The sequence below is a fragment of the Solimicrobium silvestre genome (assembly GCF_002976435.1).
Classification (GTDB): domain Bacteria; phylum Pseudomonadota; class Gammaproteobacteria; order Burkholderiales; family Burkholderiaceae_D; genus Solimicrobium; species Solimicrobium silvestre.
In genome coordinates this window covers 1-49,953 of sequence record NZ_PUGF01000033.1, presented here as the reverse complement: position 1 = coordinate 49,953, position 49,953 = coordinate 1, and the positions used below count along the sequence as shown (strand labels likewise).

General features: G+C 45.6%; 46 protein-coding genes. 31 read left to right on the top strand and 15 right to left on the bottom strand.

Annotated features, from left to right (window positions below; genetic code table 11):
• The first annotated feature begins 269 nt into the window (after positions 1 to 269).
• From S2091_RS22095 to S2091_RS22075, 4 genes are all read left to right on the top strand, one after another.
• Positions 270 to 752 (top strand): VOC family protein, encoded by a 483-nt coding sequence (locus S2091_RS22095; protein WP_105534145.1) that lies wholly within the window; start codon positions 270 to 272, stop codon positions 750 to 752.
• A 642-nt stretch (positions 753 to 1,394) separates the two neighbouring features.
• Entirely contained in the window at positions 1,395 to 2,606 is a 1,212-nt protein-coding gene (locus S2091_RS22085; protein WP_105534143.1) for an ABC transporter substrate-binding protein, read from the top strand.
• A gap of 156 nt (positions 2,607 to 2,762) precedes the next feature.
• Positions 2,763 to 3,698: a S1/P1 nuclease gene (locus tag S2091_RS22080; RefSeq protein WP_105534142.1), complete on the top strand. Its 936-nt coding sequence runs from the start codon at positions 2,763 to 2,765 to the stop codon at positions 3,696 to 3,698.
• Between the two features lie 358 nt (positions 3,699 to 4,056).
• Positions 4,057 to 5,439 carry a hypothetical protein gene (locus tag S2091_RS22075; protein ID WP_105534141.1) on the top strand — a complete coding sequence of 461 codons (1,383 nt, stop codon included), beginning with the start codon at positions 4,057 to 4,059 and terminating at the stop codon, positions 5,437 to 5,439.
• A 107-nt stretch (positions 5,440 to 5,546) separates the two neighbouring features.
• Here the strand turns inward: S2091_RS22075 and S2091_RS22070 are convergent, their stop codons facing one another.
• Positions 5,547 to 7,643 carry a M13 family metallopeptidase gene (locus S2091_RS22070; RefSeq protein WP_105534140.1) on the bottom strand — a complete coding sequence of 699 codons (2,097 nt, stop codon included), beginning with the start codon at positions 7,641 to 7,643 and terminating at the stop codon, positions 5,547 to 5,549.
• A gap of 262 nt (positions 7,644 to 7,905) precedes the next feature.
• Between S2091_RS22070 and S2091_RS22065 the strand changes: the two genes are divergently transcribed.
• From S2091_RS22065 to S2091_RS22045, 5 genes are all read left to right on the top strand, one after another.
• Positions 7,906 to 8,694: a glutamate racemase gene (locus tag S2091_RS22065; RefSeq protein ID WP_105534139.1), complete on the top strand. Its 789-nt coding sequence runs from the start codon at positions 7,906 to 7,908 to the stop codon at positions 8,692 to 8,694.
• 50 nt (positions 8,695 to 8,744) lie between these two features.
• Entirely contained in the window at positions 8,745 to 9,392 is a 648-nt protein-coding gene (locus S2091_RS22060; RefSeq protein WP_105534138.1) for a glutathione S-transferase family protein, read from the top strand.
• 45 nt (positions 9,393 to 9,437) lie between these two features.
• The gene (locus S2091_RS22055) at positions 9,438 to 9,857 is read left to right on the top strand and encodes an SRPBCC family protein (RefSeq protein ID WP_105534137.1); all 420 of its coding nucleotides are present in this window, start codon (positions 9,438 to 9,440) and stop codon (positions 9,855 to 9,857) included.
• On the top strand, positions 9,858 to 10,511 hold the full coding sequence (locus tag S2091_RS22050; protein ID WP_105534136.1) for a GNAT family N-acetyltransferase: 654 nt from the start codon (positions 9,858 to 9,860) through the stop codon (positions 10,509 to 10,511).
• 92 nt (positions 10,512 to 10,603) lie between these two features.
• Entirely contained in the window at positions 10,604 to 10,909 is a 306-nt protein-coding gene (locus tag S2091_RS22045; RefSeq protein ID WP_105534135.1) for a hypothetical protein, read from the top strand.
• A gap of 124 nt (positions 10,910 to 11,033) precedes the next feature.
• Here the strand turns inward: S2091_RS22045 and S2091_RS22040 are convergent, their stop codons facing one another.
• From S2091_RS22040 to kynB, 5 genes are all read right to left on the bottom strand, one after another.
• The gene (locus tag S2091_RS22040; protein ID WP_105534134.1) at positions 11,034 to 12,530 is read right to left on the bottom strand and encodes a hypothetical protein; all 1,497 of its coding nucleotides are present in this window, start codon (positions 12,528 to 12,530) and stop codon (positions 11,034 to 11,036) included.
• Between the two features lie 163 nt (positions 12,531 to 12,693).
• Positions 12,694 to 13,530 carry a tryptophan 2,3-dioxygenase gene (kynA, locus tag S2091_RS22035; protein ID WP_105534133.1) on the bottom strand — a complete coding sequence of 279 codons (837 nt, stop codon included), beginning with the start codon at positions 13,528 to 13,530 and terminating at the stop codon, positions 12,694 to 12,696.
• On the bottom strand, positions 13,527 to 14,906 hold the full coding sequence (locus tag S2091_RS22030) for an amino acid permease (RefSeq protein ID WP_105534132.1): 1,380 nt from the start codon (positions 14,904 to 14,906) through the stop codon (positions 13,527 to 13,529). The genes kynA and S2091_RS22030 overlap by 4 nt, the downstream gene beginning before the upstream one ends.
• A gap of 96 nt (positions 14,907 to 15,002) precedes the next feature.
• Positions 15,003 to 16,247, bottom strand: coding sequence for a kynureninase (kynU, locus tag S2091_RS22025; protein ID WP_105534131.1), 1,245 nt, complete (start codon positions 16,245 to 16,247; stop codon positions 15,003 to 15,005).
• A 33-nt stretch (positions 16,248 to 16,280) separates the two neighbouring features.
• Positions 16,281 to 16,910, bottom strand: a complete 630-nt coding sequence (gene kynB / locus S2091_RS22020) for an arylformamidase (protein WP_105534130.1) — start codon at positions 16,908 to 16,910, stop codon at positions 16,281 to 16,283.
• Between the two features lie 139 nt (positions 16,911 to 17,049).
• Between kynB and S2091_RS22015 the strand changes: the two genes are divergently transcribed.
• The 3 genes from S2091_RS22015 to S2091_RS22005 all read left to right on the top strand — a co-directional run bounded on the left by S2091_RS22015 (position 17,050) and on the right by S2091_RS22005 (position 18,179).
• A complete protein-coding gene (locus S2091_RS22015) occupies positions 17,050 to 17,529 on the top strand; it encodes an Lrp/AsnC family transcriptional regulator (RefSeq protein WP_105534129.1) in 480 nt (159 codons plus the stop codon).
• A 69-nt stretch (positions 17,530 to 17,598) separates the two neighbouring features.
• Positions 17,599 to 17,856: a type II toxin-antitoxin system ParD family antitoxin gene (locus S2091_RS22010; RefSeq protein WP_105534128.1), complete on the top strand. Its 258-nt coding sequence runs from the start codon at positions 17,599 to 17,601 to the stop codon at positions 17,854 to 17,856.
• Positions 17,856 to 18,179: a type II toxin-antitoxin system RelE/ParE family toxin gene (locus S2091_RS22005; protein WP_105534127.1), complete on the top strand. Its 324-nt coding sequence runs from the start codon at positions 17,856 to 17,858 to the stop codon at positions 18,177 to 18,179. Before S2091_RS22010 ends, S2091_RS22005 begins: the two co-directional genes overlap by 1 nt.
• A 64-nt stretch (positions 18,180 to 18,243) precedes the next feature.
• On the opposite strand, the gene S2091_RS22000 is transcribed toward S2091_RS22005, so the two are convergent.
• Both S2091_RS22000 and S2091_RS21995 read right to left on the bottom strand, forming a co-directional pair.
• Entirely contained in the window at positions 18,244 to 20,103 is a 1,860-nt protein-coding gene (locus S2091_RS22000; RefSeq protein WP_105534126.1) for a S53 family peptidase, read from the bottom strand.
• A gap of 1,022 nt (positions 20,104 to 21,125) precedes the next feature.
• The gene (locus S2091_RS21995) at positions 21,126 to 21,839 is read right to left on the bottom strand and encodes an rRNA pseudouridine synthase (RefSeq protein ID WP_105534125.1); all 714 of its coding nucleotides are present in this window, start codon (positions 21,837 to 21,839) and stop codon (positions 21,126 to 21,128) included.
• A 274-nt stretch (positions 21,840 to 22,113) separates the two neighbouring features.
• Here S2091_RS21995 and S2091_RS21990 point away from each other — a divergent pair, with 274 nt between their 5' ends.
• Positions 22,114 to 23,556 (top strand): metallophosphoesterase, encoded by a 1,443-nt coding sequence (locus S2091_RS21990; RefSeq protein WP_105534124.1) that lies wholly within the window; start codon positions 22,114 to 22,116, stop codon positions 23,554 to 23,556.
• A 57-nt stretch (positions 23,557 to 23,613) separates the two neighbouring features.
• On the opposite strand, the gene S2091_RS21985 is transcribed toward S2091_RS21990, so the two are convergent.
• From S2091_RS21985 to hutC, 3 genes are all read right to left on the bottom strand, one after another.
• Positions 23,614 to 24,837, bottom strand: a complete 1,224-nt coding sequence (locus S2091_RS21985) for a M56 family metallopeptidase (protein WP_105534123.1) — start codon at positions 24,835 to 24,837, stop codon at positions 23,614 to 23,616.
• On the bottom strand, positions 24,827 to 25,201 hold the full coding sequence (locus tag S2091_RS21980; protein WP_207769784.1) for a BlaI/MecI/CopY family transcriptional regulator: 375 nt from the start codon (positions 25,199 to 25,201) through the stop codon (positions 24,827 to 24,829). Before S2091_RS21980 ends, S2091_RS21985 begins: the two co-directional genes overlap by 11 nt.
• A gap of 137 nt (positions 25,202 to 25,338) precedes the next feature.
• Positions 25,339 to 26,076: a histidine utilization repressor gene (gene hutC / locus S2091_RS21975; protein ID WP_105534122.1), complete on the bottom strand. Its 738-nt coding sequence runs from the start codon at positions 26,074 to 26,076 to the stop codon at positions 25,339 to 25,341.
• A gap of 285 nt (positions 26,077 to 26,361) precedes the next feature.
• Between hutC and hutU the strand changes: the two genes are divergently transcribed.
• The 4 genes from hutU (at position 26,362) to hutI (ending at position 32,073) form a co-directional block, all read left to right on the top strand.
• Entirely contained in the window at positions 26,362 to 28,062 is a 1,701-nt protein-coding gene (gene hutU, locus S2091_RS21970; RefSeq protein ID WP_105534121.1) for a urocanate hydratase, read from the top strand.
• A gap of 457 nt (positions 28,063 to 28,519) precedes the next feature.
• The gene (gene hutH, locus S2091_RS21965; RefSeq protein ID WP_105534120.1) at positions 28,520 to 30,061 is read left to right on the top strand and encodes a histidine ammonia-lyase; all 1,542 of its coding nucleotides are present in this window, start codon (positions 28,520 to 28,522) and stop codon (positions 30,059 to 30,061) included.
• A gap of 190 nt (positions 30,062 to 30,251) precedes the next feature.
• Entirely contained in the window at positions 30,252 to 30,863 is a 612-nt protein-coding gene (locus S2091_RS21960; RefSeq protein ID WP_105534119.1) for a HutD/Ves family protein, read from the top strand.
• Positions 30,841 to 32,073, top strand: a complete 1,233-nt coding sequence (gene hutI / locus S2091_RS21955) for an imidazolonepropionase (RefSeq protein ID WP_105534118.1) — start codon at positions 30,841 to 30,843, stop codon at positions 32,071 to 32,073. Before S2091_RS21960 ends, hutI begins: the two co-directional genes overlap by 23 nt.
• A 141-nt stretch (positions 32,074 to 32,214) precedes the next feature.
• Here the strand turns inward: hutI and S2091_RS21950 are convergent, their stop codons facing one another.
• From S2091_RS21950 to S2091_RS21935, 4 genes are all read right to left on the bottom strand, one after another.
• Entirely contained in the window at positions 32,215 to 33,528 is a 1,314-nt protein-coding gene (locus tag S2091_RS21950; protein ID WP_105534146.1) for an MFS transporter, read from the bottom strand.
• 242 nt (positions 33,529 to 33,770) lie between these two features.
• On the bottom strand, positions 33,771 to 33,971 hold the full coding sequence (locus S2091_RS21945) for a DUF2783 domain-containing protein (RefSeq protein ID WP_105534117.1): 201 nt from the start codon (positions 33,969 to 33,971) through the stop codon (positions 33,771 to 33,773).
• A 90-nt stretch (positions 33,972 to 34,061) separates the two neighbouring features.
• Positions 34,062 to 35,771, bottom strand: coding sequence for an FAD-dependent oxidoreductase (locus S2091_RS21940; RefSeq protein ID WP_165795067.1), 1,710 nt, complete (start codon positions 35,769 to 35,771; stop codon positions 34,062 to 34,064).
• A 94-nt stretch (positions 35,772 to 35,865) separates the two neighbouring features.
• Complete coding sequence (locus tag S2091_RS21935; RefSeq protein ID WP_105534115.1) at positions 35,866 to 36,828, bottom strand: MBL fold metallo-hydrolase; 963 nt, start codon at positions 36,826 to 36,828, stop codon at positions 35,866 to 35,868.
• 304 nt (positions 36,829 to 37,132) lie between these two features.
• Here S2091_RS21935 and S2091_RS21930 point away from each other — a divergent pair, with 304 nt between their 5' ends.
• The 14 genes from S2091_RS21930 to S2091_RS21855 all read left to right on the top strand — a co-directional run bounded on the left by S2091_RS21930 (position 37,133) and on the right by S2091_RS21855 (position 49,628).
• Positions 37,133 to 37,459 carry a helix-turn-helix domain-containing protein gene (locus tag S2091_RS21930; protein ID WP_105534114.1) on the top strand — a complete coding sequence of 109 codons (327 nt, stop codon included), beginning with the start codon at positions 37,133 to 37,135 and terminating at the stop codon, positions 37,457 to 37,459.
• A 105-nt stretch (positions 37,460 to 37,564) separates the two neighbouring features.
• Positions 37,565 to 38,137 carry a hypothetical protein gene (locus tag S2091_RS21925; RefSeq protein WP_105534113.1) on the top strand — a complete coding sequence of 191 codons (573 nt, stop codon included), beginning with the start codon at positions 37,565 to 37,567 and terminating at the stop codon, positions 38,135 to 38,137.
• 286 nt (positions 38,138 to 38,423) lie between these two features.
• Positions 38,424 to 38,900: a hypothetical protein gene (locus S2091_RS21920; protein WP_105534112.1), complete on the top strand. Its 477-nt coding sequence runs from the start codon at positions 38,424 to 38,426 to the stop codon at positions 38,898 to 38,900.
• Between the two features lie 416 nt (positions 38,901 to 39,316).
• Positions 39,317 to 39,580, top strand: coding sequence for a hypothetical protein (locus S2091_RS21910; RefSeq protein ID WP_105534110.1), 264 nt, complete (start codon positions 39,317 to 39,319; stop codon positions 39,578 to 39,580).
• Positions 39,581 to 40,013: 433 nt separating this feature from the next.
• The gene (locus S2091_RS21900) at positions 40,014 to 40,466 is read left to right on the top strand and encodes a DMP19 family protein (protein ID WP_105534109.1); all 453 of its coding nucleotides are present in this window, start codon (positions 40,014 to 40,016) and stop codon (positions 40,464 to 40,466) included.
• A gap of 337 nt (positions 40,467 to 40,803) precedes the next feature.
• Positions 40,804 to 41,127: a low molecular weight protein tyrosine phosphatase family protein gene (locus S2091_RS21895; RefSeq protein ID WP_105534108.1), complete on the top strand. Its 324-nt coding sequence runs from the start codon at positions 40,804 to 40,806 to the stop codon at positions 41,125 to 41,127.
• 115 nt (positions 41,128 to 41,242) lie between these two features.
• Entirely contained in the window at positions 41,243 to 41,746 is a 504-nt protein-coding gene (locus S2091_RS21890; RefSeq protein WP_105534107.1) for an HD domain-containing protein, read from the top strand.
• Positions 41,747 to 42,118: 372 nt separating this feature from the next.
• Complete coding sequence (locus tag S2091_RS21885; RefSeq protein ID WP_133166960.1) at positions 42,119 to 42,559, top strand: hypothetical protein; 441 nt, start codon at positions 42,119 to 42,121, stop codon at positions 42,557 to 42,559.
• Positions 42,560 to 42,820: 261 nt separating this feature from the next.
• Complete coding sequence (locus tag S2091_RS21880; RefSeq protein WP_105534105.1) at positions 42,821 to 43,924, top strand: hypothetical protein; 1,104 nt, start codon at positions 42,821 to 42,823, stop codon at positions 43,922 to 43,924.
• Positions 43,925 to 44,461: 537 nt separating this feature from the next.
• Positions 44,462 to 44,851 (top strand): GFA family protein, encoded by a 390-nt coding sequence (locus S2091_RS24845; RefSeq protein WP_105534104.1) that lies wholly within the window; start codon positions 44,462 to 44,464, stop codon positions 44,849 to 44,851.
• A gap of 227 nt (positions 44,852 to 45,078) precedes the next feature.
• Positions 45,079 to 45,594 (top strand): DUF2867 domain-containing protein, encoded by a 516-nt coding sequence (locus S2091_RS21870; protein ID WP_165795066.1) that lies wholly within the window; start codon positions 45,079 to 45,081, stop codon positions 45,592 to 45,594.
• 443 nt (positions 45,595 to 46,037) lie between these two features.
• Positions 46,038 to 47,273 (top strand): tetratricopeptide repeat protein, encoded by a 1,236-nt coding sequence (locus S2091_RS21865; protein ID WP_133166959.1) that lies wholly within the window; start codon positions 46,038 to 46,040, stop codon positions 47,271 to 47,273.
• Between the two features lie 336 nt (positions 47,274 to 47,609).
• Complete coding sequence (locus tag S2091_RS21860) at positions 47,610 to 48,113, top strand: hypothetical protein (RefSeq protein ID WP_133166958.1); 504 nt, start codon at positions 47,610 to 47,612, stop codon at positions 48,111 to 48,113.
• A gap of 114 nt (positions 48,114 to 48,227) precedes the next feature.
• Complete coding sequence (locus S2091_RS21855; RefSeq protein ID WP_105534100.1) at positions 48,228 to 49,628, top strand: WG repeat-containing protein; 1,401 nt, start codon at positions 48,228 to 48,230, stop codon at positions 49,626 to 49,628.
• The last annotated feature ends 325 nt before the right edge of the window (positions 49,629 to 49,953 follow it).

Below are 49,953 nucleotides of genomic sequence, written 5' to 3'. Positions count from 1 at the left end.
TGACGCGCGTATTACATCAGGGCCAGAGCAAAAAACCGCTCATCTATCAGGCCGTATAGATACACGCAAGCTTACCTACTGGTTGAAATCAAATTCTTCTTGCAAAACGGGTGGAGTCCATAGATACCGCGTTATGTCAGGAAGATCATGCTGGCTTCCACGAGCTGGAACTTGGACATCCCCTTCGAAACAAAATCCAGCGTTCGCCAAAATACGGCGTAAGATTTTTGATTGATCTGTAGTGTGTTTATTCACATAGGAGAACGACGATGGATACGAAGAACACGATATGCCTGTGGTTTGATGGAAATGCCATGGATGCTGCTGGCTTTTATGCTGCGACATTTCCTGCCAGCAGCCTGGGAGCTGTCCTCCGCTCTCCGGGTGATTATCCAGGTGGTAAGCAAGGAGATATCCTAACGGTCGAATTCACTGTACTTGGCATTCCGTGCGTCGGCATCAATGGTGGACCGGGGATTAAGCATAATGAGGCGTTCTCATTTCAGATAACGACCGACGATCAAGCCGAAACCGATCGCTTGTGGGACGCGATTGTGCAAAATGGCGGACAGGAAAGTCAATGTGGTTGGTGCAAGGATAGATGGGGAATTTCTTGGCAAATCACTCCACGCATCCTTCTTGCTGCTTTGTCGGACAACGATCCAGCAGTATCCAAGCGCGTATTTGAAGCTATGATGACAATGAAAAAGATAGATATTTCTGTAATCGAGGAAGCTAGACGCGGCCTTTGATGTCTTGACGTAGATTTAAAATTCGATTTCTGGACGGCAAAAAACGGCAAATTATGTTAGTTAGCCAATTGATGTAATGCGCGATCTGATTTTTACTATCCGTCGATTTGACTGGTTTTGAATATGCTTTGTATTTGACAGTTCGCTTTGCGCAACTCTTTACCTGAATATCCATATCTATATAGCCGCCTACGAACGCGAACACCCGGACCATGGACTTCGCATCAATTCCAAATTCCCCCAAATATAACTGTTGTATTTTGTTTGATAACAGGCCTAATGCCAATTTAGGACATAGACAAAATGTTATTTACAGAGTACCTTGCCAAATCTTTTTGTTGGGCAATATTTAATGTGTGGTGGATTGCTGTTTTAAAAACAATTACTTGTCTTAAATTAATATTCAATCGACAGATTTGATTAATCTTCACTCGGCATCGGTAATTAAGGTTCGAGTGGGGAAAATACTGATTGGTGTAAAAAAAGGCTAATTTCCCAATTCTGTGGAACTTTAGCTCCGTTTGTTTAAAACACCCATTTCAGTTAAGGCTGAACATCGATTTTGAAGCTTAACGGTACATGAGGCTAAAAAAACGATTACTAAATTGGCATAAATTATGCCGCAAATAATTAAGGAATTACATGCGTAAGTATAAGTTGAGAATAGTTTGGATCTTGGTCACGATGTTGTTTGGTGTAGCTCAAGCGGAAGAATTGCCAACAATCAAAATTGGTATTGTCGCCCCAGTAACAGGAAAATCATCCGAAGATATGGGAACGAGTATCGTTGGCGGAGCAAAAGTATTTTTAGAAGATATTAATCAGATAGGCGGAATACTCGGCCGCAAAGTCGAATTAGTCATACGTGATGATCAGGCCAAACCAGACCGAGGCGTGGCTGTATCAAAAGAGTTAGTCGACGTAGAGAAAGTTGTTGCTGTGGTTGGATTTGGTAATTCTGGCGTTGCCTTACCGTCGTCCAAGATTATGCAAGATGCCAAAATTCCCCTAATCATTTCCGGAGCCACTGCCGCCGCCATCACTCAATCGTTTATGCCTCCGGCATATCCAACTAGTTATGTTTTCCGAGTCGCTCCTAGCGATGCTCTTCAACCTATTGTGATGTTGAACGATCTAATTGATCGCCGCAAAATTAATAACATTGCCTTAATTCATGACGAAAGCCCCTATGGAATACTGGGTAAGCGAAGCGTCTTAGAGGAATTAGCCAGACGAAAAATTAAAGCTGTTGATGTTGAAAGTTTCAAAACCGGCGATCAGGATTTAACCGTACAATTACAGCGTGCCAAAGACAGTGGAGCACAGGCGATTGTGATGTATTGTCTTCATGTTGATGCTGCAGTGATAGTGAAAACAGCACAAAAATTGCACATGAACGTACCGATTGTAGGGCCATGGACAATATCGCATCAAACTTTTTCCGATAACCTTGGTAGCAGTGCCGAAGGGGTACGAACGACTGTTACCTTTATCGAAAACGAACTGAATTTCCGCACTAATGAATTTGCTACGGCATATAAGAGGATTAATAAAGTTTCGCGCATTCCATCGGCAATGGCAGCAGCACAAACCTACGATGCATTACGCCTTTTGACGCTCGCTATATATAAAGCTAATTCAACTGATGGGACAAAAATTCAAGCCGCATTAGAAAATCTTGATAATAGAACGACTTCAACAGTAATTTCTCGCTACTTCAAACCATTTTCACCGTTAGATCACGAAGCTATCTCTTTAAACATGATACTCATGGGTGAAATCCATAATGGTAAAGTGGTATATGCGTACAAAGAAGATGCCAACGAAAATTTGATTGTGCGCACAAAAAAATAGCAGCGTGCAGGTTGGGCTGATGAAGCGCTAGCCCAACCTAAAGCATAATCAATCGCGATATTGAATTACGGCTTCCGACAACCCCAACTCAGCACTTTATGAACATGCTTTGTATTTTGTAGATCGCTTTGCGCAACTCTTTAGTTGGATATTCTTATGAGCAGAAAGAAAGTCGGCGGATTGCTGGCCACATTATTATATTTACTTGCATGTGTTGCTCCTCAGTCAGCCTATGCCTGGGGTGATGATGGACATCAGGCGGTAGCTCTTATCGCGTGGACATATTTATCTCCAGACGTACGCACAAAAATTCTCGACCTACTGAAAAAAGACAACGAGTCGCTGGCTATGCGTAACGGCCAAAATACCAGCGACAGCTTTGCAACCCAGGCTACTTGGGCTGATTACTATCGCGCATCATCCGGACAATATGGACCTGCATATCAACAAACCCGCAACTGGCACTTTGTTAATATTGAGATCAACGGTGGCAGGCTAGAGGCAGCCTGCCCTAATTACGCCAATCTTCTGCCTGCAACATTGGCGTTCAATGGACCAGCGAATGATTGCATCGTCAATAAAATCAGGCAATTCACTGCAGAATTAATGAGTCCCACTACATTGCAGACCGAGAGAATCCGTGCATTAAAGATGGTGATGCACTTAGTTGGTGACATTCACCAGCCGCTTCATGCAAGTGATGATCATGACGCGGGCGGAAATTCGAAACAGGTAAGTTTTAGCGGCATGAAGCCGGGCAATCTCCATAGCTATTGGGACACTGCCTTTGTTCGCCTGATTGCTGATACACCAAAGAACATCGCCGACAAATTGATCGCAGCGATAACCACGACAAAAATAAAGCAATGGTCGAAGTCGGAGTCTAACCCTTCAACGTGGGCAAATGAATCGTATGCGCTCGCCAAAAAAGTGAGCTACGGTGAACTGCCAAATCCAAGGCATGGTAGCGCTGAGTCCGTGACATACCAGCTTAATCAGGCATATGTGAATGACGCGCGGGAAGTGATCGAAATGCAATTAGCAAAAGCAGGTATAAGATTGGCGGCAGTGCTTAACGCCGCTTTTAAATAATAACAAATCGCACTTTTGATAACGAGGGTAAGTGAACTAGCTCTACGAATATCCGCTGTTTGGAAATACAACCGGCTGCAGAAGTGTTGGATTGTTAGCGTAGTAATCGGCTTAGCCAAAAATTTAAGTTGTTCTCTTAAGTGACTTAAACCCGAATTTCAATCAAACAGCGTCGAAATTTTACATTGATTAATGAAATGTGTCCTGGCGCACAGACGGCCTTGCATTGCAGGATCAAGCTTTATATTGGAAATCCGTTTGTGGGAGACGGTAGGTCATTTTAGTTAGTTTTACCTTATAAATTTGTTTGCATGGATTTAAATATAAGGATGGCAGAAGAAAGTGAAAAAGTACCAGTATGGATATCTCGCCTATCGATTCAACTGTGATTCCCACTATCAAGCTCGATGCACTCGCTGATTTAGATGCAAACGCCGCGCCTGTTGCTCCGCTGATAGCATCGCCCCAACCTGACAACGTTGCGAGTATCGTTATCTTTTCGCCGCTTTCCCAATTGTTGGCTGCGACCGTTAAATTTCAAACACAGCAAGCAAATCAAACACAACAAGTGTCGGCTGGAGCTACTACAAGCACCGGCACTAGCCTTGATTTTAAACAACTCTCTGAGATAACAACTCTGTTTGTTGATGCATTTAATAATTTCCAAACTAGTATCGCTAGTAGCGTCGCGAATCCGTTTGATTCGGTTTTTAACAATGCATTGTTAACGGGAATACAAACGGAAAACACACAGTCAGGCTCAAGTAGTATTCAGTCGTTTATCGATAGCCTGGCGGAAGTAGGTATTAATTTTCAAGCGGGGACTGATTTCATGAGTCCTAGCCAATTCCAAATTGACTGGACCACTCTGGCGTCGGCCTATAATGCCAATCCAGCTCAAACATCTGCCTTACTCTCAAATGCTTTTCAAGCACTTGGTGCCATTGAAGAAAATCTGCTTTTATCGCAACAAGGCCTGAACCTGCCAGGTAACGAAATCAATCCAGTTTTATACGATGGTGTGTCAGCGAGTCAAATTGATACGAGCGCTGTTGCGGCGGAACTTAATTCGCTCATCAACGCCGAGGGACCGAACGTCTACGATTCAGCGCAATTGTTGCTTGCTAGCGAGCAATTAATCGAAGCGCTGGATGCTAATCTGATCGCATCGCAAACTGCTGCTGCCAAAACCTCCGCTGCTGTAACCGCTGCTACTGTAGCCACGAACACGGTTGAGGATAATCTAAACATAGCGACAACCGCAAGTAACGCTGAATTAGCATCAATTGAAGTCACGCCGCCACTGGTTGTTGTCACAAATCCGGCAAACTCACCTGCCGCAAATGCTTTGGTGAGTAACTCGGATGTGAGCGTAGCTAATGCTAACTCTGCGGTCATCAACAGCGTGAATGCCAACGCAAGTACTAGCGTAAGCAATACGCAAGCAACCTTGGAGGCAGTGGTGATCGACCCCTTGATAGCCGTCGCTGTTGCGGCATATCGGGTAGGCGAAGCCATTTCAGCTATCCCAAGCGACAAGCCATTAAATCCTGCTCCTGAATCTATCCAGGACATTGATCAGATACCCAAAGTCGCGCCTGTTACTTCAAATTTGCATGGCGGTTCCAATGAGGGTGGACATAACCAAGCTGCACACAATGCCGCGCCTGATCAAAGCGCGGGGATTAGCAGTGAGAGTGCCTCTGTACCTGTAAAAACTAAAGTGGATGTGTCTGTTTAGATAGTATCAGGCCAGCTCTTGTAGCAGGAGGAATTATCTTTAGACTACGTGAGTAGAGTGAATAGTTTCTCTACTCACTCTATTTTGTGACTATTTAATAAAAAATATTACCAAACCCTTACCCGGTCTTTCGGTGCCAGATACAACTTCTCTCCGGCTTGAACATCAAAAGCGCCATACCAGGCATCTAAATTACGCACAGTGAATACGCGGAACGAATCTGGCGCGTGCTCATTAGTGGTGATTTGACGGCGCAACGCCTGCTCACGTTCTACACCGCGCCAGCTTTCAGCGTAAGACAGGAAAAACTCTTGGTCTAAACGTTTATCGGTTGCCGCATCTTGCTTGCCGCTGGCTTTGTGGAATGCATCGTAAGCGACATTCAAACCTGCTAAATCAGCAATGTTCTCGCTCAATGTTTGTTGACCGTTAATCGCTAAATCAGGGAAGGGGCGGTACGCTGAATATTGTGCGGCCAAGGCTTTTGCGGATTTTTTAAAGTGGCTAAAATCGCTTTTTTGCCACCAGTTGCGTAGCTCGCCTTTAGAATCAAATTGCGCGCCGGAGTCATCAAAGCTGTGGCTGATTTCATGTCCGATGGTCGCACCTATCGAGCCGTAATTCGCGGCATCTGACGCGTTGATATCAAAATACGGCGCTTGCAAAATTGCGGCAGGGAAGTTGATGGCGTTTTGCATCGGCATATTTACCGCATTAATTTCTTGCGCGACCATGCACCATTGCGCAACATCGACCGGCTTGCCTAATTTAGCCAGCGCTTGCTGGTAAGTGTAGGCTTGCGCGCGTTCTAGGTTGCCAAAAGCATCATCGGCACGAATCTCTAAACCGGAAAAATCACGCCATGTGTCTGGGTAGCCAACGCCGACATACATCGACTTAAGTTTGGCTTGCGCTTCCGCTTTTGTGCTTGGCGCCATCCAGTCTAAGGTGGTAATCCGCTGGCTAAATGCATCCAATAGATTGCTGACCAGGGCGCGTACCTTGGCTTTGGCTTCCGGTGAAAAATGCTTGGCAACATACAGCTTGCCCAAGGCATCGCCTAATGAACCATTGGCCATTTCAATAGCGCGGATCGAACGTTCTTGCTGTTCTGGCGTGCCTGACATGGTCGTGCCGTAGAAGGCAAATTTTTGATCGCTAAAGGCTTTCGGTAATACCGATGCGTGGGAATTAATGGCGTGGAAGCGTAAGTAATCTTGCCAATCAGCGAGTGACACTGAGGCGACTAAAGCGGCTTCGCCTTTTACCGCGCTTGGATGCCAGATGATGAAGGATGCTTGTTCTGTTAAACCTGCTGCTGCAAAATAATTGGCCCAATCCATGCCAGCTGCTTTGCGGCTGAAGTCGGCTTTAGCCCATGTGTTGTCGGCTTTTAATACGTTCGAGGTATCTTCACGCGGCGCATGCGTTATCGCGATTTTTTGTTCCAGATTAACGACGCGGATAGCGGCTTGTTCCGGGTTGGCTATGCCCGCTAATTTAAGCATGGCGGCGACATACGCGCGATATTTAGCGCGTAGCTCCACCATTTTTGGATTTTTAGTCAGATAGTATTCACGATCCGGCAAACCTAAACCGCCTTGCAACAAATACGCAGTGTATGTTGTGTTGTCATGAAACCCCTGTGAAATCCACATGCCGAACAAGTTTTCGGTCCAGACACTGGTGGCGTTAATCGGGTCGACATCGGCTTTTAAATTAGCACCCAAATAGGTAGATAAATCGGCTTTATTTTTTAACGCGCTAATGCTGTCCAAACGCGCTTTAAGTGGTGCAATGCCAGTTTTTTCAATGGTGGCGGTATCCATGAAGGCCGTATAAAAATCACCTACTTTACGTTCTTCGGAACCCGGCGCCGCTTGAGTTGCGGCTTGAATTAATGCGCTGAGTTGTTTATTGGTGCGCTCATTAATTTCACCAAAAATACCCCAGCTACTTTGGTCGGCAGGAATCACCGCCGTCTTTTCCCAACCGCCGTTGGCGTAAGCGTTAAAGTCGTCACCGGGTTTAACGCCGGTATTCATGCCGTCAATGGTGAATGTAGTGGATGGTTTGCTTGCGGCACTGTCTGTTGCGTATTCAGATGAATACGCTGGTAATGTTGCTCCAGCAAAGCAAAGCGCTAAACAGGTGAGGGCGAGCGGTTTTAAGGTGAATTTGTGCACCAATGAGCTGGGTTTCATAGTTCAATCTTGTGGGAAAGTTGGAAGGGTGATTGTGATACTGTTGCTTCAAAAGATCAATATAGTTGTCGTGTTTAATTAGCTTACCGAGTTCTATTCCCCACTTTATTTAAGTACATGCCACTGGCTTTGAATGAGTAATGGTGCAAAAATACAGCTCGTGTGGCGAAATGCCCGGCTGCGTCAATTTATCGTAGATTAATTTATTCGCGCTTCGAATTGGCGCGAGCCGTATTAACTTATTTATCAACTTATCAAATTCATGAAACTACATCGCCCTATCGGAATTTTTGATGCCGGCATCGGTAGCTACGCTATTGTTGAGCGCGTTCGAGCCCGTTTTCCCATGCAGGATATTATTTACTTTGCCGATCGAGCAAGCTTCCCTTATGGCGCCAAAACGCCGGAAGAATTGCTGGAATCTGTACGTAGCGCGACGGACTATCTCTGCAACGAGGGTTGTGCTGCGGTTGTCTTGGCATCAAATGCACCAAGCGTGGTTGTTTTGGACGCATTGAGAGCTGCTGTATCGGTTCCGGTAATTGGAATATTTCCCCCAGTACGTGAGGCTATTGAGCGCTCTAAGAGCAAGCAGGTTGCGATTCTTGGGGTGCGTTCACTGGTGAGCAGTGACGCGATGAAGATCTATGCAAACAAAAACAGTACCCCGGAAAGTAAGGTGCTGCTGATTAACGCATCGTCACTGGTAGATCTGGTTGAAAATTTCACTTTCTTGAATGATCCAGGGGCGACACAGGAAATTGTCACGCGATTTATCCTGGAGGTTCGTCGTGCAGCACCGGAGGTGGATGTGATGACGATGTCGTCGACGCATTTACCTTGGCTAAAGCAGTTTTTTATGTCGGCAGCGCCCGATGTGCTGTTCCTCGATCCGGCTGATGCAGTGTTGGATGAATTGCATTCGTATACCAGCAATGGCGCAGGATACACGCGCTGCGTTGCAACGGAGACGGCGGAATTGAGCTTGGAGCGGTTTAACGCAGCGTTGTTATCGTTAGGTACATCGCATGCGGCAATGTTGATAACTTAAGGACTCGACAATATACTTGTCTGGGATTTTTTTAATTTAAGGAGCAATTGATGAGCTACACACTTTATTACTCACCCGGTACGGCAAGTATGGCAGTGCATTGGATGTTGATTGAGCTTGGCGTTGCGTTCGAGACGCGCTTGGTCGACTTTGAATCAGGTCAGCAGCGCAGTCCGGAATATCTACGATTAAATCCTGCTGGGCGAGTACCTACTCTTGTTATTGATGGCGTGCCTTATAGTGAATCGACCGCTCTTCTGATGCTGTTGGCCGAACGTCATCCGGCGGCAGCTCTTTCTCCCGCGCCTGGCACGGCAGAACGTTGTGAATGGATGGAATTGATGGTGTATCTTGCCAACACGGTTTTACCAGCCATGCGGGACTGGTTTTATGCCGATACTGACGGCGATCCGATTGGTGCTGACACAATCAGAAATCTGGCACGTAGCCGTATCGAAGCCGCATGCGAGCGGTTGGATAAAAAATTGGCAGATGGGCGCACCTATATAGTTGGCGGTAAATTGAGTACAGCAGACTTTTTGGCCGTGATGCTGATGCGCTGGACTAGAAATATGCCACGACCAGCCATGACATGGGAGCATATCGAGCTGTATGTTAAGCGGCTGCGCAGCCTGCCATCGTTTATTACATTGAATACCAATGAAGGGTTGACGGACTGGCAGAATACAGCTGTCTAGTTCGCACATTTTGATCCCATTTAATGAACAATTGAAGGAGAAAATATGGAATCCAAGCATAAAATAATCACCGTACAAGCCACGATAAATTGTCCGATTCAAAAAGCATGGGAATTCTGGACGTCGCCGGAACATATCGTGCAATGGAATCATGCAACCAAGGATTGGCACACGACACGCGCTGAAAATGATTTGCGGGTTGATGGCAAATTTTTGTACAGAATGGAAGCGAAAGATGGCAGCATGGGCTTTGATTTTTTGGGAAGCTATAAAGCGGTTATTCGTCATGAGTTAATCGAATATCAAATCGGTGATGGGCGCTTAGTAGAAATCGTTTTTTCAAGTGATGGCAACCAAACAAAAATAGTAGAATCATTTGAAGCTGAAGCCATTCATTCACATGAGATGCAACAACAAGGCTGGCAAGCTATTTTGACTAATTTTAAAAAATTCGCCGAGAACTAATTGAACGTTGACCATAATCTGAAGGTACATAAAGAGATCGTTAAAGCGTGGGTGCTTGGTTGGACACTCTCACGCGGAACGGCTCCGCCTGTGCAAATTGAAAATGCTTATCGGGTAGACGTCGGTTTGCCGGACCATTGCACCCGTTATGTTTTGCCACAGCTAGACCCAAACTTTTTACATGACTTGACAGAGCAACTTTTAGAGCCGGGAACGTGGCTCAAAATTTGCGCTCCATCCGCATTGGTTGCGCCGTTACTATCGCAAGCCTGGTCGATAAAAGATACTGGCCACATGATGATCCGGGCACTGCGTGTTATGGCAAGACCTGCGCCGCCAGACTATCTGTTGGTGACAACATCGGATGGTGCCGTCTTGGATGTGAAGATGTTAGATCAAGCGGGTGAAATAGCGGCAACTGGCCGCATAGCTGTTATTCAACCATTTGCTGTTATTGATCAGGTCGTGACTAGCCCATCGCATCAGCGTCGCGGGTTGGGTAGTTTTGTTATGGAGGTTCTTTGCCAGCACGCCGCGGAACAAGGTGCACAAACAGGTGTGTTGGTCGCCACGGATGAGGGCATGGCGCTTTACCGAAGTCTGGGTTGGGCTTTGCATTCAGTGGTTACTTCGGCGGTTATTGAGATGGGATGAGATTGTTGACAGGGCTAGGTTGAATAGTCACAATTGTCTCAAATAGTGTGAATAGTTCAGTCATATTTCAGCCATTTATCGTGAGTCACATCATGACAATCACCTCCCAACAACTGCAGGAATTAATGGAAGAAGTCGAGCGCGAAGATCCTATCGATTTTGCCGATTTACCGTTTAATGACCAAGATTTGCGTAGTTTGATTTCCAACCATGTATGCGACATGGCGGCAGCGTTGGAGAATTTTAGCGAAGAAGATAAGCACCTGACTTTGTTAGCCGTCGCAGCGAAACTGGTTCTTGAGAATTTCGTTTTACACCTGCGCTTGTTGACTAAATACGGTGTGCCGGTAAACCCAGATGTGCAGGCTTTATTGCGGGAATTGCGGGATAAAAAATAGAGCGATGGGTTGAATAAAGCTCAATCAACTCAGCTGTGTGAGTGATATACGATGAATCACTTCAAAGGAGTTTTCTGAACAGCTGTTCAGAAAACTCCTTGTCGTTTGCGCTATCGAAGTCGTGTCAATTGCTGTCGGGCGTTACATAAATAGTAGCCGCACTATTAAAAGCCAGCGTGGTGTTGGCATTCGTGTTGTTGAGCAAGGTGGCGACAACATCGCCAACAAATACCTGGCGGGTACTGTTAACCATGGCCGATGCATTGGCCAATACAGAAGTGCCGGTCACGCTGCCAGCGCAGCTAAGTGAACCGCTAGATGCCAGGGTGCGATCGACCAGGTTAATGCAGCCATCATATTCGTCACTGGAATTGATGAACACGTTACTTGAAAAGCTGAATGCCATCACACCAGCACAGGTACCCCCGGTAGAGCAGGCTTTTAATGCGCTGGGTTGTGCAACCGCCGTGTATTGAGTATAGCCGGCTGACGGGCCGCTTCCACCGCCTGCGTCGCCAGGGCTGCCATTATTGGAAATGAGATAAGCAACGTTATTGGCTTCATCGATATAGACGCGATGAAATTCAAAATCGCATTGCCATATTCCATTTGCATAGCAGCTATCTGAGGCGGCAACGTTGGAACCCATGTTGATATATTCAAATGCCGTGGTGCCTGAGCCGGGCGTGTTGATGCCGGTAATTACTGCAATCGCGCGATCAATTGCGTAGCGTCCTTGTGGACGTTGATCTTCCAGTGTCATAACATTTAAGGTGCCTGCGCTGGCATTTAGTTTAAGCCAGACGGCGTTACTCGCGGGAGTTGTGGTCAACATTTTCGTATAGTTGCTGGAACTGACTGCCGTCACAACAACGGCTAAGGTTTGTCCTGCCTGACTGCTAGGGATGCCGCACCCCCCGGAAGAAATCGGTTGATAGATGGTATTGGTGGTGTCACTTGGTAGCGCCACATTGAGTGGCCCGGCAACGGGCAAACCATCGGTATCGGTTTCTGCTGCGGTTAATAAATTACTGAGAGCACAAATAGTAGTTAGTGCATTATTTAGCCGGCCAAAAATGGTGGTTGATGCGCCATTGCCATTTTGAAAGTTAGGATCCAGAGCTTGGCCCATGTAATTCTTTAACGACTCATTGCAGGGTATGGTTATGGTGCCATTGGTGCAATTATTGGTTGACCCAACTGGAGTAAATCCGCCGCCCATGTACTGATTGACCATTGAAAAATCGCTATTAAGAGGCGGGCTGCCATTTTCCGGGTCCCAGATTACCGATAAGCCCAAGTCGGCGGCAATCGCTTCATTATATAGACTTAAATTCTTGGGGAAAAAATGCCGGATGTAGTTTTTGAAATTGAGTGCGGTGACAACGCTGCTGTTATTAAAGTGCGGCGCTTCTTGGGACAGATTTGTATGAACAGCAGCAGCTGCCGCATTAAAAGTGACTGGAGTTGGCGTACTGCCAGAGGAACCAGAGGTAACAGGAGAGCCAGAAGAGGAACTGCTGCCACTGCAAGCAGATAAAATTAAGCAAAAAATGAAAGAAATGAAAGCAGTGATTAATGTGGAATGTTGGCTAAGGTGCCGGCCATGAAAATTAAACATGATTACCTTACCTATCGGGTGGACACCGAATTAGTCTAGGTCACAGAAATGTGCTATTCAAGGAGAAGTACGAGTAAGAATCGGGCTGAATGGTGGGGTCAATGTAGGCGTTGAGTGTTGGGCTAATAGTGCTCTAGCCCAACTTACTAAAATCAATAAATAATCATAATTCAGTACGCAGCGCAAACAGCTCCGGAAACAAAACTACATCCAGCATTTTACGTAAATAACTTACGCCCGCTGTGCCGCCGGTGCCGGTTTTGAAGCCGATAATCCGTTCTACTGTCGTGACATGGCGGAAGCGCCAAGTGCGGAATGAGGTTTCTAAGTCGACCAATTTTTCGGCCAGTTCATATAAAGCCCAGTGCTGTTCTGGCGCTTTATAAACTTGTGTCCACGCGGCTTGTACCGATGCATTGCTTTGCATCGGTAGGGTCCAATCTTGCTGCAGACGGTTGGCTTCGATTGTTAAACCGCTTCTGGCCATGAGTAAAATCGCTTCGTCATAAATGGATGGCGTCGTCAGCACTGCGTCCAGTTTGGCGTAGTTTTCTGGCGCGCTGAGGTGGACTTGCATTAAGGTCGCGTTCTTATTGCCCAGAATGAATTCCAGCTCGCGGTATTGGTAAGATTGGAAGCCGGATGATTGACCCAGATAAGGGCGGATTGCGGTGTATTCCGGCGGCGTCATGGTAGCCAGCACGTCCCAGGCGTGGACTAGCTGATCCATGATGCGAGCTACGCGGGACAGCATTTTAAAAGCCGGCGGTAAATCGCCGGTACGCATTTGCTGACGTACTGCGTGCAGCTCATGCAGCATGAGTTTGATCCATAACTCGCTGGTTTGATGCTGAATGATGAACAGCATTTCGTTATGGTTAGGCGAAAGTGGATGTTGGGCAGAAAGTATCTGCCCCAGTCCTAAATAATCGCCGTAGCTCATATCTTTACTGAAATCCAGTTTGGCGTCGTGCCAGTCAGTTGGTTTGGTCGTGGTCATGATGGTATTGGTGGTTTGCGGTTTTTTTGAAAATAAAATAACAGTATTAGAAGAGCTAAAAATGGAATGCCGAATACTAAGGTCATTCTAAATATTTCTGTGAAGGCGGTGGTAATTAAAATTGCCAGCATCAGGATAAAGCCCAGCAGGGTCGTGACGGGAAAGCCTTTGAGTTGGAATGATAAGGCCGGCCCGCCATTGTTATTACGGTGAATGCGGAAAAAATAGTGGGTGACAAAAATCATCATCCAGGTAAATAAAGCACCGAACATTGACAGTGCCACCATTAAGGTAAATGCCGTGTCAGGGAACAGGGTGTAGACGATGGTGGCGAGTGCAATGCCACTGGTAGATAGCAGTAATGCGTTGAACGGAATGCCGTGCGCATTTAATTTACCCAAACCTGCAGGAGCATCGCCGCCGCGAGCCAGGCTGAACATCATGCGGGTGGTAATGTAGAGCTGGCTGTTCATCGCTGATAGTGCGGCAACCACTACGACAAAGTTGAGTATTCCTGCGGCATAGGGAATCTTCAGGGTTTGCATTACTGTCACAAAAGGACTTTGACCTTGTTCGATTTCTGTCCATGGAACGATGGCGACGATTAACGCCAGAGTAGTCAGGTAAAAAATACCTAAACGCAAAATGGTGGCGTAAAAAGCTTTTTTGACGGCTTGCTCCGGATTCTCAGCTTCACCCGCCGCTACGGCGATCATTTCTACGCTCAAATAGCTAAAGATGGAAATAACAACGGCGACCCACATGCCAGTCCAGCCATGTGGCAGAAAACCACCTTCCAGCGAATAGTTATGTAGGCCGTATTCGGGTAAGTCGGGGCTGATTACTACATAGGCACCAAGGATGATGAAGCCGATGATGGCAAATATTTTGATAGTGGAAAACCAATATTCGGTAGTGCCAAATGCTTTAACGCTAAAAGCATTAACAGCAATTAATACGCTGGAAAATGAGACGATCCATATCCAGGCGGGTACATCTTTAAACCAGAATTGCATGTATTCGGCAACCGCCGTAATTTCAGTGCCCACGGCTAATACGATGGCCGCCCAATAAGCGTAGCGCACTAAAAAACCAGCCAGCGGGCTGATGTAGTGTTCTGCGTATGCACCGAACGAACCGGTGGTGGGATGGGCGATAGTCATCTCGGCTAAACAGCCCATTAATAACAATGTAATGAACGCACCGATCGCGTAACTTAAAATTACGCTTGGGCCGGCAAAGCCGATGGCGAATTTACTACCTAAAAATAAGCCGGTGCCGATTGCTCCGCCGATGGCGATCATACTCATTTGTCCGGCGGTGAGTTTTTTTTGCAAGCCGTGTTCACGCTGGGTGATTTTGTCGAAATTGTTCATGCTGTCTCCAAATTGATGAGGGAAGCTGGCGCACTTTTTAACTTTTTTAACTGCTAGGCGCTTACTTCCTTCAATTTCCCCTGGTTTATTTTATGATCAGGTTACGGCATGGCGCGTGGCATTAATTTGATACGCTTGCGTGTCTAAAATGTCGCGCAGGGCTTCTACTGCATTCCAGACATCGACAAAGCCGGTATACAGCGGAGTAAACCCAAAGCGTAATACCGCGGGTTCGCGATAGTCGCCAATGATGCCGCGCTCAATCAATGCCTGAATAATCGGGTAAGCATGTGGATGAGTAAAGCTGACGTGGCTGCCGCGCTTGCTATGCGAACGTGGCGTTACCAGTCCGAGCGGATGGTTGGCGCAGCGCTGCTCTACTAGCTGGATAAATAAATCGGTGAGTGCTAGCGACTTTTCGCGTAGTGCGGTCATGGAAGTTTTTTTAAATACCGCCAAACCGGTTTCTACCAGCGCTAGCGAAATCATCGGCTGGGTGCCGCACAGGGCGCGCCGGATGCTGGCTGTGGGAGTAAATTCTGGCTGCATGGCAAATGGCGCTGTATGCCCCCACCAGCCGGATAGCGGATGCGTAAATTTTGCCAGATGACGTTCTGCCACCCAGATAAAGGCCGGTGATCCTGGGCCGCCATTCAGGTATTTATAGGTGCAGCCAATCGCAAAATCGGCGTTGGCAGCATTTAATTCAACCGGTACAGCGCCAGCAGAGTGGCATAAATCCCAGATCGCCAGCGCGCCTTGTGCGTGAATGTGTGTAGTGAGGCTGGTCATATCCAGCATTTCACCGGTGCGGTAGTTGACGTGGGTGAGAAGTGCTACGGCGACATGTTCATTAATCGCGCTGTTTAACTGTTCAGGGCTGTCGACCAGTTCCAGGCGATAACCACGATCTAGCCATTGCGTGAGGCCTTGCACCATGTATAAATCGGTTGGAAAATTACTGCGCTCAGAAACGATGATTTTTTTATGCGGATGCAGTTCTGCTTGCAAATGTAATGCGGCAGCCAGAGCTTTGAACAGATTGACGGAAGTGGAATCTGTGACGACGACTTCGGCCGGATTGGCTCCAATTAACGGTGCCAGCATGTCGCCGAGGCGGGACGGCATATCAAACCAGCCGGCAGAATTCCAGCTGCGGATTAAGTCTTGTCCCCATTCTTGGGTTATCACTTGCTGGGCGCGGGTTAATGCGGCTTTGGGCTGGGCGCCTAGCGAGTTGCCGTCCAGGTAAGTCACGTTTTTTGGTAAATCAAATTCATTGCGCAGTGGTGCTAATGCGTCGTTTTGATCGAGAGTTTGGCAATGGGATTTTGTGATCATCAGAGCGTCCTTTAGTGAGTTGATGCAATAAGTTTAAGCAATAAGCGAGCGCAAAATCGCCCGCACCGGGCTGGCATCCAAACCAGCAAATTTTAAGGGCAGGGCAATCAGCTCATAATCGCCTGCGCTAATTTCATCCAGAACAATGCCTTCCAAAATCGCCATGCCATGTTTTTCTACGGCGTGGTGCGCATCTAAGGTTTTAGAATCTTGCGGGTCAAGTGAGGGGCTGTCTATGCCGATCAGTTGTACGCCGTGCTCGGCTAATAAATGAATTGCGGCGGCGGAAATGCAGGGGAATTGATCATCCCATTGTTGCGGTGTTGTGGTGTAGGTGCGCAGCAAAACGCGTGCAGGAATTTGGTTTAAATGCGCTGTGAGTTGTTCGGGCTGAACTACGCGTGTGCCTTGTAAATCGATGACCCGACATGCGCCAATATAGGCATCCAGCGCAACTTCGTCGATAGCTTTGGCATTGACGCCGTAATGGGAAGGCGCGTCGCAATGTGCGCCGGTATGGCTGGACATGCTGATTTTGCTAACTTTAACCGGGCAGCCGTTGGCAATTTCCCAGGTTGTTTCCGATTGATAGGGCGTGTCGCCCGGCCAGACTGGTAATCCCGGATGCAGGGTTGGGCTGATGTCCCACATTTTTTTGCTCATGTGCAGTCCTTTTAGCGATAAAGTGATCAAGACATTTTATTCTAAAAAGTATAAATTTTTCTTGCAAACTGGCTAGTTATTTGCCATAACTATAGAACATACCATCACAATGTAGTATTAATCTGGAGGAATTGGTCAAATGGAACTCGATAAAACTGACTTGGCTATTTTGCGCTATCTGCAAGAAGATGGTCGCATTAATAATTCTGATCTGGCCGACAAAATATTTCTCTCGGCTTCTTCCTGCCTGCGCCGGGTGCGTGCCTTAGAGGAGGCCGGCGTTATTTCGAGTTATTGCGCGGTGCTGGATGCAGATTCTGTGGGCTTGGAAGTGGATGCCTTTGTGCAAGTCACCATGCGCCGCGACATAGAACAGTGGCATGAAAATTTTAGTAAAGAAATTCAACATTGGCCAGAAGTAGTTGGGTCCTTCATCATTACCGGCGAGGCTAATTACTTATTACGGGTGCGGGCGCGCAATCTTAAGCATTATTCGACTTTTATTATGGATCGCTTGTATAAAACTTCCGGTGTATTGGATATTCGCTCCAACATTGTTTTGCAGACGTTAAAAGATACCCATGTGATTGATTCGGCGTTGCTGAAGAGTACGGATTAGTGTAGTGCTGTTTGCTTATGGCTTGGCATATAATGGCATTTATTGTCATTGTGATGGAGGGAGAGCCTTATGCAAAGCATGAACATTTCGTTGCCAGATCCACTAAAAAAATTTGTGGACGACCAGATCGCTGAAGGACGGTATAGCAGTGTCAGTGAATATATGCGTGAACTGATCCGAGATGATGAGAAACGCAAAGCTGAAGATCGTCTCGAAGTCTTGCTCCTTGAAGGACTAAGCAGTGAAGAGACCGAGTTGACCCGGGAGGATTGGAACATTATCCGTAAAGAAGCATTGGCGAGAATTAATAAGAAGAAACAAAGTTAATGCCGACGGTTTATACCCGGGAAGCAGCACGGCAGGATTTGATCGAGCGTTACGCGTATTTAGCAGAAAATGCTAGTTTGACGATTGCGGAACGATTTCTTGTGAATGCAGAAACTAGTTTTGCCAATTTGTCTCAACAACCGATGCTGGGTACGCCGTTGAGTTTGAACAACCTTGAACTCATTGGCATGCGTAAATGGTCGGTGAAAAATTTCGATAACATTCTCATTTTCTATCTGCCACGTCATGATGGAGTCTCAATTGTCCGCGTTTTACATGGTGCACAGCAATGGTGGGAATTATTAGGAGTTCTTGAAAAATAGGCTCGCAATAAACGTGATTCCCGCCGAAACGAGAATCACGTAACTGAAATTAATCGCTTAACGCTTAATAACCCCATCCCGACAATGTTCTAGCCAGGTTAGTTACATCCAGTGCGCCTATTCCCGAAGCTGGATTGTAGCTATGGGTTGCTTGCCAATATTCGTTATCACCGGAAGTAATCGCTCTGAATGGCGAGTTGTGCGAATAACCGTATTGCTGTAGCAACGCATACAGTTGCGGATTCAAATGACCAAGCCGCGTGCCGCTGAACTGAGAGAGTAACGCAGTAATGCCATTTAATTGCGGTGCCACAAAGCTAGTTCCACCCCAGCCATATTGCCATGCGCCACCCACATATAAAGCGTAGCCGGTATCAGGATCGGCATTCAAAGAAAGATCGGGTACATTGCGTCCAACATAACCTGCCGGTAAATCAACCAAGTCTTGCGGACCAGTGGGCGATTGGCAGATTAATGATTGATTTGCAGCGCTGACCTGCGTGCCGCTAATGTATTTTTGATACCTTGGTAATGGATAATTCACACTCACGCCACCGCCACCGCCGACTGGGAACACGTCCGCATAGTAGACGGCAGATCCATAGTAAGTTTCTATGTAATTTTGCAGGTAATCCCATGCCCAAGGACGGTCTTTTGGTACGGTGATGCTGGCATTTGGAAAGGTTTGTACACCAGCCAACGTCAAGCCACCGGCGGCTACTACAAATGGATCACTCGCTGGCGAATCAACGCTAAGCAATTGGCTGCAACCTGGGTAAGCATAAGGCCCTTGATTATCATTGATGTCATAAGCGCCTTCATCACCGGCTGCTGCAAACATCGTAATACCTTGCGCGGCCAATTCTAAAAATGCTTGATGCTGACCAGCTAACACGTCGCTATCTTGAGCTATTTCAGGTTCGCCCCAACTGGTCGAAAGAGTATCCACAATATTGTCTGACGCGGCTTTAAAAAATACATCGATAAAGCCCGCATCGGTATTTGGCGCATCATAAACAAACACTTTGGAGGCCGGTGCTAAACCACCCGACTGTTCAACATCGAGCGTAGTTTCACCTGAACCATTCGTGCCGGCACCACCGTCCACATGAACTTGGACGATTTTATTCGGCGACACCTTGAGTCCGACACTTTGCCAATAAGTGTAAGCATCGCTAGGGGTAAAGGTTGCTAAGGTCGCGATGCCGACAGCGCGGCCTTGCCCAAGAATGTGATGCTCATACAAAGGGTTGATGTTGTATAAGCTCGCTACGTCAGCGACGGTAAATAAGCCTGGCGCATTAGCTGTGGTGACGCCATTTAATAATTTAACCGAGTTCGCATTAATGCTTAAGGCACCGCCGGTCGCCTTAGCCAGATTACGCGACATGGGGTGTGCTTTTGGTTTTGTGTCTAATCCAGTCACCGTTAACACCACATCGGCAACGCTGTCAGGGATGCTGACTTTACGATTCGGTTTGCTGTAAAGGGTAGTATTTTCTTTGTAGTTATGTACCTCGGTATTGAAGAATTGATTCAGTTGCGCGGTGGTTCCTGTGGCGCGAATAATCATGTGGTTTTTATATACTTCGTTGACCTGAATACCTAATTGATTTAGCGCTGCGGTTACCCGGCCAATGTCGGCGTCAGTAGGCGCATAGTGGCGCGCAAAATCGTCAACTGATAAAAATTGATGGTATCGATTACTGTTGGGGTTGACTGTTGCTGCGATGAAGTCGGTTAGGTGATCGACATTGCGCAATTGAAGAACGATCGATACGGTTTGTGTTTGAGTTGGTGCAGTTGCTCCTAAATCCTGAGCGGTTGCAGATACTGTTGCGGCAAAAGCGCCGCTAGATGACCATAGTGCGCCTACAAATAAACCAGATACTAATGCGGCTAAAGGCTTAGTTCTTAATTTCATTTAAAGCTCCCCGGAATGGATTTTTATCGAGTTTTGTTTTTCGCAAATGATAAATAGCGAAAAAGTATCTTAGGTGATAAAAAAAGAGAAATCTAATAAATCCTGAGGAGTGTTGGGAATAGCATTAAAAGTAGTGCTTTAGTAATTATAAAAAAATATCAGTGGATGGTCTGACTAGTTAAATAGATATAACTGGATGGAAATGTTGTTGTGGAGAGTAAGGGGAAATTGGCGATGCTGATTGAAATTTGGTTGTGTTGCTGTTGAAGTTGGTTTTGACGTTGTTGTTGACTTTGACCTACCTCCACTTCTAGTTCGGCCGGTTTTTCTAAGGGAAAAAGGATCAGAAAGGTTCGTTGTCTGAGCGCAGCGAGTTTCGAACTTTTCCCTTTTTTCCTTAGAAAAATCGGGGTTTCCGAAATAGCGTGGTCGCCTTTTTTTGCTTACTTTTTTTGGCGAGAAAAAAAGTGAGTAGTTGCCGGTGTAGCAGGGGTTTTGAGTGGCATGCCACTCACCTGCGGAACGGTCTCCGCATGCAGGCGGAGACTCCCTCCCTATAGGGATACAGGGTCTACCACCGGCCCCAAGCCTTAAATTTGTCATCTTGGCTGATTAATTTAAGCCTGCGCAACATCATCTTGAACTTTGGAAATAAGTCAAAATCGGTTGATATAAGGTTAGTTTTTGAATTGCTTTGGAAGTTGATTTTAGTTCAGTAGGCCGGTGGTAGACCGGCAGCTACCTGCCTTTTTTGCGTCGCCAAAAAAGGTAGGCCAAAAAAGGCGACCACGCTATTTCGGAAACCCCGATTATTTTACGAATAAATGGGAAAAGTTCGAAACTCGCTGCGCTCAAACAGCGAACCTTTCTGATCCATTTATCCGTAAAATAACCGGCCGAACTAGAAGTGGGGGTAGGTCAAAAGCAACGTCAAAAGCAACGTCAAAAGCAACGTCAAAAGCAACGTCAAAAGCAACGTCACCACCAGCGTACATTAACCAGCTAAGTAAAAAAACTACTCCTTAAAACCGCTCATACCCCAGCAAATAACGCCATTGCCCAACAGGTAAACTAGACAATGGAATCCTCCCAATCCGCAATCGTTTTAAGCTAACTACAGTAAGCCCAACTTGCTGACACATATGTGTAATTTGATGCATTTGCACACCCTTGACGGCAAAGCGCAGGCGGGTTTCGTTTTGCCAGCTGACTTTGATCGGAGCCAAGGCGCGGCCATTAAAACTTAAGCCGTGGTTAAGTAACGCTAAACCGCCATTGGCTATGTCACCGGACACTTCAACTAAAAACTCCTGTTCAAGTTTAGATGCATCATCCACTAATTTACGATTGACATTCCAGTCTTGAGAAAACACCACCAAACCACTCGCTTCTGTTTCTAACGCATTGGTAAGTGTCAAATTAGTGGTGTGGCGTTTTAAAAAACGATGGCCGGAACGGTCGCCCGCTGCCATGGTTTCTAAAGAAAGCTGCTGTACCAGTGTTTCTGTGACAACGCCAGCCGGCTTGTGCCACAAAATGGTCACATCAGCCAGCGTAGCTAAACTGGCTTTGGGCATTAATTCAACCAGTTGCTGTTCTAGTACGCGAAAGCCCGGTTCTTCTATCACTAATCCATCGACTGTCACCCAACCACCGGCAATATATTGTTCAGCTGCCTGACGTGAGCAGGGAATTTGTTCTGCTAAGCGTTTAGCAAGACGTATGGAATTTGACATGATTTTTTGATGAGGCGTGTGAAGTTAGCTATTGTAACGGGCTAAGCTGTAGCCCAACAACTGTTGATATTCATAATGCCGTAATAAAGATGCTTTAGCATTCGGGCTCACGAGTTATCACTGGAGATTTTTTTGAAATCGATGTTAGAAAACGCTATCAGTTCAGCTATAGCAATGGCCATTAGTACATTTCCCATCCTCCTTTTCTTAAACGCGTGCAGTACCGTTTAGCATTTGGGCTCACGAGTTACCACTGGAGATTTTTTTGAAAACGATGTTAGAAAGCGCCATCAGTTCAACTATAGCAATGGCTATTAGTACATTCCCTATACTTCTTTTCTTAAGCGCATGCAGTACCGTTTCGCTAACTAAATCAACGAATGCAGCCCAAGTACAGGCAGATGCCGCTCAAATTCAGGCTGCATGGGTTGTGATTGGCGAGCAAGGGCAGGCAGTTGCCCGAGTAATTACACGCGCTGCTGTTTGCCCGGTAATGCAGCAAGACGATACGGAGTTGCCTATGCAAGTACGTGCAGCATCAGGCACCGTAGCGCAGCGTACTACGCTTAGTAGTACGGCTGATTCCAAGCCGTCCGAATTCCCCGTACTGACTTGTGAAGCGCAGTTGAAGTCAGGCGTTATATCAGCAAGTGTGGCAGGTAAGCCGCTGCCAGTGCCTAAACCTGTCCCGTTAAAAATTTTAGTAGTTGGTGACAGTGGTTGCCGGATGAAATTAGCGGATAACGCTTTTCAATCTTGTAACGATGTCGATAAATGGGCGTTTAGTACGGTAGCAAAAACAGCTGCCGGTTTTGCGCCGGATTTAGTGATCCATGTGGGCGATTATCAGTATCGCGAAAATCCTTGCCCAGCCGGTAATGCCACTTGCGCAGGCAGTCCGTGGGGTTTTGGTTGGGATACCTGGCAAGCGGATTTTTTTACTCCAGCAGCACCCTTATTAGCAGCAGCTCCTTGGGTAATGGCGCGTGGAAATCATGAGTCTTGTGCACGAGCGGGGCAGGGTTGGTGGCGTTTTATGGATCCACGCGCTTTGCAGCAAGGTCGTGATTGCAACGTAGAAAATGATGATATGCAAGGCGACTACAGCGCGCCATACGCTGTTCCGCTAGGTGCCGGTGCGCAGTTGATTGTGTTTGATTCTTCTAAAACATCAGCTAAACCATTAGCTAAAACTGATTCGGCTTATTCGATTTATTCTGCACAATTTAAAGCCGTTGATCACTTGGCAGAACAAGCCGAATTTTCTATATTTTTGGAGCATCATCCGATTTTAGGCTTTGCACCGGAAAAGAAAAACACCAGCGGAGTTGAAGTAAAACCCGGCAATTTAGCTCTGCAAAGCGTGCTGCAAGATCAGCATCCGCAGCGTTTATTTGCACCTAACGTACAACTTCTGTTAGCTGGGCATGTGCATTTATTTGAAGCAATTACTTTTGATACTGATCACCCGATGCAATTGGTTAGTGGTAACGGCGGCTCGTCACCGGATGTAGATTTGCCAGCTAAATTATCGCCGCAAGCGACCCCGTTTGTTAATGCAAAAGTGGCGCATTTTAATAGCACTAGCCAAAGCGGCTTTATGACTATGGAACGTGCTTCAGTTACAGCGACTGACTGGGTAGTTAAAGCGTGGGATAAAAATGGCGTGCTGATGACGACTTGTTCGGTAAGTAAGTTGAAAAAGGAATGCAGTTAGCAGGTAAACCGCGGAACAACATTGCGTATCGTGCGCAATGTTGTTCCTAGTACTAAATTATTTAGGGCTAGTAGTTGCAGTTGGTTTTGCTTTTATATCCATGGTGAATTTTGAAGAGCCGTTGCCATACTCGATTTTGGCTATCTCGTCATTATGACTAATCAAGATCGGGTGACCGATAATTTTATCTGCCTGAGCCAAGGTCACTTCAAATTTGACGGATTTTTCATTAGGTGCTGTTAGCTTCACGGTTCCAGACCATTTATCAGCAGCCCCACCTACTAGTGCAAAAGATTCACCTGTCAATACATGAATAGTTGAATTCGTCGCTTTCCCATCTTCTGTTGTCACTGTCGTGGTTACATCGTAACCCTTTTTATCGCGCTCTTTAGTTGGCGTAGATTGCGCTGCCCAAGTTACGCAAGTCCCCAATGTAATCAGTGTAATGAGGAGCGCGCTACCAATATGACGTTTCATAGAATGCGGAGTGTTGACATTAATTTGCATGATTCTTTCCTTTAAAAAGTGGCGTGATTGCCAGGTACAGGCTACGGGTACATCAAACTGCAAAGACTTAGTTTTTAACATTGCATTTGCATAAGTTTTACGTGCATTTCTATGATGACGAATGACTAGTGCATCGCAAGCCAATTCCTGATCAAATCGAAATCGTGCTGCGCAAAAATGTATAAGCGGGTGAAACCAGAACACGCTTTGCAGTAATGCGCACATTGCATTCGCCCAGTTGTCACCCCGCTGGCGATGCTGCCGTTCGTGCGCCAAAATCAGTACTTGTTCGATCGCTGTGTAACGGCTGGCAAAGTCACCAGGCACCACAATTTTTGGTCGCAATATACCAACTAATGCAGGGCAGATATCGTGCGCTTGCGCCGTATAGATATCGCCAATTTTTTCGATGCGGCCAAGGCTGCGCATGAATTGCATCTGTCTCCAGTACAGCAATCCCAGGCTGAATAAAATTCCGATGATCCAGAGCGCGGTTATTAACAGGGCGGTATCTATAGTGCTGGTGGGAGCCAGTGCAATCGCGTTAGTTGTAAATGCCGGAAGATGTAACGCTGGCAGCGGTAGATTTGCTCTAGGTATTAATAACGGTAATAAGCATGTAAGCGGCAATAACGGTACGAGCAACCAAACTGCATAGCCATGTGGTGCACCAAACTGACGGCGTAATACAGTGCGCAGTAAAAGCGCGAGTAGTAATGCGACAGTAAGCGCAATGGTTGTTTGTATTAATGTCGGAATTAGTTCATTGCTCATCGCTCATCCTATCGATCAAGGCTTTTAGTTCTGCCACTTCTTTTTTGCTGAGTTTTTTGTGCGCGCCAAAGTGGGCGACAAACGGTGCTAGCTGACCGCCGAATAGCCGCTTTAACATGCTGTCGCTTTCGCTGGATAGCCATTGTTCGCGTGTTAAAACCGGCCAATACAAGAAGCGGCGGCCATCTTTTTCTGAGCGTAATGCGCCTTTTTTGAGCAGGCGATTGAGGAAGGTTTTAACGGTGGGTTCTTGCCAGTCCTGTTCATCAGCAAGTGCAGTGACGACATCGCTGCAACTGAGTGGATTTTTATCCCAAAATATTTTCATCACTGCCGATTCGGCTTCGCTAATCGTAATTGTCATACCGCGCCCCTTTCAAAATTTAATTTAATGATTACACGTGTAAACGTTTAAATCAAGATGCGTGCAAAAATAATTAAATATGTGTGGAAAATGCTACATGCGGGTATATGGTTAAAAAATTTGTATGATTGTGATGACTAAAACTGACCTGCAAATTGATAACGATTACCCGGGTGCCACATGGTCGCAATGGAAGCGATTTGACTGCGAGAAATAGTTTCGCGATGTAAAACAAGGCAGGGCAGGGTGCTTGGAATTGCCAGCATTTCTGCAATTTTGGCAGGCGCTACGACCGCTTCAATCCGGTAATGGACTTCTTGCAGCGGTGCAGCAGCCATCAGGTACTCATTCGGCGTGATATTGGAAAAATTTTGTTGTAAATAAGCTGGCGCTAAGCTTGAATTAACCCAGCGATCTTCGACCTGAATCGGAATGTCATTTTCAAAATGCACAATCACAGAATGAAATAAAACATGTCCCGTTTCTACATTAAATTGCTGCAATAATTGTGCGCTTGGTTTGCCTTTTTCAAGCAAATGCAATGCACTGCTGTGGACATGCCCGCGAGCTCTCACTTCTTCGGCGATGCTTTTAATAGCGACCAAAGTAGCTTGATATTTTTGCTGTGCGACAAACGTGCCAGAACCTTGAATGCGGATTAGTAGTTGCTCGTTCGATAATTCACGTACTGCCCGGTTCACCGTCATGCGTGACACGACAAACTGTTTGGCAAGAACCGCTTCAGAAGGAATCGCATCGCCTTCTTTCCAGGCACCTTGCTGGATTTCATCCCTGATGTAGTCTTTGATTTGCTGAAATGCAGGAATAGTTGAGTTGCTGATTAGCCTGGAAACTTGTGCAGTTTGGATAGTCATGAAGATAACAAAGCCTAAATAATTGCATAAGAATCGAATAGTAAACCTTTTAAGTACTTGAGTAACGCCGCCGATGTTTTATATTTAAAAGGGCTAACGAAAAATCGCCCCAGCGGCGTTGTGCTCTTCTTTGCGTACTTAAGTACTGCCTGCGTCGGCAGGTCTTGGCAAACTCGTTGCTGGAACAATTTTGCGTAAGCCCTGATGCAACAAAAAAGTGCTTGCGTTGGTTGTATATACAACTTAGAATTCGAAAATCACCAACCCATCCCATGAAGGAAGACCATGAATAGCTTAAAAGACGATCCTCGCTATGACGCAACTCGTGTAATTCGCGCTACACGCGGGCCAGAAAAAACATGCAAAACATGGGTTGCCGAAGCGGCATATCGCATGATTCAAAACAATCTGGACGCTGAAGTAGCAGAAAATCCAACGCACTTGGTGGTGTATGGCGGTATTGGGCGCGCCGCGCGCGATTGGGCCTGTTATGACCAAATTCTCGCGAGTTTGAAGGAGTTGGGCGAAGATGAAACCTTGTTGGTGCAATCCGGTAAGCCGGTTGGGGTATTTAAAACCCATGAAGATGCACCGCGCGTTTTAATCGCTAATTCAAACCTGGTACCAAAATGGGCGAACTGGGAACATTTCAATGAACTCGACCGCAAAGGCCTGTTCATGTACGGCCAGATGACGGCGGGTAGCTGGATTTACATCGGTACACAAGGCATCGTTCAAGGTACTTTTGAAACCTTTGAAGAAGCTGGTCGCCAGCACTTTAATGGTGATTGGGCAGGTCGCTGGATATTGACAGCAGGTTTAGGCGGCATGGGCGGCGCACAACCGTTGGCTGCTACTTTTGCCGGTGCAGTGTCATTGAATATTGAATGCCAGCAAACCAGTATTGATTTCCGCCTTCGTACCCGTTATGTCGATAAACAAGCGCGTGACTTGGATCATGCGCTGGAATTAGTAGCTGAACATTGTGCTAAAAAAGAAGCTATTTCAATTGCCTTGTTAGGTAACGCCGCAGAAATTTTGCCAGAGCTAGTTAAGCGTGCCAAAGCCGGTGGAATCAAGCCGGATCTGGTTACGGATCAAACTTCTGCGCATGATTTAATTAACGGTTATTTGCCAATCGGTTGGACCGTCGCACAATGGAAGGCCGCACAATTAGACTCCAAACAACATGCGCGTTTAACTGCTGAGGCTGCCGCTGGTTGCGTAGCACACGTTAATGCCATGTTGGAATTCCATAAAATGGGCATTGCAACGGTGGATTACGGTAATAATATTCGTCAGGTGGCTTTTGATGCCGGCGTTAAAAATGCCTTTGATTTCCCGGGTTTTGTACCTGCCTATATTCGCCCCTTATTTTGTGACGGCAAAGGCCCGTTCCGTTGGGTGGCATTGTCGGGTGATCCGGAAGATATTTATAAAACAGATGCCAAAATTAAAGAATTATTCCCGCAAAATGCAGGCGTGCATCGCTGGTTGGACATGGCGCGTGAACGTATCGCCTTCCAGGGTTTGCCAGCACGAATTTGCTGGTTAGGTTTGGGTGAACGTCATATTGCTGGTTTGGCGTTTAATGAAATGGTTAAAAATGGTGAACTGAAAGCGCCTATCGTTATTGGGCGTGATCATTTGGATACCGGCTCGGTTGCTAGCCCGAATCGTGAAACGGAAAGTATGAAAGACGGTACTGATGCAGTTTCTGATTGGCCGTTGTTGAATGCGTTATTGAATACGGCTGGCGGGGCTTCTTGGGTGTCATTGCATCACGGTGGCGGGGTTGGTATGGGTTACTCACAACATTCTGGAATGGTGATTGTGGCGGATGGTACTGATGCTGCCGCTAAACGCTTGGCGCGGGTGTTGGTGAATGATTCTGGGTCTGGGGTTATGCGGCATGCTGATGCTGGGTATGAAACTGCGGTGGCTTGTGCTAAGCGGAATAAGTTGAATTTGCCGATGATTAAGTAAGGATTGGATCGATTTTACTGTCTGTTGTTTTTATTGAGTTTAGTTGGTCGGGGGTAGCCCGACAGCTACCTACCTTTTTTGCGTCGCCAAAAAAGGTAGGCCCAAAAAGGCGACCACGCTATTTCGGAAACCCCGATTATTTTACGAATAAATGGGAAAAGTTCGAAACTCGCCTGCGGCTCAAACAGCGAACCTTTCTGATCCATTTATTCGTAAAATAACCGGCCGAACTAGAAGTGGGGGTAGGTCAAAAGCAACGGCAAATTCAAAAGCAACAGCAGCGACACGGTAGATTTGTAGGGTGGGCACGGTTTTGTGGTGTAGCCAGGGTTTCGACTGGTATGCCAGTCGCTGGCGTAACGGTTGGGCTATGCAGAGCCCAACTCCAGTGCATTCAAAGTGGGCTTGTAAATGCCCACGTTTTTTAAGAATTTAAATACAACAAGGATTATTGATCATGATGTCAACTTTCACTATTCAACCAGGTCAATTCAGTTTGGCCGATTTACGTCAAGTTTGGCAGACGCGTTCTAGCTTGGCGCTTGCGCCGCAAGCGTATGTGGCGATTGATGCTTCTGCGGCGGCGATTGCTAATATTGTGGCTCGCGGCGATGCGGCCTATGGGATTAATACCGGGTTCGGTAAATTGGCTAAAACACGGATTCCAGACGATCAGCTGGAACTGTTGCAGCGCAATTTAATTTTGTCGCATTCAGTGGGTACCGGTGAGTTGATTGCCGATAATGTCGTACGCCTGATTTTGCTGATGAAAATCGGTAGTTTGTCACGCGGCGTTTCAGGCATTCGTCGTTCAGTTATTGATGCCATGATCGCGCTGTTCAACGCAGGCATTACACCTTGCATTCCGGTTAAAGGTTCGGTCGGTGCATCAGGCGATTTGTCGCCGTTGTCACACATGACACTGGCTTTGCTCGGCGAAGGTGATGTGCGTGTGGCGGGTGAAATAATGCCAGCAATGGATGCATTGAAACAAGCCGGCATTACACCGGTGGTATTGGCCGCTAAAGAAGGTTTGGCGCTGATTAATGGTACGCAAGTGTCAACCGCATTGGCGTTGAATGGCTTGTTTTTAGCAGAGCGTTTATTAGAAGCCGCTACTGTTGCAGGTGCGATGTCGATTGATGCAGCAAAAGGTAGCGATGCACCGTTTGATGCGCGTATTCATGCGGTACGTGGCCAGCCAGGGCAAATTGCTTCCGCCAAGTTGTATCGCGAATTATTAGAAGGCAGCGCGATTCGCAAATCGCATTTAGTCGATGATGAGCGCGTACAAGATCCTTACTGCTTGCGTTGTCAGCCTCAGGTGATGGGCGCATGTCTGGACCTGATTAATAATGTGGCGCGTACTTTGTTGATTGAAGCGAATGCGGTTACTGATAATCCATTAGTGTTTGTGGAAACCGAAGAAGTTATTTCCGGTGGTAATTTCCACGCTGAACCAGTAGCTTTTGCAGCAGATACCTTAGCTTTGGCGATTGCTGAAATCGGTTCTATTTCCGAACGCCGTATTGCCTTATTAATCGATGCTTCCAATTCAGGTTTGCCACCATTCCTGGTGCCGTCATCGGGTTTGAATTCCGGCTTCATGATTGCGCACGTGACTGCCGCTGCGTTAGCTTCCGAAAACAAATCGTTGGCACATCCGGCTTCGGTAGACAGCCTGCCGACTTCGGCTAACCAGGAAGATCACGTCAGTATGGCGACTTTTGCTGGACGTCGTTTGCATGAAATGGCGCACAACACGGCTGTTATCGTTGGTATTGAATTGCTGGCCGCAGCGCAAGGAATCGATTTCCATGCACCATTAGCCACAGCACCAAAACTGGCTGAAGTACATCAGCGTCTTCGTACTCAAGTCAGCTTCTACGGACAAGACCGCTTGTTTGCACCGGACATCGAAGCCGCTAAACAAATGGTACTCGCCGGTGCATTAAGCGTGAATTGCCAAGAAGTGTTTGCTGGATTGTATTTAGCGTAACTTTTAACCTAAGTAGGATTTACGCGAGTGACTATGTTAATTAACGGTGACATTATTTTTCGTAGGGGCATCCCTTGTGGGTGCCCTTGGTTACCAGGAACTAACAATTTAGTTATTTATCGAAGGGCACCCACAAGGGATGCCCCTACCAATTGGTTCGTGAATTCTATGCATACGTAATTTATTACTCATGAAAAAACTAAGCCCCGCTGATTACCGCAGCATGCCTTGGAAAAACGGCGCAGGTACCACCATTGAAATTGCCGTTTTTCCAGAACACGCTAAGTTAGAAGATTTTATTTGGCGCGTTAGTCGTGCTCAAGTAGTTAGTGATGGCGGTTTTTCTCACTTCGCCGGTATTGATCGTTCGCTCGCACTTTTACAAGGTTCGGGCATGCGGTTATCGGTGAATGAATTTAGCCTGAAAGTCGATGCAGAAAATAATATCGCCATTTTTGCAGGTGACGCAGCAACCCATGCTGAATTAATCAATGGCGCAATCAGCGACTTTAATTTAATGAGCCGCCGTTCGATTTGCTCGCATAAATTAAACCACTGGGTTGGTGCAGCAACGCGGCAATTGCCAGTAGGCGCAGTGTTACTTTACTGCGCGCAAGGTTCCGGGCAACTGCGCGGAAAAAATACGACGTACGATCTCGATCTGCACGAAGATGAAACACTGCAATTTTCCTCAACTGAAGAAGTCAATGAATACACGTTGCACAGCACTGCTGGCAGCAGTTTTTATTGCGTGCAAATTACAATGAATGGTGACAGCAATGCAAACTCCACAGTGGGATAGTCTTTGGCTTAACGTTCATCTGGCGACCATGTCGGATGATGCCAGTTACGGCGAATGCCGGGATGGCGCAATCGCGGTTAAAGACGGCGTGATTGCGTGGTTGGGTAGTCAATCTGCGTTGCCGCATAATCATAGCGCCAAGCATATCTACGACGGCAAAGGTGCATGGCTGACGCCCGGTTTGATTGATTGCCATACCCATATTGTGTATGGTGGAAATCGCAGTAATGAATTTGAAGACCGCTTAAACGGCGTTTCATACGAAGAGATTGCCAAGCGCGGCGGCGGCATTGTCGCCACCGTTACAGCTACTCGTGCTGCCAGCGAAGCTGAATTGTTTACGCAAAGTTTAGTCCGGGTTATGCGCTTGTTACAAGAAGGCGTAACTACCTTGGAATGCAAATCCGGTTACGGTTTGGATTTGGCGACTGAGGCCAAAATTTTGCGCGTTGCTCGCCAACTCGGCCAAGAATTACCGGTTCGAATCAGCACCACATTTTTAGGCGCGCATGCGGTACCACCAGAATATGCAGGCCGGGCAGACGCGTATATTGAGCTGGTTTGCGAGCAAATGTTACCCGCCTTGGTTGAAGAAGGTTTAGTGGATGCGGTAGATGCGTTCTGCGAAAAAATCGGTTTTAGCCATGCTCAAACCGAGCGCGTTTTTCAAGCAGCAAAAAAGCACGGCTTGCCGGTAAAACTGCATGCCGAACAATTATCCGATCAAGGTGGCGCTGCGCTCACCGCCCGTTATCAAGGTCTATCTGCCGATCATCTGGAATACTTATCGGATGAAGGCATTGCTGCCATGGCGGAAGCAGGCACGGTCGCGGTGTTATTACCCGGCGCGTATTATTTTTTACGTGAAACCAAGTTGCCCCCATTAGCTGCTTTACGCGCAGCCGCCGTTCCCATCGCCATTTCAACCGATTGCAATCCAGGCACATCGCCAATGACATCACTATTGTTGGTGATGAATATGGCCTGTACCTTATTCAGAATGACGCCGCTGGAAGCTTTGCAGGGCACGACGCGGAATGCGGCAAAAGCGTTGGGAATGTCAGACAAAATAGGGCAGTTGGCCGTTGGCATGAAGGCCGATTTTGCTCTGTGGGATGTCGATAGACCAGCAGATTTGTCGTATGCGATTGGTGCAAATCCATGTAGTGGCGTGGTATTTGATGGCCGATTACTGAAAATTAACGGCTAAATTTCGACAAAGTAAATAATCAATGTAGTTAAATTGACTTAGATCGATCATTGTAATTGTATGCTGGGGCATTCTAAACTATGGCTAGTTTAGAATGCCACAGCTTCCGTTTTAACTAATTAAAGTTAGACTGTATGTACCTCACTTCCGCCGCGTAACCCACACCAACACAAAACAACTCCCCGCCAATAAACCACTCAATAAATAGATAGCCAAATCCATACCCCCTGTTGCCATCTTTATCTGCCCAATCACATACGGGCTAACTATCCCACTCGTAATGCCAATGCTACTAATTAATGCTACGCCGCTAGCAGCCATTTTTTTGGATAAATAAGAAGTAGGAATCGCCCAAAATATCGGTAAAGCAGAAAATATCAATGTCGTGGCAATCGACAATAGTCCCATTGTGAGCACAAAGTTACCAGGGTGCGTAGTCAATAGCAGTAATGACGCCGCACCGCCCAAGGCGCAACATACAAAATGTCCCACTCGCTCATTCTTATGATCTGAGTGGCGCGAAATAGTAATAATGCCGATAATCGCCAATGCGTTTGGAATCACAGAGTAGAGGCTAATCTCCACCACATCGGTCACACCAAAATCACGGATCATGGCAGGCATCCAAAAACTGAGCGTTAATGATGCGCACGTCAATGAAAAATACACAAAGGCAAACATATAAATACGCATAGTGCTCAGCAAGGATAAGATCGTCGGGGTCACAATGTTGAGGGTATTTTCGTTTTCAAGATCAGCGGCAATACGCTGTTTTTCAGCATCGTTCAACCATGCGGCATCTTGAGGTTTGTCGTCTAAATAGAAGTACGCAATACCAGCCAAAATAAGTGCGGGTGAACCTTCAATCAAAAACATCCACTGCCAGCCGAACATGCCCATCACACCGCCCATGCTCTGCATAATCCAGCCCGACACCAAACCACCCAATACGCCAGCGACTGCCACGCCCGCGAAGAAAATGGCTAGTACCGCGGCGCGTCTGGCTGGAGGAAACCAGTAGGTGAGATACAGCACAATGCCGGGAAAAAATCCTGCTTCAAACACGCCCAACAAAAAACGCAAACTATAGAAATGGTTAGGCGTTACCACAAACATCATACCGACCGAGGCCAGTCCCCATAACAGCATGATGCGCACAAAGGTTTTGCGTGCGCCGATTTTTTCCAGCAATAAATTGCTCGGCACCTCAAATAAAACGTAACCGATATAAAACACGGCTGCGCCTATGCCATACATAGCATCGCTAAATCCTAAATCGGTCTTCATCTGCAATTGGGCGAAGCCAATATTGATGCGATCCAAAAATGAAATGACGTAGCAAACGAATAAAAATGGAATGATGCGCAATGCGATTTTTCGGTACAGCCTGGCATCAAATTGAGCGCTGGTTGTTAATGAAGGATTGGCATTGGGGTAGTCTGATTGATTAAGCATGATTGTCTCGTGTAATTTGTTTTTATAAGGGCGCATATGTTCATGAAGTAGAAAATGCCTGCGAAGATGCAGGCGCTTGCCGCATTCATTTTTTATAGGACTTACGCTCCAATCACCATTAACGTCATTCCCGCGTAGGCGGGAATCTAGGAATTCACACACTTAGCGGTGAAAGCACTACGTGCTACTGGATCCCCGCATTCGCGAGGAAGACGATTTTGCGTAAGTCCTAATTTATTTATTCACCGATGCCGTACGCCATCACGCGCCAATGTCATCGCTTCGAGGAGCGTTGCCAAATCACCGATGTGGTTGGCAAGAATTAAAATCAGTTGCGCATTCATCGCCTGACTTTGATCATTGGTTAAATCGTGGTGGCACTGAATTAACCAGTCATAAAATAAGTCGTGATTCGTTATATTGGGTGCGGTGTTAATAGACATGATTTCTCCTGACAATGTGTTGAATTAGATTTAATTTGCTTGAGTTGGTCGTGCAGAAAGTGGCCGCCTCATTTCGGCAGGCCCTATCTGCTAACGAATGCCGCAGGCTTTTTGCAGAGCTTGTTCTACTAGCGCTACATCAAACTGCCGCCAACGTGCGCAGATGTGTTGATCTGGTCTGATTAAGTAAAATGTGGCATCTTCGGCGTCGTAGCGTTGTGCTGCCAGATGGTCGACATCTTCAAGAATAACGAAGTTGGTTAATTGTGCTGATGACGAGTTCAGATGCGCATCAATGTTGAACGAGCTCAGAGGATCATCCATCTTGATTAAGATGATTTGAAAAGGGATGAGGCCATTTTGCAAATCGTTCAATTGGGATACGGTCTGTGCATTCAAGTCCGTTACGCAACCGGTATGAAAATACACGCCCGTAAACTCATGCCTAAGTTGCGCCAATAACCAATCGCTATTTCCATTGATACGCACTGGCGCATCCACAGCAACTGAGCCGGGCATAAGTTCGGTCGCAAATACATCGCTATCCGGCGTGGTTAATGACGATTGCAGCAATACCGAAGGCGTCGATAATCGGCCACTATTGACCAGTTGGCGTGCAAATAACGTCTTATTAGAAAGCTGTAACACCGCATCTCTAAAAAAGCGGCTGACGGGACTCTTGGGTGTGATGAAATCGGTAGACCGCGTGGAGCAGAGAATATTTTCATCCGCGGCCAACTCGCGCTCTTCCGCATAGCTATCTAATAAATTATCGGATGCCAACCCTTTTAACACCAACGCCAATTTCCACGCCACATTGTCGGCATCCTGAACCCCGCTATTGGCGCCACGTGCGCCAAACGGTGAAACGCGGTGCGCTGCATCACCTGCAAACAGCACACGGTCATGGCGAAATTTTTCCATGCGTAGGCAGGAGAAGGTATAGACGCTAACCCATTCCAGTTCAAATTTCGCCTCATGGCCCAATAGTGCCCAGATGCGAGGAATAACGTTTTCCGGTTTGGTTTCTACGGTTGGGTCAGCATCCCAACCTAACTGAAAATCAATCCGCCACATATTATCGGGCTGGCGATGCAGTAAAACGGATTGATTGGGATGAAAAGGCGGATCAAACCAAAACCAGCGTTCGGATGGAAACGGCGCGTGCATTTTTATATCCGCGATCAGAAACCGATCTTTAAACGTACGGCCAACACTGTCCAGCCCCATGATGCGCCTGACCGAACTGTGTGCCCCGTCGGCAGCGATGACATACTGCGCACGCAGCGTGTAGTTGCCGTCTGGCGTGGCAATAGTCAGATTGGTACAATGCGCATCTTGCTGTAGATCGACGACCTTGTTTTTCCAGCGCAGATCAATCAACGGCAGTTTAAGCGCCCGTTCAACTAAATAGCCTTCCACATAATATTGTTGAAGATTGATAAAGGCAGGTTGTTGATGACCCGATTTAGGCAGCAGATTAAAGCTGTAGACCTGTTGATCTTTAAAGAAGATTTTCCCCGTATTCCAACTTACGCCTTTGTTCGTCATTTGCTCGCCACAGCCCAGCCGGTTAAAAATATCCAGCGTATGTTGAGCAAAGCAAATAGCACGCGAGCCGGTGGATAAAGTGTGGTCATCATCCACCAACACCACCGCAATACCTTGCTGCGCCAACGCGATGGCCGCAGATAAACCAACCGGGCCAGCACCAACCACCACAACCGGATGCACCTTCACATCCCTTTTTGCCTGACGTGGTTGATAGGTAAATGTCAAAGACTGATAATCCTTATTCATCAAAGCGAACTCCAAAACTGAGTACTACTTTTCCCTGTTTGTATTTTTATGTGTTTATGTAGTCATGAATTTATGTGCGGGCGATGCGATGCGTCTATTTGCTTTGCAGCGCCGCCCACATTTCTTGATCCCGCTGCGCCGTCCAAATGCGTGGATGCAAAATGCCGCTGGCTTCATCAAACGCGCGCGACACGCCAAAAGGCAAACAATGCTCATAAATGAATACGTGACCAAACAACGGGTCCATTACCTTACGGGTTAATGCCATCGCATTTTTTAAATCCAAGTTTTGTTCCACTGCCGCGTAACCTTGCTGGAGTAAGGTAATTACAAAATGTTTGGTGTAGTTCAACCCGATATTGACTTCGTTTGGCGTCAGCAACGCTGGCCCACGACCGGGCACTAATTTTTCAGCGCTTAAATTACTCAATGCGTCGAGTGTCATCGGCCATTCGCCCAGTTGCGCATCGCCGCAATAACAGGCCGCGCCAAATTCAACCAAATCGCCCGAGAACAAAATTTTTTGCGAGGGAATCCAGACAACGGTGTCGCCCTTGGTATGGCCCGCACCCAGATGCATAATCTTGACTTCGAGCGCGCCTAAAAATAACGTGATTTCCGACTCAAAAACCAGCGTCGGCCACGTTAACCCCGGAATCGATTCAGCGCCTGCAAACAACCGCGGAAAGCGTTCTATCTCCGACTTCATATCCGCGGTACCGCGCTCCACAATCAGATCAAAAGTGCCACGGCTGGCGATAATCTGTTCAAGGCCTTCCTTCAAATAAGCCGAAGCGCCAAGCACCCGCACCGCGTGGTAGTGCGACAACACGATGTGTTTGATAGGCTTATCGGTAATGGTGCGGATGCGCGCGATCAGATCTTGTGCCATGGCAGGCGTGGCGGTGGTGTCGATAATCAGCACGCTATCGTCACCAATAATGACGCCGGAATTCGGGTCGCCTTCTGCGGTGTACGCCCATGCGTTCTCGGACAACTGGGTAAATGAAATCTTCTTTTCATCCAAATCTGCTTGCGATGCAAATGCTTTTGTCATGGTGATTCCTTGGTGAGTTGATGCTTGGGGTTGAGGCGGTGAGTTGCCTCGGGGATTTACCTGAGTGTTGATAGGTGACAGGTAATATAAAAAATAAAAAGAGGTAAGGTCTAAATTCCACCATTTCAGCGACGTTAACTAATGCTATGAAGCGTACTAATTTCCAGAAAGTAATACACGATTCAATGAACTATTATTTACATGTTGAATAAATGCTGAACGGTTAGTGCCACATTTATTGTTGTGCCTCATATTCTACGATTAACGTAGAGTAAAAGGCAAGACAATCTACGATTATCGGAGAATGTCAAATCCAACTCACCCCAAAAATACTATCATTAGCCGTCGCTTGCGACAGGCACGGCAGTCCCGCGACCTGTCGCAAGATCGGTTAGGGGTTATGGCAGGCCTTGAAGAATCATCAAGCAGCGCCAGAATGAGCCGCTATGAAAGTGGCATACATGAACCGACCTATCAATTTGTTGAGGCAATCGCAAAAGTACTCGGCATCTCACCAGCTTTTTTTTACTGCGCCGATGATCGGTTGGCCGAAATCATTCTTATTTATTCCGGCCTATCCGAAACAAAGCGTAAAGCATTACTTCAACAAGCTACCAAAATTACTGAGTGAAGAGATTCCTATAAAGAGCAGCGTATTGCGACGCATGGGAAGGTAAAACAAAATAATGCGTAATTTAGACTCACTGAAAATCATAATACAAGGGGATTGAAAACCATGGATTCATTTTATTTCTATTTAATTCTTTCTGGGGCAATAGGGCCACTAGTAATTATTTTAATTACTTATAATTTTGCCGGTTGGAATTGGAAGAAAAAACCTTGGATACCGTTTGTATTGGGTTTAATATTCCTATCCATTACATTTGCTACTAATTATTTTTTTTCTTCAACATCCGAGGAATTAAATTCAACTTTAAAAAATATTACTAGTCCCTCCGTATATTTATTCTTACAGCTAAATGCCAAAGCTGATAACGTCATTGCTAGGATGTATGAACTTATTAATATCCCGTTGGGTGTTTCGCTAATCGCCGCGGCCTTAATTTATAAAGCGGACTTAGAATTTGATCGCCGCTTAAAACAATATAACCGTGGTCTTGAAGACATTTCCAAATCGGAAGACACTTTAACAGTAGATATAAAACTTTTTGAAGAAAGGCTGAATAATGGAGATAGAGGTGCCGATTTTTTAGAGGCCTATCAGCGAATAAAAGAGTCTAGGTTGCACATTAAAATGCTTCGTCGAATGCTACAAAGAAAATTTGATGATTTTATTGAAGAGCGTTGATAAACATCTAATGCGTAACCTGTAATCGTAGCCGGCGTCGCCTGTAAAAAATAGGGTGTATTAGCCAAAGGCGTAATGCACCATTTTCAGAAAATCATCGATAAGTATAGTTAAGAAGCATTTAAGTTGATTAACTGTTTGGGGGCAGTTCACTTTGCTATTACACCTTAGATGCACGCAAACTTACCTACTGGTTGAAATCAAATTCTTCTTGCAAAACGGGTGGAGTCCATAGATACGAGTTGATGTGAATGGCGTGCCTCCAACTAGGTATAATGTGACGCCTGTGACTGCTGATATCGTGCCTGTTACTGCGAAACTTTCTTTCGATTCGTCATTAAATGTCGTTGACAAGAGTTTTGACATCAATGCAGCAAATATTCTCGCCGAAAATCCGGTGGGATCTGCTTCTTATGCACGATTACAAAATCAGGGAACTTCTGTTGCATTCGTGAATGATCCTGAAATGAATGCAATGGGCTTGTTTAATGCGAATACAAATGATGTGACAGTGAATATGGCTCTACATTCTTCTCCTGAAGAAGCCGCATCCACAATTGTTCATGAAGCTACGCATCAGAATGGTTTTTTTAATGGAATTCCGCAGATTACCCAATACACAGAATATCAGGCCTTTAGAAATGAATCGCTTTTTCAAAACGGAGTTAGGCCATCCTTGGATGAAAGATTGAATATCTGGAATGACTTTCAATCGTTGTGCCCAGATTTGCCACAAGGAAAATATCCATTCGGAGGTAGTTAATGAGTCAGCTAATTGCAAACCAGACCTCTAGTGCTGAGGTCATAAAGTTAATTCAACAAGGGCAATCTTTGCAATGTCCAGTGTGTTTTTCCGTTATTAAGACCGTCCCAGAAAATTGGAAGCCCGGAATGGTTTTACATGGCATCGAATGCCCTAATGACCAAAAACACTTTATGATTCATTGCGACGATGGGCAGGCGATGAAAGAGGTGAGGGCCAGAATGAAAGCGCGGGCTAGTAAAATTTAGGGGGAAATAGCCCAGTCGATATTACTTCACTAGCGGCAGACGGTGCTTATTTTTTCAGGTATAGGTATCGCTTAATGATATCGGATGAGGCGCCGATAAGTCTTATGCAGGTCAAAAGCCGAAGGATAGGTTGTTATTGCTGCTACATACAGAAATTAGGAGATTAAATTGAAATTTAAGGATGCCATTGTTTACAAAAATGAGAGATTTTCGGTCGGAGTTGAAGAGGAAGCTGGAAAATATTATTTGTCAATTCCGGTTAGTAATAACTTGGTAGATTACGAGGAATATTACGATATCAATAAAGAAGAGTTTGATCGATTCAGTTCAAGCGTTGAAGATGCAGCAGAATTTGTTCAACAGTGTCGCAGCCGTCAAAGAGATGATCGACTTATGGTTAGGCCTGGTAACGATAGGGGAACTGCTATTTAATATTTGACCAATTGCATTCACTGCTGCTGCCCTGTGCATCGTGCAGAACTGCCTCATTTTTCGCAACTCGTAACCTGTAGCCAGCATAGCCTACGATTGCAAGTCTTTTCACATTACAGCCAGCGTAGCCCGTAATATGTAGTCCGAGTAGCTTGTACTTAGTAGGGCGCTAATAGCGAAGCGTATTACGCCGCATGGAAAGGTAAAACAACCGATGTCGAATTACCGTCGCGCATGGCATAAAGGGGACACCTATTTTTTTGCGGTGAACTTATTGCAGCGTAAAGATAATGATTTACTAGTGCGGCATATCGATTTTTTGCGAGACACCGTTAGATGGGTGATTAAGCCCGCGTAGCCTGTAATAAGCAGGGTGTATTAGCGGAAAGTGCTGTCGGATAAATATATCAGCCATTCACAAATAAATTAAATTATGAAATCTTTTGACTTTCTCGAATCGGCTTCAAAAATATCTTTTGCTAAACTTGATAAAGCCGGTGGCAATATTCAACTCATGAAAGACCCGCTGCAAACCATCGCAATCGTATATTCAGCACAAGGAATTATCGATAATGGTGGTTTAGAATATTTTTTCTCAAGCGATTTCCCTGAAAATCCCCCATATCAAATGTTTATCGATGCATATAATAAAATCGGCGCGTTTGAAGAAGCTGAAGGCATTAAAAAATCATTAGCCTTTTTTGAAGATCCAAATCCTGAGTTGAATTTAGAATCTAGACTGAAATTTATAGATTCATTACCATCGGATTTTTCTCATCAATTTTCAAAAATAAGTGAACAGATGTTGGGAAGCGAATCCGTTTGGTTTTTACTCAATCAATATGCAGAACTGAATCAGAATTTAATTGATTCATCCAATATTTAGTCTGGTTTTCTTAAATTGAATGGCCGCAATGTAGAAGCCAGCGTAGCCTGTAGGAAGTAGGGTGTATTGGCGGAAAGCGTAATACGCCATAATCCGTAAATCATCGATAAATATATTGAAGAAGCATTTAAGTTGATTAACTGTTTGGTGTACTGCGTTTTCCGCTAATACATTCTACGATTGCAAGTCATTTCACATTACAGGTTACGAGTTTAGTAACCCATGGGTCGTTGAATTACGGAACAGAGCAATTCGTCGTGGGCATTTGAAAGTCAAGTAGTGGTCCTTTGCAGTCAAAAATAACATTTAATCTTTAACAACAATAAGGCAGAATAAATTGAAACGCGCATTATTCATTTGCACTCAAAACAGGTTACGTAGTCCAACGGCTGAACAAATTTTTTCTTCATGGCCGAATGTTGAGACTGATTCAGCTGGCCTCGGTAATGATGCCAACGTTTCGCTTTCACCCGAGCAGTTGGCTTGGGCAGATATAATATTTGTGATGGAGAAGACTCATAGGAATAAGCTGTCCGCTAAATTCAAATCCCATCTCAATGGCAAGCGTGTAATTTGTTTGGAAATACCTGATGAATATGAGTTTATGCAACCTGAGTTAATTAGGCTCCTTGAAGCTAAGGCAGGTAAATTTTTACGCTAATACACGCTACGATTGCAAGTCATTACAGGTTACGAGTGACCAGTGCTCGCTCAATGGCTGCAGGCAAACCAAACGAACAATCGAATTCAATTAAATAGTTTTTCTAGGAAATATCATGGGTGACGTAGCATTTAAAGCGCTGTTGTTTGCGAGAGAAGCGCATAAAGATCATGTTCGGAAATATTCAGGTAATCCTTATGTCGATCATCTCGCTGAAGTGGCTGGAATTACAGCGACGGTTTTGACAGAAGATTTTGCAATAGCTTCCGCCTGGCTACATGATTGTGTTGAGGATTGTGGTATTAAATTGTCTGCTATTTATGAGGAATTTGGGGAGAAAATTGGATACGGCGTTGAAATGTTGTCTGACTTAGAAACTGGAAATCGTGCTGAACGTAAAGAGGCATCAAGAAAACGACTTGCCGGTGCAGAGGCGTGGGTTCAAACAATTAAATGCGCTGATCTCATTAGTAATACTTCAAGCATTGTGAAGCACGATCCAAATTTTGCGGTGATTTATTTGAAGGAGAAACGATTACTGTTGGATGTCTTAGTTAAAGCAGATCCTCGGTTAATTGAATTGGCGAGGTCAATGTCATTAAGCCCGCGTAGCCTGTAATAAGTAGGGTGTGTTACGCTAATACACACTACGATTGCAAGTCATTCACATTACAGTTTCGTAGGTTGGGCTGGAGCTTCATCAGCCCAACACTCAACAGTAAAAAACGCAAAACACCAAATTACTTGGCGATGTATGTATTCAATGATCGTCATGATTAATTAAAGAATGTTGGGCTGGTGAAGCTCCAGCCCAACATACGAGCTGTGCTTCTTTGATGAAAGGCTGCAATGCGCAGGTTTGGAGTTGCTCATCTATAGTAAAAATACAAAGACAAAGACAAAGACAAAGACAAAGACAAAGACAAAGACAAAGACCGAATTCAGCAAGATATAGTGAGCGAATGAAAAATCTAAATTGCATCTACCAAACATGAATAGTATTTCCTTTACATTAAGGTCTCCTTGGCCACTTGCTCTATGCCTCTTTGGGTGCGTCTTTTGTGGTGCGTTATTTGTGTACGGATTACATTCCCCTGAAGCTCACTCCGTTGGCGTTGCAAAAATTGGTGTTTCTTTTCTTCTTTGCTTGGCTGGGATATACCAATTTTCGTTGACCTGTGAAGTCTACGAAAGCGTCATAATAGTAAAACGTGTATTTGGCTGGCTGGGACAACGGGAATTTAAACTCAGTCAGTTGCAAAATGTTTTGTTGGTCTTAAATATGACAAATAAGGCGACCGCAAAGCTTGAGTTTGAAGACGGTTCCTGTGTGAAATTGGGTTGGTATCAAACCAATTTCGATCCCGCAGTGCGATTTTTGCGGGAGAATTACCCGAATACCTTCCGGGATAAACCTGAAAGCACTGGCTGAAAATTTTGGGGGCAGTTCAAAACGTAATACACCCTAATCTGTAAATCATCGATAAATATAGTCAAGAAGCATTTAAGTAGATTAACTGTTTGGTGTATTGCGCTGTCAGCTAATACCCCCTACGCGCTAGGCGTATCGCGACCTATCTGCTGCCATGGTCGGAAAACTAGCACGTGCAGCGGTTATCAACGTATACCCATTGATGAAGCGGTTCATGCATAATTGCTTGGGACATAAGAGCCACCAACCTGGAGAACTTCAATGGAAATTGACTCACCGACAAACGTAACTAAACCTTCGGAAGCGAACGAGGTCGGGCTTCCTTCTGATGCAGAGAAGGTGGCGCTGGGTCAAAGCGGTCCGTTGATCCGATTCGCGGCCGAGAACGTCACGGACCTCGACAAGGCACTTGTAGTTGCAATTGCAAAGGCACGACAAGCGCAGATTGAGAAGACGTGGTCACCAACCACCTCTGAAGAATTTTGGTCTGCCTTCAACGCCCTGTGTTCCCTTATTAAGCCTGTGACAGTGGATGGTCTTAGTGCTGAGCACCGAAACATTCCACTGCGGTTTCGGATCAGGTTTTGGCGTGCGCCAATCAATGAGTCTTTGGGGGAGAGAAGTTCACGTCGCTATACAGTGGGACTCTTGGCACTTTTAGGCATCATTGTTGGATTCCAACTCATTACTTGGATCTATACCAATCTCTCGGATGACTTGGATAAGAAGGCGAAGACACTTCAGGTATCCTCGGTAGATTTGCGCGCAAAATGCGATTTGCTTGCTCCCAAGATGCTCGGAAAGGATGGCAAGCAGCACGAATGGACAGATGGAGAAACAGCTTCTTATAACAATATTATTCACGATATAGACGCCTTGAATCTTGAGTCGACTCGGCTGTACGCGTCGGGCGAATTCTTGACCGAAATCCTACCTAGATTCAAAAATTCATCAGGTTCGTTGCAGTCCGGTGACTTGAGCGACTGGATCAATAGATGTGACACCGCCCAGCAGAACGTTATCATTACCTCAACCCTAGCCTCTTTGGCATCAGACCGCGCTCGCCTTTTTTCTGGCATCTTACTGCAGTTTCTCTTGCCTGTGTTCCTAGGAAGCATTGGTGCTTTGGCCTATGTGTTGCGCTTCACTTCTGAACAAATTAAGAGCACAACATTTACAACCACTTCACCAGTTCGAAACCTGGTTCGTATAGCTTTGGGCGCGCTGATGGGTGTGGTGATTGGACTATTCACCGATCTATCAACCAAGGCCAACCTGCAACCCCTTGCCCTCGCATTCCTGGCTGGCTATGGCGTAGAGCCAGTGTTTTCTTTGTTCGATGGACTTATTGCAAGACTAAAGTAGCTTGTACTTAGTGGGGCGCTAATTGCGAAGCGTATTACGGTGTAGCAGGGGTTTTGAGTTGCATGCAACTCACCTGTGGAACGGTCTGTGCATGCACAGACTCCATCCCTATAACGCGTAACCTGTAAGCGTAGCCAGCGTCACCTGTAATAAGTAGGGTGTATTAGCCAAAGGCGTAATGCACCATTTTCAGAAAATCATCGATAAGTATAGTTAAGAAGCATTTAAGTTGATTAACTGTTTGGTGTATTACGCCTTTGGCTAATACACTCTACGATTGCGAGTCATTACAGATTACGAGTTGGTGATGTAACGACGAATTATGTTGATTAAGAAATTGGTGTAATACGTTTTGCTATTACGACATACGAGCTGTGCTTCTTTGATGAAAGGCTGCAATGCGCAGGTTTGGAGTTGATCGGTGTTTTATAGCGAAGGCTCGGAATCGGCACTTACCCGCCGGGCGCCCGCGCCCAGCTATAAAAAAGCAGACAGCCAATATGAGTTAGGGAATTTAATTTAATAAGGAGTCGCAACATGACTGAAGAAACGTCAAATTTACCCATACTGCAAGGTTCTTGTCACTGTGGCGCGGTGCGCTTGACGCTACCTTCGATGCCGGAGGTAGCAACAAAATGCAACTGTTCGCTTTGCAGGCGGTTGGGCGGTCTGTGGTCTTACTATCCATTCGGAACGGTTCGCATCGAGGGGCACCCGGAGAATACAACTGACTATGTCTGGGGTGACAAAACTCTAAGGATAATCCGATGCAAAATATGCGGCTGCGCAACGCACTGGGAACCCATTGATAGAGAGCTGGGAGCCAGGCATGGTGTGAATCTAAATAATTTTGACCCCGGTCTGCAAGAGTCAGTGAGGGTGCGCCACTTCGATGGCGCGGATAGCTGGACCTTTATCGATTGCTGACATTTGTCCAACTTGTAACCTGTAATAACTTGCAATCAGCTCGTAGGTTCCCATCTTTAAATGACCCATGTTGGTCATGCATGTTTACAAACGACAACCGTCATGTAGAATCTGAACGGCAAAAAACGGCAAGGAGACAGTTGCGCGGATCTTTATTTTTCAGAACTGAGAAATCGAAGCTGTATATTTTCAAGATTTTAACCGCACTATATTTTCAGAGGATACTCATGACAAACAAAGTTTTGTTGATTCCCGCGCCGACAGCGGCAATTCGTGCGTCGGGATTGTCGCACATTGATTTTGCCGATGGTTATTCCGGTCAGGCAGATCGAACCTACGTCGACGCCGCACAAGCAGCGCGCGCCGCGTTCGCCGATCCGCCACACATGGCCAGATGTCTGATGACCTTGCGTAACAGAATCGTGGCGCCGTTCGGACTAAGGGCAAGTATTGACTTTAGCGATCGCGGGATGGGGAAGATTGACGTGTTTCCGATTATTTCAAATACGGGCGCTGAAGTCGTCGTTGGTGGTGACGACAAGCATCTGGATTTTCGGATTTGGATAAGCATTCAACCTAGTCTGAAGGGATCGGAAGTGACGATTTCAACCTTGGTTAAAATTAACAGTCTCTTTGGAAGAGTCTACTTGTGTACCATCATGCCGTTTCATAAACTCCTGTCTCGCATGATGCTACAACGAGCAATTAATCGGCGCGACAACGTGCCTTCAGAAGCCAGGTAGGTTACCCGGCAATTTGAATATTTGAAATAAACAGGTCAATCATCGATGAGATCAATGTTTCTAGCATCGCTATGCCTAATGGTATTCGTCCCATTTAATGCGGCGATAGCTCAAAACGATCAAATTGGATCGACGGTAAATAGCGGGAATAATACCCAGAATCAAGCTTCAACTAAGCGGGAATCCCCCCTTTTCTTTTACACCTGACGAGATGCAAGACAAGTTGATGCAGATGCTAAAAATGCCGGATAAGGAATTATCCAAAGAGCCAGCGTAGCCTGTAATACATCCTAAGATTGCAAGTCATTTCAGATTACAGGTTACGAGTTGTCAGACCAACGAGCTGACTTAAACAATAGTGATTAGGAGTGGATGTGGGAAATTTTAAAAATTTCGCGATAATAATTTGGAGATTGTTCGCAATAGGACTGGTATTCGCGTTATTGACTCGTTCTGTCTTGGCGAACGATCTTGACGATGCCGAAAGGTACTACGCTGATAAGGACTATACGAAAGCAGCGCAGTTGTATAAAGAATCTGCCTTGAGCGGAAATGTCAAAGCACAGGTGATTTTGGGTATGCTTTACCAATATGGGCGGGGCTTGGATATGGATTACTCCAAGGCGATATCTTGGTATCAAAAAGCGGCCAATCAAGGAGAAGTAAGTGCGCAAGACAAGCTCGGATCAATGTATGAAAATGGTCAAGGCGTAGCGCAAGATTATAAACAAGCGGCCTTTTTGTATCGCAAGGCTGCTGACCTAGGGTTTGCTGATGCTCAATTTCATTTGGGTATTCTGTATGCCATTGGCGGTGGAGTGGAGCAAAGCTACCAGCAAGCTCTTGCTTGGTACACCAAGGCTGCTGGAGTGGTTATACCGTTACCTCCAGGTGCATATAACCACAAAATTTCTCTTACGCCGGAAGCGGCTGCATACAATATAGGTGTGCTGTACGAATACGGTCTGGGAGTGAAAAAAGATTTAGGAAAAGCGGGTGACTGGTACGCCAGAGCTGCATGGAGAAATTTGCCGTCAGCACAATTTAAGCTGGGATTCCTGCAAGAATTTGGCGGCGACAGTATAGGGCAGAGTTATCGTAACGCTGAGCATTGGTATCAAAAAGCGACAGAGCAGGGGTACGCTTTAGCGCAATCCCAATTGACTATGATGCGGTTTGGTGTGCAAACGCCGTGCGAACAAAACGATACCGACTATTCCGTAGCGCGAGCCAGCGCGGAGCTTCCTTTGAAGCCAGGTTTGTGGAAAATTCAAAGCTATATAGTAGATAAGCACATCACTGAAAGTAGCATAGTGAATAAATCTTGTTATGCCGAAAAGACCGTGTGCGTAACTCGGCCCAGTAGTTTGCCGCAAGGGAAATTTTGGCCGCAACTAATAGATGGAAAAGTTGGACTGCAGCCTGGAAGTGTTTCAGAAACGGATACGGAGTTGGCGTCCACCTTAAATGTGCAAAGTAGCGTGCCCATTTATTCGCTACGAGTATCACGAACAAGATCCCGTTCGTCTGATGACCAGTATGACTATAAGTCATACGCAAATTTTGGAGCGCCATGGCTGCTCGTCACGCCGATAACGGCGGTAGGTGAAAGCAAGATTGACAGGATTGCGACTTTTGTCGGTGCTTGTCCAAAGCCTGAGCAGGATATTCTCAAATAAGCCATTTTGTATTAATTTTTGGTGTCGTATGCGCGCCATGGTTCATTGGTCGCTCATGGGCAGTTAGTCTATTGTAATTTCATACGAGAGAGTAAAAGATCAGCGGCATAAATATTGGAAATTTGAATTTAAGTGTTTCGGGAGGTGTACTTACTGCTTCAAAGTTGCACGGTAAGGGCACGATTGAGAAAAAAATGAAAATTTAAATTGGTAGTCCAACCTATGAGCTGAATTGCTCAAGGCGTGAAACCGACAAATGGAAACTAGTTCCACGTTATTCAAGTAAAATATTTGCGGCGATTTCAACTAACTATTTTAAAAAATAAAAACATCATAATGAATGAAACCTCATTAAATTCCAAGCCATCCAATATTATTTCAGAACAGGTACCCAAAAAACCAAAATCAGTTCTGTTGGTGCAAATATTAGCTTCCGTTTTCCTCCTTGCGTTTTTAATGGGGATTGTGAGAATGAGTATTCGGATGATAAATCATGAATCGCTAGCTCAATTTGGAATGTCCGTAATAGTGAGATTTGGAGTTCAACTTGCCATAATTTTTATATTGGTCGTGTTGCTGATATCTTTGCATAAACGTTCAAAAATCGGAAGAATTCTAGGCCTTGTATTCATTGGGGCTACTATGCTGCCGGAAATAATGCCGATGATATTTATAAATCCAAGCGCGATTTCTGAAAGGTATGAATTTGTTTACTTTGCTACGATTTTGGTATTTCTTCTTCCGCTTGCTTATTGGATGTATTCATTTTTCTTTTCAGTAAATTCACGGCAATACTTTAAGCTTTGCCCAGCAGAGAGAGAAATCAATATTGAAGTTTGAAAATATTTGTAGTGAAATTTCTTGAATTTCGACTTGCGGTATGAAGGAGTCAGTCGGACGATAGTTATTCAAGACAAGACTTAAATCATATCTATTAACAATAACCACATCTCAATGAAATCAAAATCATTTTTCGCGATTTTAATATTTTTAACTTTTATTACGATTTCTTCAGTGAATGCTATCTCGCCTAGGTTGCCGAAGCTAGGAAAATTCGGATTGGTTAATGAAAAGGGTGATCTTGTAGTAAAACCAATTTACGATCAAATTGGAGAATTCTCTAAAAATGGATTGGCTGTAGTTCATTTAAATGGAAGAGCTGGATTTATTAATACGAAAGGTGAGGTTGTAATTTCAATTAAGTTCGAGGATGCAGGTGATTTTGCGATCAACGATCTTGCGGCAGTAAAGGTTGGAAATTACTGGGGTTACATAGATTCGAGTGGTGCGTATGCTATTGAACCTAAATTTGAAATAAAATTTTATCACTCGGAATTTTTAAGACACGTTCAGTTTTCATCACAAGGGCTAGCAGCTGCCGTGAAGGGTGATGAATGGGGTTATATTGACAAACACGGACAATGGGTAATCCAACCTCAATTCCATGATGTGACAGTTTTTTTTGACGATGGCCTCGCTTTAGTGGAATCAAATTGGAAATGGGGATTTATCGATCAAAAAGGAACTATTGTTATTCCAATTAAATTCGATAAGGCTTATAGATTTTCTTTGAATGGCTTAGCTCCAATAAAAATTGAGGATAAATGGGGTTACATCAATAAATCTGGTGAAATCGTTATTCCCACAGACTTTTCAACTGCGTATGGATTTGGTACAGAGATACCAGGAAATTATGCTCGTGCATGCATTAAAGAGAGCTGTGGCTTTATAGATCAACTTGGAAAGTTCATTCCATACTTGAATATGGATAAATATATTTTAGCTGGGTATTCCAATGGTTTCATTCAAATACAGGATAGAGAAAATTTAAAACATGGGTTCATGAATTTAATGGGAGAAATTGTTATAGAACCCATATATGGTTCAACCGGTGGTTTTTCGAAAGACGGGCTCGCCCCAGTGTCATTAAATGGACTGTGGGGATACCTTAATACCAAGGGAGAATTTGCGATCTCAGCTCAGTTTATTTACGCAGGTTCCTTTTCCAGTAATGGCATTGCTCCGGCTCAATTAGATGGAAAATTTGGATATATCAACAAAATGGGCGCGCCGATCATCAGCCCGCAATTTGATAATGCAGGTGAATTCAATGAATTTGGTTTAGCTAAAGTTGAAATTAAAGGGATAGAAAACCAAACTATTTATTCCAACACAACGTTGCCGGAACACTCTTGCAATGCTGAAAAAACAGATTTTTGTAGTACTTATTGTTCAGCAAGATGTCCAGCAACAAAAAAAGCAGTATGCACAAAGGGCATCGTTCATATTCCAGATCCCAATATCGATGCTGGCATAGGCTATTGTGTAAAAGAACCTAGTTGCACGTGTGAATAGCCGGTGTTGCCTGTAATAAGTAGGAGGTATTAGTAGACAGCGTAATACACCCTAATCCGTACGCGGGCTAACTTCAATAGAGATTTCCATATGAATTTAAGTAAGTTTCGACATTTTGAATCGATTGGAATAATTGTCATCCTTGTAGTCGCAATATTAGGTTCACTTTTTTGTGATGCGAAGGCTGCAGTTTCGTAGGTTAATGTAATGGACGCCTCCCGCCCACAACGGCATCGCAATGTGCCAAAGTAGAGTTTCAACACACTACTTAAGTGAGGGGAAGCGTCATGGAAAATATTACTGCAATTGGACTGGATTTGGCAAA

Coding starts and splice junctions, on each gene's coding strand:
- S2091_RS22060 (WP_105534138.1), top strand. CDS start 8,745: ATGAGCTACACACTTTATTACTCACCCGGTACGGCAAGTATGGCAGTG.
- hutU (WP_105534121.1), top strand. CDS start 26,362: ATGAATAGCTTAAAAGACGATCCTCGCTATGACGCAACTCGTGTAATT.
- S2091_RS22000 (WP_105534126.1), bottom strand. CDS start 20,103: ATGAAATTAAGAACTAAGCCTTTAGCCGCATTAGTATCTGGTTTATTT.
- S2091_RS21900 (WP_105534109.1), top strand. CDS start 40,014: ATGAAATCTTTTGACTTTCTCGAATCGGCTTCAAAAATATCTTTTGCT.
- S2091_RS22070 (WP_105534140.1), bottom strand. CDS start 7,643: ATGAAACCCAGCTCATTGGTGCACAAATTCACCTTAAAACCGCTCGCC.
- hutC (WP_105534122.1), bottom strand. CDS start 26,076: ATGACTATCCAAACTGCACAAGTTTCCAGGCTAATCAGCAACTCAACT.
- S2091_RS22080 (WP_105534142.1), top strand. CDS start 2,763: ATGAGCAGAAAGAAAGTCGGCGGATTGCTGGCCACATTATTATATTTA.
- S2091_RS21870 (WP_165795066.1), top strand. CDS start 45,079: ATGACAAACAAAGTTTTGTTGATTCCCGCGCCGACAGCGGCAATTCGT.
- hutH (WP_105534120.1), top strand. CDS start 28,520: ATGATGTCAACTTTCACTATTCAACCAGGTCAATTCAGTTTGGCCGAT.
- S2091_RS22015 (WP_105534129.1), top strand. CDS start 17,050: ATGGAACTCGATAAAACTGACTTGGCTATTTTGCGCTATCTGCAAGAA.
- S2091_RS21990 (WP_105534124.1), top strand. CDS start 22,114: ATGTTAGAAAGCGCCATCAGTTCAACTATAGCAATGGCTATTAGTACA.
- S2091_RS24845 (WP_105534104.1), top strand. CDS start 44,462: ATGACTGAAGAAACGTCAAATTTACCCATACTGCAAGGTTCTTGTCAC.
- S2091_RS22095 (WP_105534145.1), top strand. CDS start 270: ATGGATACGAAGAACACGATATGCCTGTGGTTTGATGGAAATGCCATG.
- S2091_RS21960 (WP_105534119.1), top strand. CDS start 30,252: ATGAAAAAACTAAGCCCCGCTGATTACCGCAGCATGCCTTGGAAAAAC.
- kynU (WP_105534131.1), bottom strand. CDS start 16,247: ATGATCACAAAATCCCATTGCCAAACTCTCGATCAAAACGACGCATTA.
- S2091_RS21935 (WP_105534115.1), bottom strand. CDS start 36,828: ATGACAAAAGCATTTGCATCGCAAGCAGATTTGGATGAAAAGAAGATT.
- S2091_RS22055 (WP_105534137.1), top strand. CDS start 9,438: ATGGAATCCAAGCATAAAATAATCACCGTACAAGCCACGATAAATTGT.
- S2091_RS22065 (WP_105534139.1), top strand. CDS start 7,906: ATGAAACTACATCGCCCTATCGGAATTTTTGATGCCGGCATCGGTAGC.
- S2091_RS22085 (WP_105534143.1), top strand. CDS start 1,395: ATGCGTAAGTATAAGTTGAGAATAGTTTGGATCTTGGTCACGATGTTG.
- S2091_RS22045 (WP_105534135.1), top strand. CDS start 10,604: ATGACAATCACCTCCCAACAACTGCAGGAATTAATGGAAGAAGTCGAG.
- S2091_RS21885 (WP_133166960.1), top strand. CDS start 42,119: ATGAATAGTATTTCCTTTACATTAAGGTCTCCTTGGCCACTTGCTCTA.
- kynA (WP_105534133.1), bottom strand. CDS start 13,530: ATGACCACGACCAAACCAACTGACTGGCACGACGCCAAACTGGATTTC.
- S2091_RS21855 (WP_105534100.1), top strand. CDS start 48,228: ATGAAATCAAAATCATTTTTCGCGATTTTAATATTTTTAACTTTTATT.
- S2091_RS21930 (WP_105534114.1), top strand. CDS start 37,133: ATGTCAAATCCAACTCACCCCAAAAATACTATCATTAGCCGTCGCTTG.
- S2091_RS21995 (WP_105534125.1), bottom strand. CDS start 21,839: ATGTCAAATTCCATACGTCTTGCTAAACGCTTAGCAGAACAAATTCCC.
- S2091_RS21985 (WP_105534123.1), bottom strand. CDS start 24,837: ATGAGCAATGAACTAATTCCGACATTAATACAAACAACCATTGCGCTT.
- kynB (WP_105534130.1), bottom strand. CDS start 16,910: ATGAGCAAAAAAATGTGGGACATCAGCCCAACCCTGCATCCGGGATTA.
- S2091_RS21945 (WP_105534117.1), bottom strand. CDS start 33,971: ATGTCTATTAACACCGCACCCAATATAACGAATCACGACTTATTTTAT.
- S2091_RS21860 (WP_133166958.1), top strand. CDS start 47,610: ATGAATGAAACCTCATTAAATTCCAAGCCATCCAATATTATTTCAGAA.
- S2091_RS21940 (WP_165795067.1), bottom strand. CDS start 35,771: ATGAATAAGGATTATCAGTCTTTGACATTTACCTATCAACCACGTCAG.
- S2091_RS21980 (WP_207769784.1), bottom strand. CDS start 25,201: ATGACAATTACGATTAGCGAAGCCGAATCGGCAGTGATGAAAATATTT.
- S2091_RS21950 (WP_105534146.1), bottom strand. CDS start 33,528: ATGCTTAATCAATCAGACTACCCCAATGCCAATCCTTCATTAACAACC.
- S2091_RS21880 (WP_105534105.1), top strand. CDS start 42,821: ATGGAAATTGACTCACCGACAAACGTAACTAAACCTTCGGAAGCGAAC.
- S2091_RS22005 (WP_105534127.1), top strand. CDS start 17,856: ATGCCGACGGTTTATACCCGGGAAGCAGCACGGCAGGATTTGATCGAG.
- S2091_RS22010 (WP_105534128.1), top strand. CDS start 17,599: ATGCAAAGCATGAACATTTCGTTGCCAGATCCACTAAAAAAATTTGTG.
- S2091_RS22040 (WP_105534134.1), bottom strand. CDS start 12,530: ATGTTTAATTTTCATGGCCGGCACCTTAGCCAACATTCCACATTAATC.
- hutI (WP_105534118.1), top strand. CDS start 30,841: ATGCAAACTCCACAGTGGGATAGTCTTTGGCTTAACGTTCATCTGGCG.
- S2091_RS21890 (WP_105534107.1), top strand. CDS start 41,243: ATGGGTGACGTAGCATTTAAAGCGCTGTTGTTTGCGAGAGAAGCGCAT.
- S2091_RS21925 (WP_105534113.1), top strand. CDS start 37,565: ATGGATTCATTTTATTTCTATTTAATTCTTTCTGGGGCAATAGGGCCA.
- S2091_RS22075 (WP_105534141.1), top strand. CDS start 4,057: ATGGATATCTCGCCTATCGATTCAACTGTGATTCCCACTATCAAGCTC.
- S2091_RS22030 (WP_105534132.1), bottom strand. CDS start 14,906: ATGAACAATTTCGACAAAATCACCCAGCGTGAACACGGCTTGCAAAAA.